The organism is Paenibacillus sp. FSL R7-0333 (assembly GCF_038000365.1).
Lineage (GTDB): Bacteria > Bacillota > Bacilli > Paenibacillales > Paenibacillaceae > Paenibacillus_AQ > Paenibacillus_AQ silagei.
Genome location: NZ_JBBOBZ010000001.1, coordinates 4,323,917 through 4,381,587 on the forward strand (window position 1 = coordinate 4,323,917; position 57,671 = coordinate 4,381,587).

Annotated in this window: 51 protein-coding genes and 1 pseudogene (1 of these 52 cut by a window edge); 19 read left to right on the forward strand and 33 right to left on the reverse strand. The window is 52.1% G+C overall.

Going from position 1 to position 57,671, the window contains the following annotated elements; translation table 11 throughout:
• Positions 1-846: pseudogene (locus MKY86_RS18255) on the reverse strand (ATP-binding cassette domain-containing protein) (it extends 177 nt beyond the left edge of the window).
• 318 nt (positions 847-1,164) lie between these two features.
• On the opposite strand from MKY86_RS18255, the gene MKY86_RS18260 reads away from it, so the two are divergent.
• Entirely contained in the window at positions 1,165-1,776 is a 612-nt protein-coding gene (locus MKY86_RS18260; RefSeq protein WP_340827326.1) for a TetR/AcrR family transcriptional regulator, read from the forward strand.
• Between the two features lie 13 nt (positions 1,777-1,789).
• Positions 1,790-2,137 carry a DUF4260 domain-containing protein gene (locus MKY86_RS18265; protein WP_076081695.1) on the forward strand — a complete coding sequence of 116 codons (348 nt, stop codon included), beginning with the start codon at positions 1,790-1,792 and terminating at the stop codon, positions 2,135-2,137.
• 85 nt (positions 2,138-2,222) lie between these two features.
• On the opposite strand, the gene MKY86_RS18270 is transcribed toward MKY86_RS18265, so the two are convergent.
• The 4 genes from MKY86_RS18270 to MKY86_RS18285 all read right to left on the reverse strand — a co-directional run bounded on the left by MKY86_RS18270 (position 2,223) and on the right by MKY86_RS18285 (position 5,386).
• Entirely contained in the window at positions 2,223-2,666 is a 444-nt protein-coding gene (locus MKY86_RS18270; RefSeq protein WP_143803806.1) for a hypothetical protein, read from the reverse strand.
• A 152-nt stretch (positions 2,667-2,818) separates the two neighbouring features.
• Complete coding sequence (locus MKY86_RS18275) at positions 2,819-3,661, reverse strand: GNAT family N-acetyltransferase (RefSeq protein WP_076081696.1); 843 nt, start codon at positions 3,659-3,661, stop codon at positions 2,819-2,821.
• A gap of 115 nt (positions 3,662-3,776) precedes the next feature.
• A complete protein-coding gene (locus MKY86_RS18280; RefSeq protein WP_076081697.1) occupies positions 3,777-4,397 on the reverse strand; it encodes an immunity protein Imm33 domain-containing protein in 621 nt (206 codons plus the stop codon).
• A 107-nt stretch (positions 4,398-4,504) separates the two neighbouring features.
• Positions 4,505-5,386: an AraC family transcriptional regulator gene (locus tag MKY86_RS18285; protein ID WP_076081698.1), complete on the reverse strand. Its 882-nt coding sequence runs from the start codon at positions 5,384-5,386 to the stop codon at positions 4,505-4,507.
• Positions 5,387-5,577: 191 nt separating this feature from the next.
• Here MKY86_RS18285 and MKY86_RS18290 point away from each other — a divergent pair, with 191 nt between their 5' ends.
• Positions 5,578-6,111, forward strand: coding sequence for a CDP-alcohol phosphatidyltransferase family protein (locus tag MKY86_RS18290; RefSeq protein WP_076081699.1), 534 nt, complete (start codon positions 5,578-5,580; stop codon positions 6,109-6,111).
• Positions 6,112-6,115: 4 nt separating this feature from the next.
• Here the strand turns inward: MKY86_RS18290 and MKY86_RS18295 are convergent, their stop codons facing one another.
• The 6 genes from MKY86_RS18295 to MKY86_RS18320 form a co-directional block, all read right to left on the reverse strand.
• A complete protein-coding gene (locus MKY86_RS18295; protein WP_076081700.1) occupies positions 6,116-6,859 on the reverse strand; it encodes an N-acetylmuramoyl-L-alanine amidase family protein in 744 nt (247 codons plus the stop codon).
• 78 nt (positions 6,860-6,937) lie between these two features.
• Positions 6,938-7,294 carry a DMT family transporter gene (locus MKY86_RS18300; protein ID WP_076081701.1) on the reverse strand — a complete coding sequence of 119 codons (357 nt, stop codon included), beginning with the start codon at positions 7,292-7,294 and terminating at the stop codon, positions 6,938-6,940.
• A gap of 2 nt (positions 7,295-7,296) precedes the next feature.
• Entirely contained in the window at positions 7,297-7,620 is a 324-nt protein-coding gene (locus MKY86_RS18305) for a DMT family transporter (protein ID WP_076081702.1), read from the reverse strand.
• A gap of 13 nt (positions 7,621-7,633) precedes the next feature.
• Positions 7,634-8,167: a TetR/AcrR family transcriptional regulator gene (locus MKY86_RS18310; protein ID WP_340827329.1), complete on the reverse strand. Its 534-nt coding sequence runs from the start codon at positions 8,165-8,167 to the stop codon at positions 7,634-7,636.
• 128 nt (positions 8,168-8,295) lie between these two features.
• Complete coding sequence (locus tag MKY86_RS18315; RefSeq protein ID WP_076081704.1) at positions 8,296-9,432, reverse strand: SGNH/GDSL hydrolase family protein; 1,137 nt, start codon at positions 9,430-9,432, stop codon at positions 8,296-8,298.
• Positions 9,429-9,686 (reverse strand): hypothetical protein, encoded by a 258-nt coding sequence (locus tag MKY86_RS18320; protein ID WP_340827331.1) that lies wholly within the window; start codon positions 9,684-9,686, stop codon positions 9,429-9,431. Before MKY86_RS18320 ends, MKY86_RS18315 begins: the two co-directional genes overlap by 4 nt.
• A gap of 178 nt (positions 9,687-9,864) precedes the next feature.
• Here MKY86_RS18320 and MKY86_RS18325 point away from each other — a divergent pair, with 178 nt between their 5' ends.
• Positions 9,865-11,745 carry an LTA synthase family protein gene (locus MKY86_RS18325; protein WP_076081706.1) on the forward strand — a complete coding sequence of 627 codons (1,881 nt, stop codon included), beginning with the start codon at positions 9,865-9,867 and terminating at the stop codon, positions 11,743-11,745.
• 88 nt (positions 11,746-11,833) lie between these two features.
• Here MKY86_RS18325 and MKY86_RS18330 read toward each other — a convergent pair whose 3' ends face one another.
• Positions 11,834-12,709 (reverse strand): alpha/beta fold hydrolase, encoded by an 876-nt coding sequence (locus MKY86_RS18330; protein ID WP_076081707.1) that lies wholly within the window; start codon positions 12,707-12,709, stop codon positions 11,834-11,836.
• 168 nt (positions 12,710-12,877) lie between these two features.
• Here MKY86_RS18330 and MKY86_RS18335 point away from each other — a divergent pair, with 168 nt between their 5' ends.
• A complete protein-coding gene (locus MKY86_RS18335; protein ID WP_076081708.1) occupies positions 12,878-13,675 on the forward strand; it encodes a lipase family protein in 798 nt (265 codons plus the stop codon).
• 24 nt (positions 13,676-13,699) lie between these two features.
• Here the strand turns inward: MKY86_RS18335 and MKY86_RS18340 are convergent, their stop codons facing one another.
• The 9 genes from MKY86_RS18340 to MKY86_RS18380 form a co-directional block, all read right to left on the reverse strand.
• Positions 13,700-15,457, reverse strand: a complete 1,758-nt coding sequence (locus MKY86_RS18340) for a glycoside hydrolase family 2 protein (RefSeq protein WP_076081709.1) — start codon at positions 15,455-15,457, stop codon at positions 13,700-13,702.
• A gap of 159 nt (positions 15,458-15,616) precedes the next feature.
• Positions 15,617-16,555, reverse strand: a complete 939-nt coding sequence (locus tag MKY86_RS18345; protein ID WP_076081710.1) for an ArsR/SmtB family transcription factor — start codon at positions 16,553-16,555, stop codon at positions 15,617-15,619.
• A gap of 20 nt (positions 16,556-16,575) precedes the next feature.
• A complete protein-coding gene (locus MKY86_RS18350; RefSeq protein WP_076081711.1) occupies positions 16,576-17,301 on the reverse strand; it encodes an MOSC domain-containing protein in 726 nt (241 codons plus the stop codon).
• Between the two features lie 42 nt (positions 17,302-17,343).
• The gene (locus MKY86_RS18355; protein WP_076081712.1) at positions 17,344-18,309 is read right to left on the reverse strand and encodes an Rpn family recombination-promoting nuclease/putative transposase; all 966 of its coding nucleotides are present in this window, start codon (positions 18,307-18,309) and stop codon (positions 17,344-17,346) included.
• Between the two features lie 153 nt (positions 18,310-18,462).
• Positions 18,463-20,406, reverse strand: coding sequence for an ABC transporter permease (locus MKY86_RS18360; RefSeq protein ID WP_076081713.1), 1,944 nt, complete (start codon positions 20,404-20,406; stop codon positions 18,463-18,465).
• Positions 20,403-21,158: an ABC transporter ATP-binding protein gene (locus MKY86_RS18365; protein ID WP_036733135.1), complete on the reverse strand. Its 756-nt coding sequence runs from the start codon at positions 21,156-21,158 to the stop codon at positions 20,403-20,405. Before MKY86_RS18365 ends, MKY86_RS18360 begins: the two co-directional genes overlap by 4 nt.
• Positions 21,159-21,256: 98 nt before the next feature.
• On the reverse strand, positions 21,257-22,261 hold the full coding sequence (locus MKY86_RS18370; protein WP_076081714.1) for a sensor histidine kinase: 1,005 nt from the start codon (positions 22,259-22,261) through the stop codon (positions 21,257-21,259).
• Positions 22,258-22,947 (reverse strand): response regulator transcription factor, encoded by a 690-nt coding sequence (locus MKY86_RS18375; RefSeq protein WP_036733129.1) that lies wholly within the window; start codon positions 22,945-22,947, stop codon positions 22,258-22,260. The genes MKY86_RS18370 and MKY86_RS18375 overlap by 4 nt, the downstream gene beginning before the upstream one ends.
• Positions 22,948-23,196: 249 nt before the next feature.
• Positions 23,197-24,297, reverse strand: coding sequence for an isochorismatase family protein (locus tag MKY86_RS18380; protein WP_340827841.1), 1,101 nt, complete (start codon positions 24,295-24,297; stop codon positions 23,197-23,199).
• A 168-nt stretch (positions 24,298-24,465) separates the two neighbouring features.
• Here MKY86_RS18380 and MKY86_RS18385 point away from each other — a divergent pair, with 168 nt between their 5' ends.
• The 6 genes from MKY86_RS18385 (at position 24,466) to MKY86_RS18410 (ending at position 30,803) form a co-directional block, all read left to right on the forward strand.
• Complete coding sequence (locus MKY86_RS18385) at positions 24,466-24,702, forward strand: DUF6199 family natural product biosynthesis protein (protein WP_076081715.1); 237 nt, start codon at positions 24,466-24,468, stop codon at positions 24,700-24,702.
• A gap of 78 nt (positions 24,703-24,780) precedes the next feature.
• A complete protein-coding gene (locus MKY86_RS18390; RefSeq protein ID WP_076081716.1) occupies positions 24,781-25,293 on the forward strand; it encodes a helix-turn-helix domain-containing protein in 513 nt (170 codons plus the stop codon).
• 276 nt (positions 25,294-25,569) lie between these two features.
• Positions 25,570-26,676, forward strand: a complete 1,107-nt coding sequence (locus MKY86_RS18395; RefSeq protein ID WP_076081717.1) for an ArsR family transcriptional regulator — start codon at positions 25,570-25,572, stop codon at positions 26,674-26,676.
• Positions 26,677-26,705: 29 nt separating this feature from the next.
• Positions 26,706-28,547: an ABC transporter ATP-binding protein gene (locus MKY86_RS18400; RefSeq protein WP_076081718.1), complete on the forward strand. Its 1,842-nt coding sequence runs from the start codon at positions 26,706-26,708 to the stop codon at positions 28,545-28,547.
• Positions 28,544-30,385 (forward strand): ABC transporter ATP-binding protein, encoded by a 1,842-nt coding sequence (locus MKY86_RS18405; protein ID WP_076081719.1) that lies wholly within the window; start codon positions 28,544-28,546, stop codon positions 30,383-30,385. The genes MKY86_RS18400 and MKY86_RS18405 overlap by 4 nt, the downstream gene beginning before the upstream one ends.
• An 82-nt stretch (positions 30,386-30,467) precedes the next feature.
• Positions 30,468-30,803, forward strand: coding sequence for a hypothetical protein (locus MKY86_RS18410; RefSeq protein WP_143803807.1), 336 nt, complete (start codon positions 30,468-30,470; stop codon positions 30,801-30,803).
• A gap of 58 nt (positions 30,804-30,861) precedes the next feature.
• Here the strand turns inward: MKY86_RS18410 and MKY86_RS18415 are convergent, their stop codons facing one another.
• From MKY86_RS18415 to MKY86_RS18430, 4 genes are all read right to left on the reverse strand, one after another.
• On the reverse strand, positions 30,862-38,256 hold the full coding sequence (locus tag MKY86_RS18415; protein ID WP_340827335.1) for an S-layer homology domain-containing protein: 7,395 nt from the start codon (positions 38,254-38,256) through the stop codon (positions 30,862-30,864).
• Positions 38,257-38,912: 656 nt separating this feature from the next.
• Positions 38,913-39,593, reverse strand: coding sequence for a hypothetical protein (locus tag MKY86_RS18420; protein WP_076084870.1), 681 nt, complete (start codon positions 39,591-39,593; stop codon positions 38,913-38,915).
• Positions 39,594-39,776: 183 nt separating this feature from the next.
• Positions 39,777-40,331 (reverse strand): hypothetical protein, encoded by a 555-nt coding sequence (locus MKY86_RS18425; protein WP_076084873.1) that lies wholly within the window; start codon positions 40,329-40,331, stop codon positions 39,777-39,779.
• 107 nt (positions 40,332-40,438) lie between these two features.
• The gene (locus MKY86_RS18430; protein WP_076084876.1) at positions 40,439-40,981 is read right to left on the reverse strand and encodes a GNAT family N-acetyltransferase; all 543 of its coding nucleotides are present in this window, start codon (positions 40,979-40,981) and stop codon (positions 40,439-40,441) included.
• 162 nt (positions 40,982-41,143) lie between these two features.
• On the opposite strand from MKY86_RS18430, the gene MKY86_RS18435 reads away from it, so the two are divergent.
• The 4 genes from MKY86_RS18435 (at position 41,144) to MKY86_RS18450 (ending at position 44,575) form a co-directional block, all read left to right on the forward strand.
• Positions 41,144-41,638, forward strand: a complete 495-nt coding sequence (locus MKY86_RS18435; protein WP_076084879.1) for an RNA polymerase sigma factor — start codon at positions 41,144-41,146, stop codon at positions 41,636-41,638.
• Positions 41,639-42,634 (forward strand): anti sigma factor C-terminal domain-containing protein, encoded by a 996-nt coding sequence (locus MKY86_RS18440; protein WP_076084882.1) that lies wholly within the window; start codon positions 41,639-41,641, stop codon positions 42,632-42,634.
• A 206-nt stretch (positions 42,635-42,840) separates the two neighbouring features.
• Positions 42,841-43,788, forward strand: a complete 948-nt coding sequence (locus tag MKY86_RS18445) for a serine hydrolase domain-containing protein (protein ID WP_076084885.1) — start codon at positions 42,841-42,843, stop codon at positions 43,786-43,788.
• A gap of 511 nt (positions 43,789-44,299) precedes the next feature.
• Positions 44,300-44,575: a hypothetical protein gene (locus MKY86_RS18450; protein ID WP_143803883.1), complete on the forward strand. Its 276-nt coding sequence runs from the start codon at positions 44,300-44,302 to the stop codon at positions 44,573-44,575.
• Positions 44,576-44,779: 204 nt separating this feature from the next.
• Here MKY86_RS18450 and MKY86_RS18455 read toward each other — a convergent pair whose 3' ends face one another.
• Positions 44,780-45,538, reverse strand: coding sequence for a CPBP family intramembrane glutamic endopeptidase (locus MKY86_RS18455; RefSeq protein WP_076084891.1), 759 nt, complete (start codon positions 45,536-45,538; stop codon positions 44,780-44,782).
• Positions 45,539-45,733: 195 nt separating this feature from the next.
• Here MKY86_RS18455 and MKY86_RS18460 point away from each other — a divergent pair, with 195 nt between their 5' ends.
• Positions 45,734-46,111 (forward strand): hypothetical protein, encoded by a 378-nt coding sequence (locus MKY86_RS18460; RefSeq protein WP_076084894.1) that lies wholly within the window; start codon positions 45,734-45,736, stop codon positions 46,109-46,111.
• 78 nt (positions 46,112-46,189) lie between these two features.
• On the opposite strand, the gene MKY86_RS18465 is transcribed toward MKY86_RS18460, so the two are convergent.
• From MKY86_RS18465 to MKY86_RS18480, 4 genes are all read right to left on the reverse strand, one after another.
• Positions 46,190-46,363: a hypothetical protein gene (locus MKY86_RS18465; protein ID WP_155991697.1), complete on the reverse strand. Its 174-nt coding sequence runs from the start codon at positions 46,361-46,363 to the stop codon at positions 46,190-46,192.
• Between the two features lie 83 nt (positions 46,364-46,446).
• Positions 46,447-48,441 (reverse strand): chemotaxis protein CheA, encoded by a 1,995-nt coding sequence (locus MKY86_RS18470; protein WP_340827336.1) that lies wholly within the window; start codon positions 48,439-48,441, stop codon positions 46,447-46,449.
• Positions 48,442-48,456: 15 nt separating this feature from the next.
• Positions 48,457-48,882, reverse strand: coding sequence for a chemotaxis protein CheW (locus MKY86_RS18475; RefSeq protein ID WP_036700854.1), 426 nt, complete (start codon positions 48,880-48,882; stop codon positions 48,457-48,459).
• Between the two features lie 23 nt (positions 48,883-48,905).
• A complete protein-coding gene (locus tag MKY86_RS18480; RefSeq protein WP_076084897.1) occupies positions 48,906-50,495 on the reverse strand; it encodes a methyl-accepting chemotaxis protein in 1,590 nt (529 codons plus the stop codon).
• Positions 50,496-50,803: 308 nt separating this feature from the next.
• On the opposite strand from MKY86_RS18480, the gene MKY86_RS18485 reads away from it, so the two are divergent.
• Both MKY86_RS18485 and MKY86_RS18490 read left to right on the forward strand, forming a co-directional pair.
• A complete protein-coding gene (locus tag MKY86_RS18485; RefSeq protein ID WP_076084919.1) occupies positions 50,804-52,141 on the forward strand; it encodes an MFS transporter in 1,338 nt (445 codons plus the stop codon).
• An 87-nt stretch (positions 52,142-52,228) separates the two neighbouring features.
• Positions 52,229-52,984: a PIG-L deacetylase family protein gene (locus tag MKY86_RS18490; protein WP_076084922.1), complete on the forward strand. Its 756-nt coding sequence runs from the start codon at positions 52,229-52,231 to the stop codon at positions 52,982-52,984.
• 417 nt (positions 52,985-53,401) lie between these two features.
• Here the strand turns inward: MKY86_RS18490 and MKY86_RS18495 are convergent, their stop codons facing one another.
• Positions 53,402-54,232, reverse strand: a complete 831-nt coding sequence (locus MKY86_RS18495; protein WP_076084925.1) for a GNAT family N-acetyltransferase — start codon at positions 54,230-54,232, stop codon at positions 53,402-53,404.
• 136 nt (positions 54,233-54,368) lie between these two features.
• On the opposite strand from MKY86_RS18495, the gene MKY86_RS18500 reads away from it, so the two are divergent.
• A complete protein-coding gene (locus tag MKY86_RS18500; protein ID WP_076084928.1) occupies positions 54,369-55,406 on the forward strand; it encodes an asparaginase in 1,038 nt (345 codons plus the stop codon).
• Here the strand turns inward: MKY86_RS18500 and MKY86_RS18505 are convergent.
• On the reverse strand, positions 55,403-56,815 hold the full coding sequence (locus MKY86_RS18505) for a sensor histidine kinase (protein ID WP_340827337.1): 1,413 nt from the start codon (positions 56,813-56,815) through the stop codon (positions 55,403-55,405). The two genes, MKY86_RS18500 and MKY86_RS18505, sit on opposite strands and share 4 nt — an antisense overlap.
• On the reverse strand, positions 56,812-57,519 hold the full coding sequence (locus MKY86_RS18510; RefSeq protein WP_076084931.1) for a response regulator transcription factor: 708 nt from the start codon (positions 57,517-57,519) through the stop codon (positions 56,812-56,814). Before MKY86_RS18510 ends, MKY86_RS18505 begins: the two co-directional genes overlap by 4 nt.
• Positions 57,520-57,671: the final 152 nt, after the last annotated feature.

Sequence of the window (57,671 nt, forward strand, 5' to 3'; positions counted from 1 at the left end):
CACGTTCCCCATCGGTGCGATAATTTTGGCTGCTTCTGCCTACAGGTTAGAGCGTACCTGAAGCACCTGCTCCACAATCTGCCGCGCCTTCAGTAACTGCTGCGGATGGACCACCTTCAGGTGAAGCGAGGAGTTGCCAACCGAGCTCTTGAGTTCATCAACTGTTCCCTCTGCGACCACCTTACCGGTATCAATCACGGCAATCCGGTTCGCCAGTTGATCCGCTTCTTCAAGATATTGGGTCGTCAGCAGGACCGTTGATCCCGTATTCACCAGCTTGCGGATCGTCTCCCACATCTGATTGCGCGTCCGGGGATCAAGCCCCGTTGTCGGCTCATCCAGGAAAATGAGCGGAGGCTGCGCAATTAGACTGGCCGCCAGATCCAGCCGCCGGCGCATCCCGCCGGAGAAATTCTTCAAAGGGCGCTTCGCTGCTTCCGTCAAGCCGAATTCCTCCAGCAGGTCAGAGGCCTTGCTGCGAGACTCCGCACGCCCCAGGCCATGCAGCCTGGAGAAGATGATCAGATTCTCAGTCGCGCTAAGCGACTCATCCACTGACGCATATTGACCCGTCACTCCGATTAACTGACGCACGATCTGCGGTTCTTTTGCCACATCATGTCCGAAGATACGCGCCGAACCTGCGTCAGGCCGAAGTAGGGTCGCCAGCATGCGAATTACGGTTGTCTTCCCGGCACCATTGGGACCCAGCACCCCATAGATCATTCCTGTGCCTACTTTGAGATCTACACCATCCACGGCCCGGTTGCTCCCGTAGATTTTGACCAATCCTTGCGCCTCAATGGCATAGCTGCCGCCCTGCCCTGCTGATTGTGTCTGCTTCATGCTTTATTCCTCCTTGATTGCTGATTCTAAAAGGATAGTAACCGACATATTTAAACTGAATTTAAACCTCCTTCTACTCTGTCCGGTTGCTGTTTCCCTATCCCATTAAACCAAAAATCCGATCCTTTGGGATCGGACTTGCGGAGTACGCTTGCAGTCGTACACTGTGTATTCCTTATTAGTAACCGCTTTCGGCTTTAGCAAAAGCGATATTAGTGTGCCGCATAAAAAATGTTCGTTGACTGTTCGAACAAACAGTATTATGATGGATCTATATTAATTGACTGTTCATTCAAACAGTATTGGAGGGAACCCGCAATGAATTCAACACAACCACCCTATAAGGATGAGCGTAGAAGCTCCATTCTGCAAGCGGCATTCACATTATTCGGGCAGGTGGGTTATACCAAGGCAACCATGAAGGACATTGCAGCCAAGGCTGGTGTGGCTCAAGGGTTAATCGGGTACCACTTCAGTACAAAAGAAACGCTGCTGGTCGAAGTGGTCCGGGAGTGGATGATTAACAAAGGAATGAAGGAAGCCTTCACGAGGCTGGATTTGAACGTATCTCCTGCAGAGCTGCTTCACCAGGGATTGCTCCATGTGGTTGAATTTCGAAAAGAAAACCCGGAGTGGTTCACCTTGTTGATCAGCCTTTGGACAGAGAGTGTGAGCAACGAAAAGCTCGCCAGGCAAGTGCAGGAACTTTACAAGGAAATGAGGTTAGGCATTCTAGAAATCATTGATCGCATGGAGCTGCCATTGGAGCAGCCTGAGAAAGATATGCTGGCCTCTCTCTTTCAGGCTGTCTTCGACGGATTGACTCTTCAAGCTCCTGTCTCCATATCATCCGAGCCGCTCTCACTGGCCACCGTGTCACGGGGAATCGGATGGATGCTTGACGGAATTCGCTCTGCAGACCAACAATAAGGAGAGTGAGAAGATGAATCAAATACTAATTAGAATTGAAGGCTTTGTTGTTCTGGCTCTTAGCGCTTATTTTTACTTATCCAGCGGATACAGCTGGGGACTCTTCCTGTTACTGTTGCTGTTTCCCGATATATTCATGTTAGGGTATGCGTTTAATAAAAAGGTGGGAGCATATGTATATAATCTAGCCCATACGTTCCCTATACCACTGCTGTTGTTACTGCCGGGCCTGGCTTACTCCATTGATGTGCTTATCATGATTGGCTTCATCTGGACTGCGCATATTGGTATGGACCGAATGGTCGGCTATGGGTTGAAATATGAAACGGAGTTCAAAGAAACACATATCCAAAGGCTGTAAGAGAGCGCAACTTTCGCAAGCCCAGGTCCCCCGGGATCGGACTTGCGGAGTAAGCTTGCAGGTATATGCTCTATATTCTGTTTGCTTAGTCATAGCCGCCTTCAGCTTCGGGCAATTCCTGGTACGCCTCCTTACCCGCTACGATGTCCGCGATGAAGTTCCGCAGCTCCAGCAGCTTCTCTGCATCTTCCGTAAGCTCACAATTCTCGCCGGACCAGGACCAATTCCGTGTGAATCCGTTTACAGTGATCCTCCAGCTGTCTTCCTGGTAAGGGACCACCGAACAGCTCTGCTTGGCGGGCACAAGCTGCATCTTACTCATGATGCTGATCCCTCTCATCCGCTCATAGATGCTGCGCATTTCCTCTCCGGTCAGTGTAATATTCGCCGTAGCCGTTCCGTTCACGATCAGATCTTTTACCAAGGTATCCTGATAAGTGTTAATCTCATTCTTGGAGACCTCTCCATACCCGTACCGGACGAGAAAGTCGAAATATTCAGGCATATCTTCAGGCATATCTTCAGGCATGTCTCCCAATACCTCCGGCCGCTCAGGGGTAGGTTGTGTCTCCTTATTCGTGTTATAGCCAGCTATGAGCAGTACGACCAGCAGTAAGTAATATATGTGCTTCAGTTCGGTCCCCTCCACAAGTGAATTTTACAAAAGTACAGCATCCAATCTTAGGTATTATAGTTGTAGGCGGCTAAATATTTCGCAATGACTTCCTTACTCTCATGCCACCACAGAATAGGAACTTCGCCAACCTTCACCAGACCTAACTTAGCGGCAAGATGATTGGAGCCAGTATTGCCGGTATCACAATCCCAATATGTTGTTAGCTGCCGCTGACGGCCAAGCGCTATGAATTCTTGACACAGTCTGAACGCCAACCCTTGATTACGGTATTCCTTGTGCGTGATGATATCCGGTTCAATATAGCCGCCACCCACATAAAAAGTATTACAAGCGCTTACAAATCCGCTCTCATTCAAATAACAATAACCAAATGCCCTGTCCAGATAGGTCTCAGCCGAAGTCCACAGTAATCGGTAACTATCGTCCATCTCCTGAATGTAGCGTCCAAACAACTGCTCATCGATTCTAGTTAAAACAAATTCTCCAGAATCCTCCTGAATGTCAGCAGGAGCTTTAGCGTTACTGTTCATCTTATAATGTGTTCTACTGAGCTCCACTGTGTTGTCTTTCAAAGGTTCTTTAAGCACCGCAAGCCATTGACTGGAGGAAAAGTACAAATCATAGAAATTCGCGTGATTGGCCGGATTGGCTAAGAAATCAAGTATGCTTCGATTGAACTGCTCGTCATCTTCCTGCCCGAACAGATAGTATTTTCCGCCTCGGCTTGCGACAAACCCTGCAGTCGGCTGATCTAACTTATTCACAAATATTCTGCCTGGCTGATTAAGATCTATAACCCCATGAACAAATACAAAGATGAATTCTCCTTCTCTATGCGCTAGAAGATACTTGATTCTACTATACTCACTAGACTGTAATTCAATCAATCTAATCCTTCCTCTCAGTTAATTACCTGTTATGTATATCTGCCCTTCTCCCCTTCTCCTAGTAAAAAAGGCCGGGGCCACAGTTACCTGTGTCCGCCAGCCTAGTATATCATGCCTACCGCCAATTCTTCACTTCTACCCACGCGGCACCCGGTCCGCTCCGTTCAAACGCTGTACCCACAGCTCCTTTAAAAGGCTCCAGCAAGCTCGGGTCCCGGTCGATCAGATCATACACATTCATGATGGCCGTATTCTTCGGGTCGCTCAGATAAGCGTTATCTTCTTCTCCGGTGAACAGCCGCCAGCCGCTGTCCTCCTCACGGGTAGGGGCCTCCCGGTACATCCAGCGCACACCGTTGCCTGGCGTCAGGCATTGCCTGGTGACCATACCCGCCTTCTCCCCAGCTTCGACCCATGCCGGATCTCCTTCTCTAAGAATCGTCTGGGCGATATGTCTGGGTTCGAACTCCACCGGATCTCCGAGCTGGAGCGACTGGATAACCCCCGGTGTATTGGTCAATAGCCCCGTGTACCGCCCGGTAACCGGATCTCTCCCGGTGATCTCCACCCACATCCGTTCAGCCCGTGGCTGCCCTTCAGCCGGTTGGGTCAACATGAAGTGCAGCCGCACCATTCTCCCCGTACCCTGTGTCTCCCGTTCCTGTCTTGCAGGAATAAAGAACGACTCAGGATGTAGCCTGCTCGTCTCTTCCACATCTTCCAAAGTCCACTCCATGAAGTATGCCTCCTAGTTAGTTATACTAGACTACCATTACCCGATTGTAGGAGGCACTATTCATTCTGACTGGAAGCCCAGCCCGCTCTGGCTGAATACCTGCACCGTTAACGGCGCACTGCTTCCCGCACTGGAATCCATATTTCACTTTTAAATGTTGGCGAGTGGGTATCCTTGCTTTCGTTCCACAGAAGCTCCGGCCCTTCGACCTGCTCGTAATTGGAAGAGGGGAACCATTCGGAGTAGATCCGGCCCCAGACATTCTGGAGCGTGCCCGGAAAGGGACCCGCCACTTCGAACACGGCCCATGCAGACGCTTGAACCTCCAGCTTGGCGTAGGACGTCGGGCATTCCTGCGTGGTAGCCACTCCAATATAATGATCCAGCTCCCCGCGTTCATCCATCCGTCCTTCCGAGAAATTCACGGATGCGCTGATCAGTCCTGACGGGACCATATCCGACAGCCCCTTCAGCTCCCCTATCATCTCCATGCTCAGATTCTGCCACATGGCAGCAATCTCCGGGTTCACCCCGCTGAACTGGATAGCTACCCTTTTCTTGAGTCCAACGATCCGGAAACTCTCTTTCTCCTCAATACGGTAATTCATTTCACTGCCTCCTCTGATGGTTAACTGAAAAGTCATTCGAGGAAAGGCCTTCAGGGGTGTCCCTGCCGTTCTTGCTTCTGAAGGCGTTACGCCATGAAGCTGCTGAAAGGCTTTTGTGAATGCATCCGGCGAAGTGTATCCATACTCCAGAGCAACATCAATAATCCGGTGCTGGCTCCCCTGCAGCTTGAAGGCAGCCAGCGTAAGACGCCTGCGGCGGATATATTCCGAGAGCGGGATACCGGCCAGGAAGGAGAACATCCGTGTAAAATGATACTCCGAGCATAACGCGTAGCCCGCAGCTACTTTTACATCGATCTCGTCGTCCAGATGCTCTTCAATGTAGAAGAGTGCAGCATTCATATCTTCCAGCAGGTTCATCGTGCACCTCCCTTTCCTCCCCATCAGATTAACAGCTACGCAGGGAATGCATCCGACAGTTCCTGCACCATATTAACGGGTACTTACTTATTCAAGACAATCCGCAAATTTAGAGGCATAATGAAGCATAGAATATATACGAATAAGCTAGACAGGACATCCCCATTACACGGTTAAAAAGGGAGGTTGCCATGAAGCTTGCCCCCAACTGCATCACGCTCAGCCGGATCGGGCTGTCCCTTCTGCTGCTGTACCTTGTGCCGCTGGGCACGGGCTTCAGTGTAGTCTACCTCCTGTGCGGAATTACCGATCTTCTGGATGGCCCTATTGCCCGAATGACCGGTACGGTTAGCAACCTCGGTGCCAAGCTCGATTCCGTGGCCGACATGACGCTGGCAGGCACTGCACTCTATACCTTATATCCGTTCCTTGGTCTGACCCTCGGCCTCATCCTGTGGGTCGTGCTGATTGCCGTCATCCGGGGAGCCTCCATCCTGACTGCGCTGCGTAAATTCAGAACCTACGGCAGCATTCATACCTACGGGAACAAGCTTGCTGGTATACTGCTATTTCTTACACCGTTGTTGCTTCCCTATGTGAATCAGGCCATCTGGACAATAGTTGTATGCTTAGTAGCCACTCTATCTGCAATTGAGGAACTTATCCTGCTTCTGATCTCAAGTGAGCTGCAGCTGGACCGCAAGGGGCTGTATGTGCGGCGGTGATCCATCACTCCAACCCCAGGTACTCCTTAATCCCATCTACAACAGCGGAGGCCACGCTCTCCTGGAACCCGGAGGTCCACATCTTCGCCTCGTCACCGGGATTCGTTAAATAGCCCAGTTCCAGCAGCACCGACGGCATTACCGTATCGCGCAGAACGAAGTAATTCCCTTTCTTCACGCCGCGGTCTTTGAGACCGGTAGCTTGAATGACATGCTTATGTATAGTCTCGGCCCAAGCCAAGGATTCTTCATGATAATAAAAGGTTTCTGTACCCGATGCTGATGCCTCCTCATAGGTATTGCCATGAATGGAGATGAACAGGTCTGCGGCCAGGTTGTTGGCGAACTGGGGCCGGAACAGCTCTTGTGAGGAGATAAAAGCATCCCCGGTCCGGGTAAGCAGGATCTCAAGCTGCGGGTCCTGCTCCACCCGGGCTGCGATTTTCTCTGACAGGCTAAGATTGAAATCCTTCTCCAGGCGTCCACTGACGGAGACTGCCCCGGGATCTTCACCGCCGTGTCCCGGATCTACCACAACCTTATAGACCTTGCCCAGGTAGGGCTGGCTGCTGCTCTGCGGTTGATCCGATCTGGCAGCATGCACATGGAGCGCTGCATCCTCAGCCGGACCTGCACTTAGGCTGGTATCGGCAATCCTCCCGCCAGAACCGCTGCCGGTGCCATCGCTACATGCCGCCAGCAGTAATAGGCTGAGACATATGGCGGCTATCAGGTACATTTTCCTCATTCCGGTTGCTCCTTCTCGCTCACTTCCTGCACGTTGCCTACTTCCATTTCAGCATACCGGAGGCTTGATAAGCAAGACCTAATTCTCCGTAGCTTCAGGGGCGTTTTCCCCGCCAGCCTTATCCGGTGAATTCAGCAGCACCAGACCCCCGATAATAATCAGCAGACTAATGCCGGTGAGCAGATTGAACGGATCATTCCAGATCAGAATGCCGATCAGTGCTGTTAGCGCTGTCCCCACGCCAGACCAGATAGCATAAGCCAGGCTCAGAGGTATGGTGCGAAGACTGATTGATAAGCAGTAAAAGGCCAGGCCCATTCCAAGCACTACTCCGATCGACGGCAGCACACTGCTGAATCCATCGGAGAGCTTAAGCATAGTCGTACCGAAGATTTCTGAAATAATAGCGATGCTTAGCGCTAAGAAACCTCTCATCTCTACACCCCCGTTGACAGCTTCAGCAGAGCCACACCGCCAATGATGAGGATTAAGCCTGCTATTTTTCGCACATTCAGACGTTCCTTATAGACCAGCACGCCAACCAATGCGGTTAACGCCGTTCCCACGCCAGACCAGATGGCATAAGCTGTCCCGAGAGGGATTTCTTTCAGCGCCAGTGACAGATTGAAGAACGCCAGGCCCATGCCAGCGACCACCGCAATGGAGGGAAGTAGCTTTTTGAACCCGTTGGATGCCTTAAGCATAGAGCTGCCGAAGACCTCACTCACAATGGCTAAGGATAGTAAAACATAAGCATTCAATGGGACTACCTCCTTAATGGATCATTTCATTTAATTTCCGGATGACCTTATTACGCATATCATCGCTGATCTCGCCGATCCCGAATACCTCCGATAACCACAGGCCGTCTACAGCCAGCCGGACAATGGAGCCAATTACCGGATCCAGCCCGTCATTCTCGATGTTCTCTTGCCAGACGGTATAATGCTTCCTTAATTCATCCAGCAATTCACCGTTTGTAAAAAGCGCTGCGTTAAGCGCAACATTCATGTCCTGCCCATCCTGATCGGCTTCTACGGTAGACTGCAAATAAGCACGGCTCCACTTCCCTTGCTCCCGAGTATCCTGGGCCGCCCTCTTCTGGACATCCGCAACAAAATCATTTGTGATGCCCGAAACCATACTGTAGATTAATGCGTCTTTATTCGGAAAATGGTGCAGCAGACCGCCCTTGCTCACTCCTGCTTCAGCAGCCACCGCTTCAAGTGTAAGCTTCTCAATTCCGCTATTCTTAACAATCGTTGAAGCTGCAGCCAGAATCAGACTGCGTTTGGAATTACTGTTCACCATCATCACCTCGTCATTTACTATACCGTCCAGACGGTTTTTTTGTCAAACAGATTGCAGCACAAAGCGCTCATCAGCTGATGAGCGCTCCCGCGACCTATCCTGTTGAAAGGGTAGGCTGCCTTTTCTTAGGCTTTTGACAAAAGTCCCCGGATATAGCCGCTTAACTCCCCGGCAGTCTGCTCGTGCGCCGGCAGGCCCGGGTGGGTTCGCGCTCCCATCGTTTCATTCGTCACATTCGGCAGCTGGAACACCGACACGTTCTTGTCGCCCGTAGACTTCATGTATTCATCCACCGCACGGTAGATCGCCGGCATCAGGGAGAGGCCAAGCATTCCATACACCCAGAGAAGATGCGCCCCGGGGTTATAGCCTCTGAGCTTCGCCAGGAACCTCGTGACTGCGGCCTCGAAGGCGGCCAGATCCTCCTCATGATAGCTTCCGTCTTCATTCAGCCGCTGCTTATAGATGCGCCCGGTACTCTCATCCAGCCATTCGGGGGAGTTGAACGCGCCGTCATCATTGGTACCCAGGTTGACTACCACCACATCCGGCTGCCAGGCCGCAAAATCATTCATCTTATGCGCTCCAAGCGCTTCATTATGCGGGCCGGTCAGCAGACCGCAGACCTGCTCATAAATGTCAGGAATATTGCCCCCCGGATTGTTGTCCCAGCTGGAGAGCACACCCCATCCGCTCTGTGAGATCACCCGGAATTCGGCCTGCACGGCCTCGGCAGTGATCGCTGTATAATTATGAACGCCGCTGAACCAGGCGGGAATCCAGTCCTCTTCGCTCTTGGCACCAATGACGCCCTCACCTGAGGTAATACTGTCACCGATGAACTCCAGCCGGTACGGCTTCGCTTCAACAGGCAGGAAGCTGCCGTCTGTGCGGACCGCATGGAACTGAAGATAGGCGCCGGGGTCGCCGCTCATCGCCTGGACCTCTTTTACAATCCGGATATTCTTCACAGTCTCAGGGTTCATCCCTCTGAATACGCAGATCCAGTGCCTTCCGGCATTCACCATCTGTCTGCTGACGGGAACGGAGTTGATCAGCACACTGATCCAGGATTCGTGATGATCGTAACCGGATTCCACTTCAAGCCACAGCTCGGAGGCCCGGAGGTTCACCTCTATCGCACTGCCCGTCCAGAATAACGTCAGGGGGTTAAGCGCTCCAGTCGTTCTGCCATGAATCTTCAGATGCTTGATCTCTGTCAAAGGCTGTACCTGTAACTGCAAATGGGAACTGCTGCTCATTCAAATCCCTCCTGTTTGGCGGCAATCGAGAAGCTGCGGACCTTCATCCACTTCCCGCCTACCCATTCGTCGACGGTGCCCTTCCGCGTTCTAACACAGAACTTATGCGAGGTACCACGGTCAAAGCCCGTTGCTTCATATAACAGGTCCTCACCCTGCTGTCCCTTGAAATACACCTGCTTCAGGCCGAGTCTGTTCAATAGTTCGTGCTTCACACTGTCTGTATATTGGCGCGAGAATTCTTTGGTCATCATTGTTCCTCCTGCTTCGTTTATCAACGGTTCAACTTCCCGGATGCTTCTTAGAGAATAACGTATATGCGGCGAACTTTCACCTTTATTTTTCACCAAACTGCCCTTAAATACCGGTTGATTTTGAACTCGGCCCTGTAATAGAATTAATGGATTATATAGAAAAGGATGCGCATACGCAATGCCTTACAAGGAATCACGTCCGCTTCGAAAAAGGTCGATTCTGTTCTTCTCGCTGATCATGCTGGTGAAGAGTTATTTCGCCTGGTATTACCTGTTCGAGGACGGTCCAACCTGGACCACCTGGCTGAAGGAAATCCCGTTCGTGCTGCTGCTGTTCTGCCTCATCGAATGGTTCGCCACCAAGCACAAGGTCGCGATCTATCTGCTCGTCAATCTGCTCATTACCGTCCTGTTCTTCTCTCTCATCGTCTATCATAATCATTTTGGAATGATTGCTACGTCCCAAGTCTTCGGTCAGGTCAAGCAGGTAGGCGCCGTCAAAAAAAGTATATTCGCTGTCGTGCATCCGCAATATATGCTTATCTTCGTAGACATCATTATCATCAGCCTGATCATGCTCAGACGGAAGAAAGCGCTGGCCTGGAAGCATTCCATGTCCCGCCCCAGCAACCGCAAGGCGGTAGCTATCCTGTTCTGTATCTCGCTTACGCTGTGCATGATGAATATCTTCCCCAATAAAGCCAGTATGAACGAGAATGTCAAGGCAGAGCAGATGGGCATTCTCAATTATGAAGCTTACGCCCTGCTGCGTGAACCCGCAGAGGAGCCTATGGACCCTGCGCAGATCTCCCAGGCCGGCATTGACATGACGAAGGGCATCCAGCAGAAGGCTGATCCGGTCTTGTTCGGGGCTGCCAAGGGTAAGAATCTGATCATCCTGCAGATGGAGTCGCTCCAGAACTTCCTGATCAATCTGTCGGTGGACGGAACCGAAATCACGCCGAACCTGAATAGGCTGGCCGGCGGGAGCTACTATTTCCCCAGGTTCTTTCAGCAGGTAGGCCAGGGCAATACTTCAGATGCCGAATTTATCGTCAACACTTCCTTTTATGTGCCGCCGGACGGTCCGGCCACAGATAAGTATGCTCCGAAGGAGCTGCCGAGTCTGCCGAAGCTGCTGGAGGCACAAGGCTACGATACCGCGACTTTTCATACCAATAATGTAGAGTTCTGGAACCGCGGGGAGCTGTATAAGGCACTGGGCTTCAATCAATATTACGACAAAACCTACTTCGGTGAAGAGGATGCCGTCTTCTACGGCTCCTCGGATGAAGTTCTGTACCGAAAGACCTCTGCGGAGCTTGCGCGGATGGATCAGCGTGAACAGCCCTTCTATGCCCATGTCATCTCGATGTCGTCACATAATCCGTTCTCGATCCCGGAGAGCAAATACAAGATGACCCTGCCGGAACGGTATGAGGGGACACTGGTCGGCGACTATATCCGGGCGGAGAATTATGCCGATTATGCCCTCGGCCAGTTCATAGAAGAGCTTAAGGGCAGCGGGGTATGGGACAATAGTGTAATCGTACTCTACGGCGACCACCGGGGACTTCCGATCTTCTCTCTGAAGGAAGAGGATAAAGTCCTGCTGCAGGAAATCCTGGAGCATGAGTATAATGAACGAGACCTGATTAATATACCGCTGATGATCTCAGCCACCGGTGTTACCACACCGGCACTGAAGGAGCAGTTAGGCGGCCAGGTGGACATTCTGCCGACCGTTGCCAATCTGCTTGGTGTCCCGCTGGACTATCATATCCACTTCGGACAGGATCTGCTTAATCAGACGGCGTATAACCTGCTGCCGCAGCGCTATTACCTGCCTACGGGTTCATTCGTTAATAATGAAGAGCTGTTTCTCTCCGGCAGCGGATTCGAGGACGGCCAGCATTATACGTTATCCGGTGACGGGACGGATCTGCTTCAATCGACAGAGGATGAATTCACCCGGGCGCTGGAGCTGCTGCGCATGTCCGACAGTTATGTTACTCAGCTGCCTGACCGGGTAGTTAAAGGTCCGCCGGAGGGCGAATAAGAACTGATAATAGGCACCATCCTTCACACAGCAAAGCCCGGTTCGGAGTCCTGTCTCTGAACCGGGCTTCTTTATATGCTTGGTAGGGTTAGCGCTGCTTGTCCAGAAAAGCCCGCACAGCCTGACCCGCCTGAAGCGGAAGCTGCATCCAGACATACGCATGAAGCGAATCCGGGATCAGCGCAATTTCATAGCTGTCCAGCAGCTCTGCGAAGGCATTCAGACTGCTGCGGACCCGTTCATCGTTCCCTTCCGCTTCGCTGGGCAGGAACAGGACCGGACATTGTATTGTCTGATAATAGTGTTCAAAGGACAGCTCCCAATACTTCTCTATGCATTCGATTCTGACACGGTTCGGACAACAATAGGTATACTTGCCGTCTGGATGCTGCTCCAGGCTATGCGTATAGAACGCACAGAAATATTCATTCCACAGGCCCTCCGCTGTCAGCTCATCCCTCTGCCCGGCTACATAGGATTCAAGGCTGTCATAGCACGGTTCCTTCCATTCCTCCAGTTCTGCCCGGAGCTGTGCTTTCTTCTGATTCATCTCTTCCGCCGTACCGTTAAATATACCGTATTCTCCAAATTCGTTATTCAGCGCACCTTCACACACCAGGGACGCTACAAGCTCCGGATGAGCTGCTGCCAGACTGACCGCTACCTGCGCTCCCATGGAGCTTCCTACTACGTGGCACTTCTCCACCTGCAAATGCCTCAGTAACAGATACATATCTTCTGCCATCTCGTCAATATGATAGCCAGTCTCCGGCTTGTCCGAACGGCCATGCCCCCGGAGATCCGGTGCAAGGATGCTGTAGTCCTGCTCCAGTTGCGGGAGAACTCCATCCCACATATGCAGGTTCCCGCCGCTGAAATGAAGCAACAGGACGACAGGCTTGTCTTTCAATGAATACCTGGCGTTAATGCTTATCTCTCCTATTGAGATACGTTCCTCAATCATTTCATTTCCTCCTCCAATCCCGCAATCCCTTACGTTTGCTTTACCTTATATGTATTTGGCAGACAATGGATTAATTATATACGCGGTCCATCTATGCTGTCACCATACGAATAGGCACCAATCCCGCCTTCCCATCATACACAGATATAAAGAAAGGCGGGATGCAGAATGAGTACCATGACAGGTGAGGCGGAATGGGCGATTTTTCTGGCGGCTGTCTGCGGACAGACCTATACCCAATTTGCCAATGCGGAGGGTGCGTTCGTGGTACCGGCGGACTTCTCGGCCGTGCATAGCTTCCAGGCGAAATCGATGGGGAATGTGTGGGAGCTGTTCGGCTTCATTCTGGAATCACCGCAGGAGATCATTATTGCCTGGCGCGGAAGCATCTCCACCAATGACTGGCTCTCGAACATGAATGCCGCGCAAAAGAAATTTAAATACATCCAGGAACCCTGCATGACCCATCGGGGGTTCACCGATATCTATGCATCCGCTCGGGATGCCATTCTCTCCGTGCTTGGCACTCTGTCTCCAGAGAAGACGCTATATGTAACAGGCCATAGCCTTGGCGGGGCACTGGCTACTCTATGTGCGCTGGATGTTTCTGCCAACTCCGCCTTCACCACCCCCCGGCTGTATACTTACGGGTCTCCGCGTGTAGGCGACCCGGATTTTGCCAACGCCTTCAGCCGGTATGTGCGCAGCAGCTACCGCTATGCCAATCTTTTTGACGTCACTACGTATGTTCCGCCAACCGTCTACAAGCTACCTAAGCAGAAGACCAAATACTATTACACCCATGTCCAGACCCTTAAGTCCCTATCCTTCCAGAATGGCAGTCCTGAGCTGAATCATGTCATCCGTAGTTATTTCGCTGTGCTGAGGAAGACACGGCCCGACTTCACCACAGCTCTGTGCACCGCGAATCCTGGGTTCTGTCCGGTCCCGGAGCTGATCACCTGATCTCCGCTCTGCGGATAGACCCTTCTACCGGTTGATCTTACGAATCTCGTCCATCGGAATCTTCGGGGTCCGGTCCGCGTTCAACAGTCCGTTCACTTCCTGCTGCACATCCGTAACCTGAGTGTAGCAATAACCGCAGATGTAAGGTGTATCCTTGATCGCCTGCGTGATGCTGCGGAACCGTTCAATGAAGGCTTCCGTGCTGCTGACCTGCTCCCCATAGCCCCACCCCTCGCCGGTGTTGAATGCAATGCCCCCGAATTCACTGACTATGACAGGCTGACCCCGGTATTCGTAGCCCTGGGCCATCGCGTATTTCCAGTTATTGAACGAGGAGCTGCCGCCAAGCACACTGCCGGAGTCTGCATAACGTTCCAGTAACACAGCTCCGCTCTCTTCATAATCATGCAGGGTAATAATATCGCTGATCGTATGCTCCCAGCCGTCATTGACAATCACCGGACGATCCGGGTCCATCGCCTTAGTAAGATGATAGATGCCCTCAGTGAACTGCTGCTGACGCTTGTTCGTGTAGATCTGCGGGATGCCCCAGGATTCGTTAAAAGGCACCCAGGTAATCACCGAGGGATGATTATATTGCTGCCGGACAATCTCGGTCCATTCCTTCGTGAACTGCTCCACGGCCTCATCATTGAACTCATAGGTGGCCGCCATCTCCGACCAGACCAGCAGTCCCTTCACATCACACCAGTACAGAAAGCGTGCATCCTCAATCTTCATATGCTTGCGTACCCCGTTGTAGCCCATCGCGAGAATTGCGTCAATATCGGCAATCAGCGCCTCCTCCGAAGGCGGGGTCAAATGGCTGTCCGGCCAATAGCCCTGGTCCAGAATCAGCTTCTGGTACACTGGCGTATTGTTGAGCAGCACCTTGCCTTGTTCGATGGAGATTTTGCGGAGTCCGAAGTAGGAGTAGACCTGGTCGATCACCTTGTCCCCTTCGTACAGAACGAACTCCACCTCATATAGCACCGGCGAAGCGGGCGACCAGGACTGGAGCTTCCACGGGCCATTCGCTTCATGGGTCAGCTCTACATCCAGCTGCTGCCAAGACCGGTCGATATGCAGCGAGACCTGCTTGAAGGTCTTCTCCTGCGTGCTGATCCGGGTCTCCAGTCGGAGATTCGGGGCTGCCACCTGAGCCTCGTATTCGAAGCGGACCGAGCGGTTATCGAGATCCGGAGTGATTTTGACAGACTTAAGATACGAAGGGGATACATACTCCAGCCACACACTCTGCCAGATTCCCGTGGTCTGCACATAGAAGCACTCGAAATTCTCATCCACCCAGCGCTGCTTGCCCCGTGGTTGTGTACAGCTCTGACTATCCTCTGCCTTGACGGTCAGACGGTTCAGCGCTCCGGCACCTGTGTTCAGATAATCTGTGATATCCAGTGTAAAAGCCGCGTACCCGCCTTGGTGCCCCCCGGCATAGCTGCCGTTCACCCACACCTTCGCGATATGATCCACCGCCTGGAAATTCAGCAGCACCCGCTTGTTGCCCAAGGTGTCAGGTAGTTGTACCTCCCGCTCATACCATACATACGGATGGAACGTAGTCTCGCCGATTCCACTCGCCACCGTCTCATACGTGAACGGAACCTGAATCTTCAGATCGCCGTGCAGCTCCTCATGCCATCTCTCCCGCTCCCCCGTGTTGTCATCGTCATACCGGAAATCCCATTCCCCGTTCAGGCTCTGCCAGGCGTCACGGACGAACTGCGGCCGCGGATAATCCTTGATATAGTGCCGGGTTGTCATTATAATGCGCACACTCCTTAATAACAATATTTTTGTTTTAATACAATAAATATGTACTAATTATTGCAGAATCCGCTGAAATGTCAATGCACAATACTCATAAAAAAGAACCCGCCGTAAGCAGCAGGTTCTTCACAATAAGCTCATCTCATGTTCCTTCTAGGCCTTTACACTATAAAAAATCTTCATCACCAGATCCTGCTCATAATCGCCGAATTTTTTGCCGAACAGGTTCATGCCGCCCTTGAAGACCGCATTCTCCTTCACGCCCAGCCGCAGATCCACGTGGTTCTGGCCGGTGAGGCCCAACTGCTCCAGATTAACAGCAGATAGCTCCTGATGGTCGATAGTGCTGCGGGTATTATCTACGCTCCAGGTCTTGAGTGCGCCGAACTGGGTTCCCGTATCAATCCACCACGAGGGATTCAGCTTCCCGCGTCTGCCGCCGAAGTCGCCGGGCGAGGTCCAGGTCCCCACCTCCACCTGGTTAATCCACAGTGTGATATCCGAAGGCCAGTCATTCTCGTAATTCGGTGCCTCTGAGCAGATCTCCATGGAGAATTGAATCCGGTGAAGCACCGCTCCTTGCGGAATTTCCAGCGGATAGCGGTATTCGAGATAACCTTTGCGCAGCCAGAGCAGCTGGGCCTGCACCCGGTCCGGATGAAAAAATCCCGCCGGTGAATCCTCCGAAATAATCGGACCATTCTCACTGACCATACCGCAGGTAGGCGCCACTTCGCATGCTGTGAAATTGCCGATCGGCATGGATATCTCATAGCAATATTCGCCTTGACCGGCTTGCAGGCGGCGCTGTGGAGCATTGATCGTGATCTTAATATCATCATAGATCCGGCTGCATACCTTCATCGCCCCGCGTGAAGCAGGCAGCAGCTCGGTCTCAATCAGCCCTGCTTGCTCCAGCACCTTCACGTTGGAGGCTGCCGTAGATACCGGAATTTCCAGCGCTTCAGCCAGCTCCGCTACATTCATTCTCCGGGTGTTAAGCAGCGCCAGCATTCTGAGTCTTAGCTCCGTAGAGAGCGCATGTGTCACCTTCACCAGCTCATCCGCATGCTCCATGGACAACTCCAGCATATCGTTCACCCCTGTCCAGCTTAGTTATCCAGCATATGAACCTGATCGCCCAGCCGAACTTCTCCCGTGCGGATTACAGAGGCATAGACGCCGAACTGCTGCTTAAGCTCTTTATATACTTGCTTCAGCAGCGAACTGTCCCGTTCCAGGGTATCCGGGTCTGTCGTAATCATTACGCAGCGCTCGCAATAGCTATCCACTTGCAGCACTGTACTGCCTATCGACAGACGGCGGCCGAGCCACTCTTCCTCCCCGAGCGAGTCCTCGCTCACTTCCACGAGAAAGTTGCCGCGGAAGCGGCGCTGGTCAATTGGCTTGCCCCACATCGCCTCCAGCTTCTTCAAGCTTTTATCGGTCACCAGCAGAATACTTGCCCCATCTACCGATAATAGCTCCGGGTACTGCTCCTCCGGGTGTGGTGCCTTGAACGCAGACATCGTAATTTCGGTAGAGGTCAAACTCTGTATTTCGTCCAGCAGCTCCTGGTCCCAGCCGAACACCCGGCCATCCGCAGCCGTTACACGGATATCTTCCCCCGTATACTCCGCCTTATAGGACATCATCTTCGGAATCTTCCGGGCAGTGATATACTGGGACCAGTCTTTTTTGGTCATATCATAAAAGGAACAATACCGGTCCCCCTCCACTCCGTAAGATACAACCTTACAAGCCTCCAGTGCCTCCCCCGCAAAGGATTTTACCGGATAACGGTTAATCGATTTAATCTCCCCAACTGTAACTGACACGCCCCCACCTCTTCTGTCTATACTCTGATAGCTCTGCTACTCTTACTGTAGCGGCTTTAACTTCTGAATCTCTTCTACGGAAAGCCCTGTTGCCTCGGCAATAACAGATAGCTCTATACCTAGAGCAAGCAGCTTATGAGCGGTTTCTTTTTGAGCGTCTGCCTTACCCTCTGCTTTACCCTCTGCTTTACCCTCTGCTTTACCCTCTGCTTTACCCTCTGCTTTACCCTCTGCTTTACCCTTTGCCATTCCCTCGGCCTTCCCCTTAGCCTCACCTTCAGCCCATCCCTTGGCCTCGGCCACCTTAGCCGCTTCATACATCGACGCCTCGTCATGTAAATAGCGCTGACGTGCTTCGTATTGTCTACGGGCTTCCTCGTTCTGACTCAAAAACTCCAACGTGTTCATGGCTTTTTTCAGCACAGGTTCATTCATAGTAAGCACCTCCCATTTGGTTTGGTCTACGCCCTTAAGGAATAACAGCCAATTCACCAGTCCGCCTTGTTCCAGAGAGACCGCTTGCTCATCCAGCTTCGGCAACTCCAGGAAGTGAATCTCAATGTCGTCAAGCAAAGGAATTCCCGTGCGGTCCTCCCGCAAGTGAAAGACGTTATGGTATAGAGTATTCGGCAACAGAGCAAAGTTTATAATGTTGATCGTCACGCATCGCTTTAACTGGTTATACGGCTGGCTCTCCTGCAACTGAGTCGAATACTGTTTACTCCAATAATAGAGAGTCCGTTTCTCCGTGTCATATTTGTTGAACAACTGCATCTCTACATTGATAATTTCGCCCTCAGTCGTCTTGGCCCGAATGTCGAGAATGGACTGCTTATCCCGAGGTGAGTCCTTGTCAGTGTATGGATTCAGAAGAATAATATCACTTAGCGGGGGCTTGCCCGCTTCAGCAAAGGTTCGGTTCAGAAAAGCCAACAGCACATCACGGTTCTCTTCACTTCCAAAAATGCGTTTAAACAAAAAGTCATTTCGGGGATCAAGCAGCTCCATCCAGTCCAGCCTCCGTTTCAGTCTTATTATACCATTATCGCTGCCTGTTTTGCGTAAGGCAAGAGCTTAACACTTTTGGATGAAATCAGCAGTAGTATAATCCTCTAAAAAGAAAAAGGACAGCCCCAAGGCTATCCTCATCATTACATATCTTTACAGCGACTCCCGGATTACCCGCTTGTAATACAGAACGGACAGGATGCCGAAGATCGAATACAGCACGGTATAGACTCCCATAACGACGAACATCGGGGTCAGCATTTCGGTCCCGAAGAAGAACCAGCCGGATTTCACCGCAAAGTAACTGTGGCACAGCCCGACAATCAGCGGAATACCGAAATTGAACAGCTGCTTGAACTGGATGCCGCGCAGGAGATCCCCTTGGGTGAAGCCCAGCTTGCGCAGGATCGTATATCCCTCCCGCTCCTCCTCGCTCTCATCCATCTGCTTGAAATAGAGAATACAGCCGGAGGTGATCAGGAACGTCAGGCCCAGGAAGCCGACAATGAACATAATGAGGCCCATATTGGTCCGCTGGTTGAACTCAAATTCATATTGCGAGAAGCTTTGCAGCTCCGGCTTCTGCTGCTTATAAATCTCATAAGCCTGCTTGGCCTGCTTGGACCCGGTAAGATTGATACCGTAATAGATTCCTTCGCCGCTCACTCTTTTTTGCTCATCCGGATCTTTATGCTGAAGCAATTCCTGGAAGACTGAATCATCCACCACGAACACCCCCAGAACACCTCCGCCAAAATAATACGGCAGAACAGTCTCCTCTGACAATCCTGCGAGCTGCTGCTTCATAACACCATCCTTGGTGGAGAAGTCGAGTTCCCCCTTGTTCTTGAGCTGATGCATGGTTTGCTTCGTAGTCGTATACCCCATAATCCGTACCTCACCCGGCTGCAAATCCATGTTTTTCAGACTGCTCTCACTAATCACGGTAGCCAATAGACTGGTGTCATTGTTGGGGATATTTTTAGTATCCAGGACCTCCTTAAGATCCACCTCTACCTGCACCGTTGGAATCTCCAGAGTGGTATAACCTATGCCGGCCTTGTCGAGCGCCTCCCGGAATCCCGCCTCATCCGCCTTCTGAAGGAAGCCGTAATCATGCGGCGAGCTCTCGCGCGCGGAGGACTCCACCGAATAATATGAGATATAGCTCAGAGAGAGCAGGCCGATCGCCAGCGCGGATACCGTGGTGATGACCGTCAGCAGCAGGGCATTCGATTTCATCCGGAACATAATGGAAGAGAGCGATAATACCTCCCGAATGGACAGGTACCCCTTCTTCCTGCGGCGGATGAGATTGAAGAGGAAGCTGACCGAGCCTTTGTAGAACAGATACGTCCCGATAATCACCAGTGCGAGGATAGCAATCATCGCATACATCAATCCGCCCATGCCCGTGAATTTGCCGCTGAACAGCTCCCCGGAGATATAGTATCCTCCACAGATACTGATCATCCCGAGCACGCCGATCACAACCTCCCACAGCGACATTCTCTGAATGCGCGTCTGGGAAGTGGCCGTAGCCTTGAATAGGGACAGAATGCTCTGGGCCCGGATGAAGGTGTAATTCATAATCATAATCAGCACGTACACGGCGGCAAAAACCAGCACCGTCCGCTGCAAAGCCTCAGGGGAAAAGCGCAAGGCCGCCAGCTGTTCGACCTCCAGGATTTTGAAAAGAATCATCAGGATCAGCCGTGACATCACGAACCCTGCACCGATCCCCGCGAACATCGATCCGAAATATAGAATCAGATTCTCGGCGCTCAGCAGCACGAAGATTCTGCTCTTGGTCAGCCCGATCAGCTGAAACAACCCGATCTCCTTACTGCGGCGCTTGATGAAGATGGTGTTCGCATACAGCAGGAAGATGGCCACAATCGCAACCAGCAGGACGGAGGACGCGCCAATGGCTGCCCCGCCTTTGATTGAACCGCTGACCTCGTGCATGGCCGGGTCGAACTGCAGCGTCACGAAGGAGAAATACAGGGCCACACTGAAAATAAGAGCAAAAACGTAGAGATAATAGTTCTTAATGTTCTTTTTGAGGTTCCGCAGGATAATATAATTCAGACTCATTGCGTGACACCACCAAGTACGCCCTGGGTGCTGATAATATCACCCAAGAAGGATTGCCGCGATTCCTCCCCCTTGTTCAGCTGGGTGTAGATTTGCCCGTCCCGGATGAACACCACGCGGCTGCAGTAGCTGGCGGCCACGGCATCATGCGTAACCATGACAATGGTAGCTTCACGCTTGCTGTTCATGGCAGCCAGCTTGTTCAGCAGATCGGACGCAGATTTGGAATCCAAGGCTCCCGTCGGCTCATCGGCAAAAATAATACTCGGATCATGCACGAACGCCCGTGCCGCAGACGTACGCTGCTTCTGCCCGCCTGAGATTTCCGCCGGATATTTATCCTTCAGCTCATAGATTCCCAGCTCGCCCGCTACCTGGTCGAATTTCTGGTGCGCCTCCTTCTTGGACATGCCTGTAATCGATAGCGGCAGCATGATATTCTCCTTGACTGTCAAGGTGTCGAGCAGGTTATAATCCTGGAAAATGAACCCGAGATGATGCTTGCGGAACTCGGCGAGCTGCTTCTCCTTCATCCCGGTGAATTCCTTGCCCTCAATTTCGATCGTGCCCTTGCTTACCCGGTCAATGGAGGACAATACGTTCAGAAGCGTCGTTTTGCCGGACCCGGACGGACCCATGATTCCGACGAACTCGCCCTTGTCCACCTGAAGATCAATACCGCTCAGGACTTCCTGTTTATTGAATTTGTTGCCATAGGTTTTATAGATTTTGTTAGCTTGCATGATAAGCATCTGTTCCCCACTCCTTTTCTATAGCTCTATCATAAGCGGGTGGATGATCATTTTCCTGCGCTTCGCCGAACAAATGGAACAGGCATGTGACACTATTGTCACATGCCTGTTAGCCGCTGAAAGTCATTCTCCCTTGGAAAAGTTAGCGTAAACACACTCCCCTGCCCAAGCACGGAAGCAGCGTGAAGTCTGATCTGCAGCGGCTCCGCAACCTGCCGGGTCAGATATAGCCCCATGCCGGTGGCTGCCCCCTCCTGGCGGAAGCGCGATGAGGTGAAGCCCCTATCATAGATGCGCGGCAGATCCCTGGGATCTATCCCCTGTCCGCTGTCTTCAATGACAAGCACGACATGGCCACCCTCTTCTCGGCTCCGGATGAGGATATCGGAGGCTTCGCTGTATTTCACGGCATTAGTCAGGAGCTGTCTGAGCATGAAGGCCAGCCATTTACCGTCTGTCAGCACGGTCTCGGCCTCAAGCTCTACGTCGAACCCGATGCGTTTGGAGATGCACCAGGATTTCAGTGCCCGGATCTCCTTGTTGAGTATCGGCGCGAGACTTACCTTCTCGATGAACAGATCATTACGGATGAAGGGAATCCGCTTCTGATGCAGCTGCTGGTCGAGCAGATGGTGAATCCGCAGCCATTCGTACATCATCTGTCTTTGCAGGGTCTCGTCCGGCAGGCGCTCTATCATGAGCTGCATGGCAGTCAGCGGGGTCTTGACCTCATGTATCCAGGCCAGCAGCTCGTCCTTCTCCGATTCCAGCAGTTGGACATTCATGAAGGATTCGCGCTTGTAGCGGTCCGTCTGGGCGCTTACCGCCTCATGGACCAGCCGCTCCATCGGACTACCGGGATCGAGGACCGCCTGCAGCTCATAGATCTGATCCCAGGAGGCAAGGCTCTTATAGAACCGGGTCTCCCGGGAATAGCGCAGAAAGACGAAGGCCAGGCAGAGCAGCGTATTGAGGAGTACAATGTACAGGATCGGCAGCAGCGGTATGGCAGAGTCAATAAAGGCCACGAAGATAATAATCAGCTGGAGGGCGGCCAGCAGGAGCAGCCAGCTCCGCTTCTCGGTGATGTATTTCCTTATCATTCTGCCGCCTCTTCAGTCGCCATATACCCTTGCCCCACCTTAGTCTCTATGTAGGCATCCAGACCGAGCGGCTCCAGCTTCTTGCGCAGCCGGTTCACGTTCACAGTCAGCGTATTATCGCTGACAAAATGCTCGTTGTCCCACAGGCTGGTGATGATCTCCTCACGTTCCACAATACTGTTCTTGCGCTCCAGCAGGATTTTGAGAATCATCATCTCATTCTTGGTCAGCAGGGCCGCTCCCCCGCTGCCCGTGACCGTATTCTTCACGAACTCAATCGCCGCTCCGCGCCAGGTCTTCAGCTCCGTGCCTTCCTTGGCGTAATTATAGACCCGGCGTAGGGTAGCCTGAATCTTGGCAATCAGCACCTCGAAATGGAACGGCTTCTGAATGAAATCATCGGCCCCAAGCTGCATCGACATCACCATATCGCTAGGATGGTCCCTGGAGGAGAGGAAAATAATCGGCACCTTGGAGTGGCTGCGCAGAATCCGGCACCAGTGGAAGCCGTCGAACTGCGGCAGCTGGATATCAATCACTACCAGGTCGGGCTTTACCTCCGAGAACTCCTGCAGTACCTTACCGAAATTTGTAATCCCGTACACCTCATAGGACCATTGGGCAAGCCTCTCCCTGATCTCCCCGAACAGGGTGATATCATCTTCGATTAGCATTATTTTGAACACAAAGGACTCTCCTTCAGAAGAAATACTATCGGACTATTATACTTCACATCGCTGAATTGACAAAGGTTGGGACATGTCCCTTCTTTCCTGGTCCAGAACCGCAGGGAGCTTCGATTTATCTTAAGTGTACCTCAAACCGCCGCAATCCGTTAAGTTGAAGATGTACAACGAGGAAACCGGGCAGGCAGCTCAAGAGTTCATCCTGAATACTGCATAGCCCGGCTTATTATGGAAGCTGTACCTTATGGCTTATTTCAATCCTGCTGCGATTTCTTCGCTAGTCCGGATACGTCCTATTCGCGGGAAGATCGTCCGGCAGACATAATCATGCTCTTCCCTTGTGCTTGCTGTCATCGCGTCCTCTGCGAATACTTGCTGATAGCCCAGCTGATAGGCTTCTCTGGCTGTAGTATCCACGCCAATGCTGGTGGAGATGCCGCAGAGTACCAGGCTCTGAATGCCGCGGCGGCGCAGCTGCAGGTCCAGATCGGTGCCGAAGAAGGCTCCCCATTGCCGTTTCGTAACCGTGTACGTATTCTTGAATCCGGCAAGATCCGGTACAATCTGATCCCAGCCTTCAGGATAATTCACCGGTGCTGCTACGGAATCGGTCACAGCTCTGACCATATCCCTGCCATCCAGGCTGGATACCCTGACAAGCACCACAAAGGCGCCTTTCTGTGTAAAAGCATCCACCAGCTTTACCGCATTCCCTATCACCTGATCAGCTGTATAAGGAGCAGCCTGACGGCCGCTTGCGGCGATGCGCAGCTGTACCAGCCCGGCCAGCTCCGGCAAGGTTACAGTAGTGCAGACATGCTCCTGCATGTACCCGATGAGCTTCTCAACCTTCAGGGAGGTGGAGAAATTCTGATGACTCCGCTTGTTGTTCTGGTAAATGGCAATCAGGAGCTGCTGCAGTGTTGTCTTCGCGGCAAATTCATATCCGGGCAGCTTGGCATTCCAGCCTTCAACCAGTCTGCTGAAGCTCTCTTCAATCTGATAATAATCCTTCAGATCCTGCGCGGTGTGCAGCGGGAGCGTCTCCGGCTGTTCTCCCAATGACCACTGTCCCTCCATCAGCTGGACCTGTGCATAACTGAAATGTACAGCCAAGAAGTAGATCGGGTCCTCCAGATCGAACTCTATCGAATGAAATACACCGGGGCGGATATAGAACAGCATTCCTGCCCTGAACGGATGCTTCTTATGGTCCACCATCACACTGCCCCGTCCCCCAATGACCAGGATCAGCTCATGATGATCAAGGGTCCGGGCAATCCGCTTCGAATAGGTCCGTGTATCCTTGAATCTTCTGAAGTTGCAGTAATGGATATGAAAAAAAAAGATTGCTGATGTTCATTTGTCCCTCCGTATGTCCAAGTTCAATCTATATAGTATAACAATGCGCTTCACTCGCTAGTTCAGTGCATTCATTTTTGCTTATTATAAAACTTTCCTAAGCTAAGTGACGTATTAGTTATTAACGGCTGAAATTTTGAACATACAGGGGAGCTGATGATCATCGGAACTTTTGATGGAATTATCATATTGCTGTTCGGAATCGGAATCAATGCGTTTGGACTATATGTCCGCCGGAATCCCACCTTCACCTGGCAGGCGAGTGAGAGCTGGAAAACGAAGGGCGACGGGGAGCCTAGTGACGCCTATATCAGCTCCATGCGCTTCAGAGGGGCAGTTGCCCTATGGATTGGATCCTTCGTTATGGTAATGGGGATATTGAACCTGTTGTAGCACTCCCTTATAACGGAGCAGCTTCCTTCATCTTCGTCATAGTCATTACGGTGATCGGTTTCCGGCATTGACTACATCATGCTGTATATCAAGCCTGCCCGGATGGCAGAAATTCTGGGCAAACAGGAATTGCGTTTCACCGCTCCTATCGTATATGACAGGGAGCTGGCGCAGAGTATCTGTAATCTCAGTCACGCTGTCCAGAGCGGGGCCGACGAGTCACTGGGCAGCGAAATGCTTATTCAGTTGGTTAGCCTCTTGTCCCATACGGAAATACAGACCGCGCAGCGGATTGACAATGCTTTTGTCGCCAAAGCCAAAGAAATGATGTACTTCAGCCTGGACCACGTACTGAACCTCGGCGACCTTGCGCGGGAGTTCAACCGGTCCAAATACCAGTTCATCCGCGAGTTCAAAGCCCATACCGGAACCTCACCCTATCAATTCTTCCTGAACTGCAAGGTCGAGCATGCCGGACAGTTCATCGAGAAGAATAAGGAGATCTATGCCGCTGTGGCCGAATTCGGCTTCACGGACCTGACCCATCTGAACCGGCATTTTAAAAGCGTCTTCCGCAATTACAGCTTATGAGTATATGTCGCAGTTGACATAACTGTTCCCTGTCTCCTCTTTAAAACTCTTCCAAAGCCGCAACTCGGCGGTCGAACTGACTCATCCAAGTCCTGTGTAGGACTTCCGGTGAGGCAGTTTTTTGGCGTTCCACCCGTTAGCTGAATGAAACTCATCTAATTCCTACTTTACAAACTCCTGTTTTTAGCTTATTTTAACATTAAGTAAATATTGAATGTTGCTTATAAATAATTAATATTCAATTTTTTTAACATAAAGTATAAACGGGAGGAACAAATGAACTATTCTTTGCAAGAGACACTACTGAAAAATATCCGTTTTGCGTACAACGAGGCGATTGAGTTTATTGTTTCCATGGGAATGTTGGCCTGTGAGGATCAGCTGGCAGATCTGGCAGCGGAGTATAAAATCGAAATTGATGAGCTGCTGGGGACTTATTTTGAAGATGCCCGAAAGTTATTGTCACCTCATTTCACTCGTGAGCTGATGTTTTTTTTCCGTCACAACTTTTTTCATAATGCTCTGGATTTCCCGCTATATGAATCTGCCTGTTCCTACCCAGAAGCGCAGACTGCCGAAGAATGGATCAACCGACTGGAGGATAGCCCTGCTGAGCATATCGTTTCAGAGATGGTATATGGCGTCTACCACGATAATTTGGAGGCATTGCTGAAGGGCAACGATTGGGAGGTGGTCAAAAAGGATCTCAATAAACTCTTAGAACTTGCTTCGGACACGCAACCTCAGCCTGAGGTGGTAGAAGCCCATGGTCCGCTGCTTGAATGCCTTGCGCGTCCGCAAGAAACCAAGCTGCGTTACATACAGCTCCTGCGGCAATTCCATCAGGATGTTTTCATTCACTGGAAAGACCGGATTCAAGCAATCTCTGAACAGGCCACACTCCGATATGAGGCCCAGTTCCGCAGTAATCCGGAGGTTTTTATTCGTGAACTTCATAAGAATGAGCCTGCACTCTTTGACTTCCCTGCCACCTTCCATGTCAGCTTTGTTTCGCAGGTGAACAACAGCTTCTACAATTTCCATACGGAAACCGGGCTGATAGGCTGGGTCATCTTCGGCATACACAATGACCGCGTATACGGACCCGTTGCCGACCGGGAGAAGACCGAGCTGTTCCTCAAGGCCTTCTCGGATAAACGGCGTCTGGATCTCCTGCTTCTGCTCAAACAGCGGCCGCACTATGGTAAGGAAATCGCAACTGCGCTTGGCATCACACCTGCAGCTGTGAATTATCATGCCAACTTCCTATTTTTCTTGGATCTTCTGGACATCGAACGGGTAGATCACCGCCTGTATTACGTGCTCAGAACCGATACTTTGCGCAATCTGCTTGCCTTAACAACAAAAGTCATGCTGGATTAAGACCCAATTATTAACTGGAGGGGTTCCCCTTGGATCGGACCACTAATACCGGAGCAGTACCACTAGATAAACAGCCCGCCGCTGCCCAAAATATCTTTATCCGTTTGCTGAAGCTAGGCAAACCTTATACTGGCTGGTATATCATCCTGTGTTTTATTGCAGCCATCATCTCACTTACAAGCGTAGGTATAGCTGAAATTCTACGGCGTATTATTAATGCGGCTACACACCATGACACTTCCGGTCTTGCAGCCGCGATGACTCTTGCCGTTGTCATTATAGTTATTGATGCTGGAGTCCACTTTCTGAATACATATCTCTCAGGACTGCTGGAGATCAAATCCACCTCCAGGCTTCAGGTCTCACTGCTGACAAGATTGATGAACGTTCAGATGAAAGAGCTAGACCGTTATCATTCCGCCGATCTGATCAGCCGGATGAACGATTCTGTACCAGCCGCCCAGCAAGGAATGAACAGGAAGACCATCGAACTGATCAGCAATCTATTGCAAATCGCATTTCTGCTGACTTATCTTCTGTCTCTGCAGTTTGTTCTAACCTTGGGTACTATACTCATCTGTTCGCTGGTCCCGCTGGTCATGCTTCCCTTTACCTTCCGGCTTCGCAAGATGAATGAGCAGCGCCAGAGTATCGAGAGCGAACAACAGGCATTCGTTCAGGATTCGATACAGGGCGCTGAGGTCGTGCGTGCCTTCTCCCTTGCTTCCCGCCTGCTAGGGCAGTTCAACCATAGAGTCCGACAATTTAACACCGTTCACTTGTCAGTATCACGAGTTGAAGCCGTAGGCTACAATATGCCTCTGGCTGTTACCCTCGGCGGATTGCTCTATGTCCTCTCTTATGGTGGCTACCTGGTAGTCGGAGGCCGGCTTGATGTAGGGGCCGTTGCCGCTTTTCTTATCTGTTTTGAGCAAATTTCTAACCCGATATCCAAGCTTGCCAATCTATGGACTGAATTACAAGCTTCACTGGCACAAGGTAAACGTTTATTTGAGATTATGGATCTGCCCTTAGAAGGCGAGAGGCCGGCTAATACAGACGCTGCAGACCAGCACCCTGAAGCATGGACTGAAGATAATCAGCCTGTAGCCGGTCAGTTGCCCCTTATATTCCGTAATGTCACCTTCGGGTACGGACAACACAATGTATTATCCGGCATCCATCTGCGGATTGAGCCCGGAAAGGTAACTGCCTTTGCAGGTGCCAGCGGCAGCGGCAAGAGCACCATTCTTCAGCTAATGCTTGCAGCTTATGTGCCTGATGGAGGGAGCATTCATCATGGCGGCATGCCTTTACATACGATTCCACCGCATAGCTGGCGCAGACATATCGCCTACGTATCCCAGGAGCCTTATCTATTCTCCGGTACACTATACGAGAATATTGCCTGGGGGCGACCCGAAGCGTCACGTGAAGAGGTTATCTCTGCTGCCAATAATGCGGGTATCCACAAGTTCATTATGGGAACCCCCCTGCAATATGAGACGACTATCGGTGAAAGGGGGCTTACTTTATCAGGGGGTGAACGTCAGCGGCTATCCATTGCCCGGGCCTTCGTCCGTGAACCAGGGCTGTTGCTGCTTGATGAGCCTACCGCTGCCCTTGACAGCCATAATGAGGAGGTTGTTCAGCAGGCTTTGCAGGTGCTGATGATGAACCGGACCACGGTGGTGATTGCCCATCGGCTGTCAACCATCAGGCATGCGGATCATATTTACTTCATGGAAGCAGGAGCGATTGTTGAACAAGGAACCCATGGGGAGCTGATGGCCATGCAAGGCAAGTACCAAGCCATGGCCCAGGCAGGTGTCCAGACAGAGGTGATTGCCGGAGGAGGATTACAAAAATGAATGATAATTCATCTTTAACTAGCCGAATCCGGCTTCGGGAAGCGCTCAAGCGGCTATTCCCTTATGTCAAGCCATACCGGCTCGGATTTCTGACAGCTGTGGTATTGCTCACAGCCAAGCTTGCCCTGGATGTCGGGTTTGCCACGATTCAGCAGGTTTTCATTGATACTATTAACAATACCGATATGCTGTCCTTGACAAGGATAACCGTAATTTGTTCCCTGGCTTGTCTAGTGACTATCATCTGTCTTATGCTGCAGCATTACCTCCGCTTCACCGTTCACAGCCGTATGTCCTGGGATTTCCGGGCAAAGCTTTTTGATACCAGTCATCGGCTGCCTTACAGCCAGCTGGAAGCTATGCACTCCGGCGATCTGACCTCTCGTAATACTAAGGATGTGGGTGCAGCCATGGGAATGATCAGTAGTCTGGTTTACGATCTGGGTTATAATCTATTGCTCTGCTTGGTAGCATTTCTGTACTTAGCCAATATGGATGTATGGCTCGCACTGCTTGCACTTGGCACGGGACCCGTGGTCTTTCTGTCAGGACGTTTCTTTGACCGCAAACTGCGCAAGCTGTTCACGCAGATCTATGCCCAGGAAGCCCTGTTACGGGGAATTCTGCAGGAGACTACCCAAGGGATGAAGGTCGTCCGTTCATTTTCACTGGAGAATATGCTGCTCAGCAGGTATGCCACTGAACGCGGAAAGCTGAACCAGCTTCAAAAGCAAAGAACCCTGCTGAATGCCCTGCTCTGGCATTCTTCCGCTTTCATCAACAACGCTGTAATGATCAGCTGTGCTGTACTTATTGCAAGATCAGCGATGCGGGGAGAGACCACAGCAGGTGAAGTGCTTGCCTTCATCCTCCTGATGGGACGAGTTCAATGGCCGTTCGTCGAAATGTCGCAGACCTGGGGCGGGGTACAAGAATCACTCGGTGCAGCTGATCGTGTATTTGAAATTCTTGATGCTACTCTGGAAGGTGAAGTCTCTACATACAGTAACCGCTTCTCTTCCCCTGGAGAAGTTGCCATTGCTGAGGAGAGTGTATTAAGTATACAAGGGCTGTGCTATAGCTTCGCTGGGCCGCAGTCCAAGGAGAGGGCCGGCTTATCAGAGATTAATCTCCAGCTAAAGCATGGCGAGACCGTCGCTATTGTCGGACCAAGCGGCTCGGGTAAAACAACCCTAGTGCGCTTATGCTGCGGACTGTACGAACCGCAAGCCGGTAGTATCAGCGTGTGCGGTAATGCCGTAAACGGTCAGTTGGAAGAGGCCCGCCGGATGATCTCCTATGTACCGCAGAACCCCTACTTATTCGCCGGCAGTATCCGGGAGAATATTGCATTCAGCGTGGTTGAGGCAAGTGACGGGGAGATACGAGAAGCCGCCCGTTTGGCAGGTGCAGATGAATTTATCATGCGCCTGCCGGAAGGCTATGACACGATGATTGGTGAACATGGCTCCTCCTTATCCGGTGGTCAAAGGCAACGCCTGGCCATCGCCAGAGCATTCCTGCGTAATGCACCGCTCCTGCTGCTGGATGAAGCCACATCAGCACTTGATAATGAGTCCGAACGGCTGGTGCAGCAATCACTCGAACGGCTAATGACAGACAGGACCACCCTCGTGATAGCCCACCGATTGTCAACGGTACGGGATGCCTCACGGATTATAGTTCTTGACCAGGGGACCATCGCCGAAGAAGGGACACATGATGCACTTCTGGAGCACAACGGACTCTATGCTAGCCTCTACCATAAACAATTCAGCTCTACAGAGGCCGGGACCATGGGTTCGGCACTACTAACAGAATCTCTTACTGCAGAATGACTCGAAGTCTATCAACATTCCTCCTTTGGAAATTTATCTATTTACCCGGGACATAATCGACCCGCTCCTCCGGACATCTGTAATGATCTTGGTAACGGATACTTATGCTAATTCGCTGAACCGAACGAAAAAACTCCCCTTTGAAACGGTCATGCTGATCCTGATCTTCATGGGCGGTAACAGCCTCTATAAGGAATTGCTGGAATCGATTTTCTGGCCATGCAAGAGAACCTATTTTACCCGATTTCCTTTCGGGCAGTTCGTTTCCTCCTGCCCAGTGGCGCTTATGAAACCTTCATTACCAATCTGTTCGCATGAACATTTTTTGAAGTGGATCTTCCAACCGCTTTTTCTTCCTTACACCAAAAACAAAACGGCATGGGGTTTTTCCCCACACCGTTTTGGATTCCGTTTTTAATTCCAAACTTATCTTTAATTATCTTAATGACATTGAGGGCAGCCCTTCCTTTATAAGCTTACTGCTTGATAATCATCTCGCCGCCTTCCGGCCGGCTTGTATAGCTATGATCCTGAGAAGCTTCCTCGATCTGATGGAACGCCCAGTGGCTCGTCGGCACATCCGTCCATACTGGTATGCTCTCACCGTATAGCGGTCCTCTTTCCAAGATACGGTTAAACACAGTAACTCCCTCAGCACGGGTCAAGGCTTTGTTCGGCTGGAAGCTGCCATCCAGCATCCCTTCCATATAACCAGCCTCTTTCGTTTGGCCGATTGCCTTCTCCGCCCAATGACCAAGAGCGTCGTTATAGCTGTGTTCTCCTGTACCTGAGAGTGCTTTCCAGCGCGCAATGATGACTGCTATTTCCGCTCTTGTGATGCTCTGCTCCGGTCTGAAGCTTCCATCGGTCATGCCCTTCATAAGTCCGGCAGCAGTAACCTGACGAATGGCTTCTGCGGCCCAGTGGCTGCCTGCTACATCCGAATAACGGGCTGCTTTCCCTGTACCCTGCAACTCCAGCACCCGGTACAGAATCATGGCTACCTGCGCCCGGGTCATCGCGTTCTCCGGCTTAAACGTTCCGTCCGGCATGCCCACCATATAAGCTTGGTGGCTTTCGGCACCCCCGTTATCCAGATTAAGAATGGTGAAGGTGCTGAACTTCCCGATGGTGAAGGTCAGGCCCAGCTTGTTGTCTCCATACGTTACAATTGCGGGCTTCACCAATTCCCGTTCTCCGTCACTGTGCTCAATGAACACAGCCAGCTTCGACAGATAAGCTTCCCTTGCACTTGCCTCTGCCGGTACATGACTGCTGTCGAGCGGCAGGGTGATTGTTACCGGGCGGCTGGTCATATTGGTCTCAATCGTAATTGGACGATCCACCACGTAGACGTTGCCGTTGTTCAGTGCCTTCCGGACAATCTCCTCTGTTCTAGCCCGTTCTTCTACCTGCTTGCGCTCGCTTTCCTGTTTGACAGGAATCAGGTGGAAATACAGATTCGGGTTCAGGCCGCTGAGCGAGGCATTCGGAATGGTAATCATGCCGTTGTCAGTATAGATTTCCAGGTTTAGACCAGCTTCTTGTACAGCCTTCACTGCCGCATCCGGCAACTCCACACGGACATCTTTTACGATATCCTGTTTGTCCGGAATAACAATACGTACGCTTGGCGAATGGGCAGCCAAGGTCTTTTCAACCGCTTCAAGAGCTTTGGCCGTTGTAAACGTCACTTTATCGCTCTTGCTGCCATCGTTGTTTGTCGTTCTTTCGATTTCTGTTTTGACAACAATTCCATAGCCTATGGCCTCAACATCTACTGTTATTCTCTCTATTACCGGCAGGGCCGGTGTAGGTGTGTTAGAAGGGACATAAGGCGTCTGGGAAGGCTCAGTAGGCTCAAAAGGTGCGGATTGGCGTCTCACGGTAACCGTGTACGTTTTTTCGCTGCCGTCCGTTTCCCGAACTACGATGGTTACGGTATTATCGCCTACATTCAGTGTCACCGCAGCACTTGCTTGCCCTGTCCCGGCAGCCTGGCCGTTAACCGTAATGGCCGCGTCCGGATGAGCGGCTGCCAATGTCAGTTGAAGCTCGGAGACATTGTACTCCACATTAAGACTGTATTCGTACACACTCGCCGTCACATTGGGTTGAATCACACCTGCAGATGGCGTAATGCTTGCCAGACCGCTCTTCGGAACCAATGCCCGGTAAGCCGCCTGCAATGCTTCCAGTGCTGCGTCCACTTCGGCCTGCGTGGCAGTAGCACTTGCCAGTACTGCTTGCGCGTCGGTCAGTATGGACTCGTAGCTCGTCCAGCTTGCTGACGTGTAGGTCTCCTTGTCCAGAATAGCGGACAAGTCCACTCCTGCTTGCAGCTTGCTCTTATCCACTACTGGCACCACTGGCTTCAGCACCAGTGCTTCACGCGCTGCCGTCAGCTCCGCCAGTGCCGTGTCCACCTCGGCCTGCGTGGCCGTCGCGTTACCCAGTACCGCTTGCGCGGTGGTCAGCTTGGACTCGTAATTCGTCCAGCTTCCAGGTGTGTAGTCTTCCTCATCCAGCTCGGAAGACAAATTCACTTCCGCTTGAAGCTTGCTCTTATCCACCACTGGCTTCAGCACCAGCGCTTCACGCGCTGCCGTCAGCTCCGCCAGTGCCGTGTCCACTTCCGCTTGTGTAGCCGTGGAACTCGTAAGCACCGCTTGCGCAGTCGTCAGCTTGGACTTGTAACTCGTCCAGCTTCCAGGTGTGTAGTCTTCCTCATCCAATGTGGAAGACAAATCCACTTCCGCTTGCAGCTTGCTCTTGTCCACCACCGGCTTCAGCACCAGTGCTTCACGCGCTGCAGTTAGCTCTGCCAGCGCCGTGTCTACTTCGGCTTGCGTGGCCGTGGCGTTACCCAGCACCGCTTGCGCGGTGGTCAGCTTGGACGCGTAACTCGTCCAGCTTCCAGTTGTGTAGTCTTCCTCATCCAGCGTGGAAGACAAGTTCACTTCCGCTTGCAGCTTGCTCTTGTCCACCACTGGCTTCAGCACCAGTGCTTCACGCGCTGCCGTCAGCTCCGCCAGTGCCGTGTCCACTTCGGCCTGCGTGGCCGTCGCACTCACAAGCACCGCTTGCGTGGTGGTCAGCTTGGACTCGTAATTCGTCCAGCTTCCAGGTGTGTAGTCTTCCTCATCCAATGTGGAAGACACATCCACTTCCGCTTGAAGCTTGCTCTTGTCCACCACTGGCTTCAGCACCAGTGCTTCACGCGCTGCCGTCAGCTCCGCCAGTGCCGTGTCCACCTCGGCCTGCGTGGCCGTCGCGTTACCCAGTACCGCTTGCGCGGTGGTCAGCTTGGACTCGTAATTCGTCCAGCTTCCAGGTGTGTAGTCTTCCTCATCCAATGTGGAAGACACATCCACTTCCGCTTGAAGCTTGCTCTTATCCACCACTGGCTTCAGCACCAGTGCTTCAAGCGCTGCGGTCAGCTCCGTCAGTGCTGTGTCCACTTCGGCTTGCGTAGCCGTCGGACTGCCCAGCACTGCCTGCGCGGTGGTCAGCTTGGACGCGTAGTCCGTCCAGCTTCCAGGTGTGTAGTCTTCCTCATCCAGCGTGGAACACAGATCCACTTCCGCTTGCAGCTTGCTCTTATCCACCACTGGCTTCAGCACCAGCGCTTCACGCGCTGCGGTCAGCTCCGCCAGTGCCGTGTCCACTTCGGCCTGCGTGGCCGTCGCACTCACAAGCACCGCTTGCGCGGTAGTCAGCTTGGACTCGTAACTCGTCCAGCTTCCAGGTGTGTAGTCTTCCTCATCCAATGTGGAAGACACATCCACTTCCGCTTGAAGCTTGCTCTTATCCACCACTGGTTTCAGCACCAGCGCTTCACGCGCTGCGGTCAGCTCCGCCAGTGCCGTGTCCACCTCGGCCTGCGTGGCCGTGGCGTTACCCAGTACCGCTTGCGCGGTGGTCAGCTTGGACTCGTAATTCGTCCAGCTTCCAGTGGTGTAGTCTTCCTCAACCAGCGTGGAAGACACATCCACTTCCGCCTGAAGCTTGCTCTTGTCTGGCTTCAGCACCAGTGCATCACGCGCTGCCGTCAGCTCCGCCAGTGCCATGTCCACCTCGGCCTGCGTGGCCGTGGCGTTACCCAGTACCGCTTGCGCGGTGGTCAGCTTGGACGCGTAACTCGTCCAGCTTCCAGTTGTGTAGTCTTCCTCATCCAGCGTGGAAGACAAGTTCACTTCCGCTTGCAGCTTGCTCTTGTCCACCACCGGCTTCAGCACCAGTGCTTCACGCGCTGCCGTCAGCTCCGCCAGTGCCGTGTCCACTTCGGCCTGCGTGGCCGTCGCACTCACAAGCACCGCTTGCGTGGTGGTCAGCTTGGACTCGTAATTCGTCCAGCTTCCAGGTGTGTAGTCTTCCTCATCCAATGTGGAAGACAAATCCACTTCCGCTTGAAGCTTGCTCTTGTCCACCACTGGCTTCAGCACCAGTGCTTCACGCGCTGCCGTCAGCTCCGCCAGTGCCGTGTCCACCTCGGCCTGCGTGGCCGTCGCGTTACCCAGTACCGCTTGCGCGGTGGTCAGCTTGGACTCGTAATTCGTCCAGCTTCCAGGTGTGTAGTCTTCCTCATTCAATGTGGAAGACACATCCACTTCCGCTTGAAGCTTGCTCTTATCTACCACTGGCTTCAGCACCAGTGCTTCACGCGCTGCGGTCAGCTCCGCCAGTGCCGTGTCCACTTCCGCTTGTGTAGCCGTGGAACTCGTAAGCACCGCTTGCGCAGTCGTCAGCTTGGACTCGTAGCTCGTCCAGCTTCCAGGTGTGTAGTCTTCCTCAACCAGCGTGGAAGACTGATCCACTTCCGCTTGCAGCTTGCTCTTGTCCACCACCGGCTTCAGCACCAGTGCTTCACGCGCTGCAGTTAGCTCTGCCAGCGCCGTGTCCACTTCCGCTTGTGTAGCCGTGGAACTCGTAAGCACCGCTTGCGCAGTCGTCAGCTTGGACTCGTAGCTCGTCCAGCTTCCAGGTGTGTAGTCTTCCTCAACCAGCGTGGAAGACTGATCCACTTCCGCTTGCAGCTTGCTCTTGTCTGGTTTCAGCACCAGCGCTTCACGCGCTGCGGTCAGTTCCGCCAGTGCCGTGTCCACTTCGGCCTGCGTGGCCGTCGCGTTACCGAGCACCGCTTGCGCGGTGGTCAGCTTGGACGCGTAACTCGTCCAGCTTCCAATGGTGTAGTCTTCCTCATCCAGCTCGGAAGACAAATCAACTTCCGCTTGCAGCTTGCTCTTGTCCACCACTGGCTTCAGCACCAGTGCTTCACGCGCTGCCGTCAGCTCCGCCAGTGCCGTGTCCACTTCGGCCTGCGTGGCCGTCGCACTCACAAGCACCGCTTGCGCGGTGGTCAGCTTGGACTCGTAACTCGTCCAGCTTCCAGGTGTGTAGTCTTCCTCATCCAATGTGGAAGACAAATCCACTTCCGCTTGCAGCTTGCTCTTGTCTGGTTTCAGCACCAGCGCTTCACGCGCTGCGCTTAGCTCTGCCAGAGCCGCGTCCACTTCGGCTTGCGTGGCCGTCGCACTTGCCAGCACCGCTTGCGCGGTGGTCAGCTTGGACTCGTAACTCGTCCAGCTTCCAGGTGTGTAGTCTTCCTCATCCAATGTGGAAGACAAATTCACTTCCGCTTGCAGCTTGCTCTTATCCACCAGAGTAATTGTTTTGGAGGCCATGTTGGTTTTTCCGTTTTTGGCCGAAGTCACTTCTACCGTGTATTTGCCATACGGCAGTGCCACTTCCGGCTTAAAGCTCCATGTGCCATCCGCATTCACAGTAACTGCGGGAGTCCCGATGGTTTGACCGTCCTCATCTTTGATGACTGCCGTTACTGTAGCTCCAGGATCTGTCGTTCCCTGGAACTCCGGCTTGGGATCGGTTACCGTCTCCCCGCCCGGAGCTGTGATCTCAATTGCGGGCACGGGAAGATTAACCGTAATCCCCTTGGTGGCAACTGCAGATTTCACACCTTTGATTGCTGTCGCCTCAACGGTGTACTCCCCATCGTGTAAGTCGCTGCCCGGGGTGAACGACCATGTCCCGTCCGCTTCAACGACAGCATTTCCGCCTGCGCCAGTTACGATCTGTCCATCTTTATCCCTGATTACAATTGCTACCGCAGAACCCTCTTCAGCCTCTCCTGTAATCTCAGGTTTAGGTACATTGACCGTACTTCCCGCAGGCTGGGTGATCTTAAGTGAATCAATGAATTGATCCCTTGGACTCACCGTAAACGGCTTAGCAGGAGCTCCGTAAGTGCTCTTGAGCGAACCCGTGCCATCATAGGCTACGTTAACCGTTTTCCCTTTAACATCCGTTCCCTCAGGCAGTGTCAAAATCAGCTTCTTGGAATCGGCAGAGTCCACTCTGTAGGTGAGGCTGCCTATAGGCACGGCTGTGCCTCCAATCTGAACACTGAAGCCTGCCAAATTGCCCGTGGTCATCTCCTGGTCGAAGGCCAGCACGATCTCATGCCCATCCTCCGCAATTTGTTCCAGCAGTGCATACTGAAGCTCAGGAGCCTCTGCTGCAAAAGTGAAGTATTGTCCATCCTTCAACGTCAATTTGACAGCATAATGAGCTGCATTGCCAAGCTGGATCGGATTTAGAGCATACTCAGTAGCTTGTGAGAAATCGGTGTCGCTGTCACTCACCAACAGCTTTACCTTTTCCGGTGCAGCCGCAGCAGGGATAGCGATCTCCACCTCTCCCACATCTCCATTATTCTGAACCTTCCAGATCCGCTGGGCCTGATACCAATCCGTCGAGCCACGCTGCTCAGTGAACTTAAGCAGCTTGCCGTTATCTCCCCAGATCAGGTATTGCCCGTCCGCAAGCAAGGCCGTATTTCCGCTGTTGGCTTCAGCAAGCCCGCCCAGACCGATCGCCACCTGTGTGTCTTTATTAATGCTTCGGCTCTGCTTCTGGTCCAGCTCCTCCAGAATGTCTTTGCCAAGGCCCGCCACATTGTGATGATACGCCGCGTTGGCCGTCTTGCTCCACAGAAGAGTACCATCCGTACCAATGTAGTCATGGTCTAAGGTGATGCCGTATTTTACAGCCAGATACGTTTCAATCTTCGCTGCATCAGCACTTGTGATCGTGTCATATAAAATAATTTCGGCTACTTCCGCATTAAGTCCGGACCAGTTATACTGAGCGGACGCATTTGTAGCTCCAATAGACGGGGTAAAGGAGAAGGCTGGAAAAACACTCCTTGTAACAGTTGTATTCTTCCCGTCAATACTGGCGGTATGGCCCGGTGCTCCTATTTGATAATTTACAAGCTGGTGCCTGTCCCGTATCGTCGAAGCGACATAAGAGTATACATTTGCTTCACCCGGACCTGTACTTACGCTATTACCGTAGCCGCCCATCACAATTACACCGTTAGAGGGCTTCTGGTCTGAGCTGCCAACGAGAGCCCCTGCACTTCCATCCTCCGGCCATTTGTACACCGTGTACCCAGAGCGGAATGTGATCGCTTTGTCACCCAGCAGCTTCGCCGACGAATTATAATGATATGCGCTTAAAGGATTGGCAAACTTCACACTCGGATTAAAATTTACTCCGCTTTCATTGTACTGCGGAACTTTTGCCCCATTAGGAAGGTCGAGCGTGAACGCCACAGGGTTAGGAGAACGATCCTGCCAGCCTGTCAATCCTCCATGTGCAGCTGCCGCCCCATCATTGGCCTTCAGCCATAAGACCGGCTCCTGAATGCTCCCGCCCGGAGTACCGCTGGCCGCTTCTGCCTTCGACAGTGCACCTGCCGCCGAGAAACCGCTGGCCACCAGTGTCAGCGACAGCAAGGCTTTTGCCGGCCTGCTCCACCAGCCTTTTCGTTTTGCATGAGATTCCATTGTTAACTTTCCGCCCCTTCTATAGTCCTTGTCTACAACTCGAGGAGCTAAAAGGCAGACGGTTCCTTTTGGTAAATCACCATCTCGAGTTCCAAACAGAACTCTTTGTAATAGAAATACAAGTCTGGCCATTCGAAATCTGCAAATTTCTGAATCCATATGCAAGCTATGCTATCTTCCGTCAACAACAGTGCTGTCCTCTTCACTACCAGCACTCCAAGATCGCTCTCTGAATCCCTCCTTTGGCTTGCCATGTAAGAACTGCTGACAGTCTGTCAGACTGCTCAAGGGGAGAAAACTGACGTTCAATCCCTGCATTCAACGGGCGCCAGTTCCCGGACCTAAGCTATCCTGGCACACAGAGTTGTGCCTCCAATCATGTTAATAAGGGCATGTGAACAAAATCTGAACATTTTCGACAAAATGGTGGTTTTTTATACCAAAATCTCGTATCACCCTATGAAATATGCGCTAAAACACTAGAAAATGATTCGAATTATATTTTTGTCATTTATTTTTGTCACATCTGCCGATAAAGATTTTTACAGACAAAAACTCCGGCAGTCCGCATAAATGCAGATCCGGAGTCTTCGTCATTCTTCCCTATCATAAATACCAGGACTAATCACTCTACGCCAATCCTATACATGAATGGTTCACTTACTTGAATCCATTGTCCCGCTGCCCCGGACATCTGTAATAACCTTGGTAGCAATAATCTTCCCCGCCTGATCCAGTCCTTCGATTTCGAACGGAACGCCCGCCGTCGCCGCTTGAAAAGCAAACCAAATTGTCCGGCCCTGCGCCGTCTGAATCAGCTTTGCCTCAGACTTATCAATCCCGGTCTGCTTTTGCTGAACGATAATCTGCTGAATGGATGGGTCCAGCACCTCACCGAACACCATAGGAAACGGAGTGGAGATTTGCTCCAGCTCAGGCAGCCTCATATAATTCATTGCCGACACGGTAGGGTCTCCGTCCATCCCGTAGCCCGCCCCCCAGACCCACTTCCAGCCGATCCAGGTTTTGCGGACATATTCGACTTGAAGATTGCTGCGGTCCTGATCGCCCGAACGGGTCAGAAAAACAAGCTTCCCCCTGCCAACAGTCTCCTCATGTACCACCGTCATGGAATCAGACTCACGGAATAACCGCACGGCCTCCTCCGGACTTGAGCCCAGGGGAATCTGGAGCGACTGATTCATTCCCAATGAGCGGGACATCCGCTGGTCCGACCACCCGCCGGGTCTTTCATACATATATAACAATAAATAGAGTACCGCTACAGAAGCCAGAATAACTCCCGCAGCCATCCCCCATCTCCGTGTAGTTTTCATGAGAGCATCTCCCGTCCCGATTGTTTGCGCTTACAACTGCTTCCATTTAACTATAGATGATTTCGGTCCAGATTACAAAATCCCCCCATAACATATAAAAAGCCTGTAGCGCAAGCCCCTACGGGGATCCTGTCTACAGGCTGTATTTCATTATAGTATTGAATGGATTCCAATATACTTATTTTATTTTACTTCAGTAGCTCCGGTAACTTTACCTTCAAGCACAGCCGTTGCCTTCACATCTTCGCTGGAGAAGTACAGGTTGCCGTCGATTGTAGCATCCTTATACAGGTTGAAGCCGTTAGCTTCTACATATACATCACCTTTGATCGTACCGCCTTGAACGCGGAAGTTCTCGCTCTGTACAGTTACTTTCGGTGCTGTAAGGGTGTAAGTAGCTGTAACTTTGTGGTCTGCATCCTGTGCGTATAGGGCCAGCTTGCGGTAAATCTCCTTGCTGGCATCGTTCTTGTCATGGAACTGGCCTGCTACCACTACATCCTTATCCACTGTCAGGTCGTTCAGAATAGCAACGATCCAGGTTCCTTTGTCGCTCACTGCACTAATGAAAGCATCTGCCTGGTTCACGATTGAAGCCGAGGTAACTGCATCTGTCTGTTCTGTTGCTGGTGCAGTTGTAGCTGCTGCCCCTTTGTCTGCATTGTTTTTATCCGATCCACAACCCGACAACAAAGCTACCGATACCCCTGCTACTACTAATACTTTAAATAATTTCATTTTAATTCCCCCTGTTTCTTTAAGTTAACTTTATTATATATTAAAATTTTATGAATACAACGTGATAATTTTCACGAATTTGTGTCTTTTTTCACAAACATTCATATTTACTCTCTCAACGTATCCTCCCACTCCTCTCTAAGCAGCCCTATTCGGATAGAATCATAGTATATTCCGTTATAATATCGGCATTTTCTAAGCCTGGCCTCCATCGTCATACCCAGCTTCATTCCTGCTTTCATCATTCGCTCATTCCCGGACCAGGTGGTGTAGCCGACACGGACTAGCGGAAGGGTAGTGAATAAATGACCGATCCACAGCTTGAGAGCTCTAGTGCCATAACCGCTGCTCCAATAGGCAGGATCATAGATGACAATCCCCATTTCCAGCCAGTATGACGGCTCATGCTCCCAGTAGTAGCTTACATCACCTATAACAACGCCCTCTACTTCTATTACCCAATTGTTCACACAGCCAATAATTTCGGCTCGCTTCCCGTAATACTCTTCCCAGGAGATACACTTATGTTCAAAATACGGCGCATCCCATTTTTTCCATTCTGGCGCTTCCTCTTTATAAACAAGTTCCCACAGCCTGGGCAGATCCCCTTCAGCTATTGGGCGAATCTGCAGTTCATGATCCTGAATCATAGAATCCCTCCGTTCAGCTAATATTTCACATACTTATATTATATTAACTGAACTGCTGAAGCTGTTGCCGGTATTGAACATTTATAATTAAGGAATACAGATGTTCCGGCTGCTGTAAACTTTTCACGAAGCTTGGCGTTGTATAGGGAAAGGGGGCAAGACATGGCCGAAGACACCATTCATCACTTTCTGCAGCAAGCCGGTACTTTGCTATACCGGTATTTGAGGAAACGCGGGCTTGCCCGCGAGGACGCTGAAGATATCGTTCAGGACACCTGTTATAAATATCTGGTCTATCAGGACGGAATTGGCTCCAAGCAGGTTATGGGCTGGATGTTCCGTGTAGCGACGAATCAGTTCTATGACCTTAAGCGAAAAGACAAACGCCATCCTACGGTTGATGTTGACGATATTAAGCTTCTTTCCTTGACCCATCTGCCGGAGATCCAGCTGCTGAGGCGGGAAACCGCACAGAATATCCGCGACACCCTTGCTTTACTCTCTGAGCAACATCAGGAGCTGCTGATTCTCAAATATGAGCTGAACCTTACTTACAAGGATCTCTCGTCCCTGTACGGTATGAATGAGAACACGCTCAAGACTCATGTCACACGCGCCAAAAACCAATTCATCAAACATTATAAGGAGGGTATTTAAATGGAACAGAATCAGGAGCAGGACCCGTTTATTCTCGGAGGGAAACAGACTCAGCAGCTCATCAGAAAAGCCAGACTCCGCTCCACCCTGAAAACCATTGGAATCATTATGGTTGTGACCCCGGTTATACTTGCCGTTATTTGGTATGGCCTCTACCACTTAAGACTGAATCAGGGCAGCAAGGTTCAAGCTGAAATTCTCTGGAAAAACGAGATCAGCGCCCCTAATGTTCATCTCAGCAACCAGTCGTTGAAATTGGATAGCTTTGGAGGTGAAACGTACAATCAGACTTACAAATGGCTGGGCAACCAACCTTATATTTGGGAGACCGTCGAGGAATCCTATAATTTATGGGGCCGCTCCACCGGAAGATACGGCGCATCTGGAGCAATTTCGCCGCCGGAAAAGCTGCGTTCTTCCTCCTCATACCCCCGCTACAACTCTGCTACCGGTGACCGGGAAATGGTCTTTTATCATCCTGAGATCCAGTATGATTCGTATGAGGACAGCATCAGTCTGCTGAAGCAGCTCGGAGATAGTACATTGGTGGAGCTGGCCTTGTCTTTTGACCATGCCTACACGCTGGAGGAGACGCAGAAGCTTCTGCCTGCCGGGCTGCAGCCTGTCTGGTTCTGGGCGGATGCCTATACTCCCTCTTATAAAAAATACCTGAAAGAAACGCGCCAGACCATCGCAGCCGATTCGATGATCATCTACGGATTTCATGGAGAACAGTTTGCTCCTTCCGGTGGTGTGGATTCCTTCATTACCAGTGTCGAACAGCTGCGAAAATACGGCAAGAACTTCACCTGGGAAGCGGATCAGGTGCATGAGAGCCTTGCCGGGGATAATGATATTCTGGAACCGGATGATATTACGATTATTGGTGTAGTCGTAACCGGTACTGCTAAGCAGCTGGAAGCTCTGCAGAATCAGGATTATATCCAAGGATCAACCTTCGGTGTGGTCTCAGATGCAATATCACTTCCTAACTAACCTTCGGCTAATAGAGATCTTCAGTCTAGGTGCAGCATGAATTGGACATCTGTATAGTTGATTGAGATAATGTGTACTGTATCTGTGGAGGACCTTGATGCTCACCAAGATTGAGCTGATGCTTCATTAGAACCGCATAAGAACCGCACGCACATCATTCACGCGGTGGCCGTGCCTATTTACGTATAATAGAAAGGATAATCCCTATGAACCTGTCCACCCTACCCGGCTCGCTTGCGCCGCTGAATCTGCGGAGCTGTCTGATTCAGCAGCAGGGCGGGCTGATCTTCGAGCATTATAGAGATCAGCGCACAGCCTCCGAGCTGGCGAAGATCAATTCCTGCACCAAGAGCATCCTCTCCGCGCTGGTCTGCATCGCCATGGATCAGGGGCTGCTGCCCGGCCCTTCGGCTCCGCTCAGCGAATTCTTCCCGCAGCTCCGGCGCGATAAGGACGCACGGAAGCCGAACATTACGCTCGAACAGCTGCTGACTATGTCCGCAGGCTTCCGCTGGACGGAATTCGGCGGGGTCAATTCCTTCCCGAAGATGACCCGCACCCCGCATTGGGTGAATTATGTGCTGGAGCAGCCGCTTGCGGATGAGCCGGGTACCCGGATGGAATACAATTCGGGAATCTCACAATTGCTGTCTTCGATTCTGGTACAAGCCACAGGACAGAGCACAGCCAGCTATGCCGAACAGGTTCTCTTCGGACCGCTCGGCATCCGGGACTATGACTGGGAATCGGACCCCCAGGGTATCCATACCGGCGGCTTCGGGCTGAAGCTGCGGCCTGTAGACCTGCTGAACTTCGGACAGCTCTATTTGCAGCAGGGGATATGGAAGGATTCGCAGATTATCTCCGGCAGTTGGGCTGTACATTCGGTACAGCCAGTCATGCACACGGAGCCTCCCCGCCACGGCGGATACGGCTGGCATTGGTGGACAGATGCCCTGTCCTGCAGCTCAGCAGCCGGAGAATCCAGTCTGGTCGACTACTATTACGCCCGCGGGTACGCCGGACAATTCATATATGTAGTGCCGGAGCTTCAGCTGGTCACTGTGCTGACCCAGGATAACAAGCGAGGGAAGAATAATCCTCCGGCGGATGTGTTCCGTGATTATATCGTGCCTTTACTGGGATCTATTTAAGCTTGCTCCTGAGCTTGCTGGCAGCATACCATAGCAGCGGACACAACAGGTTGAAAAAGAGTGGAAACGGCTTTGCTTTGCCGTTCTTTTAAAGGACGGTACCGTTTCAGCGAGAAATAAAAGGATAAAAAAGCCCCTTCCCCCTGGCCAAGAGAGAAAGAGCTTATTATGTACAGACGCACAAATCCCCGCTGCCTGATTGCTTAAGGCCCGGGGATTCATGTGTTGATAACGCTATTCAATTCAATCATTTCCTCCAAGTAACAAAAGCCATATCCCTGACATGGTGATTGTTCTCAATTTCATGTTCACTTCATGCTTCCGTGTTGCCCGTTCGCTCCATTCCGGAGTGTTGCTCCATGTCCTGCATATGGGGTGGATTCCCGCGTACACGATTTCACGAAAAACGTTTTCACGGACGTTTTCCCTACTGTGAGGAATCGCAGTTGTACGCTTCGCTAACCTTTTTCATTGGAATCACGCTCTTTCTTCCGCAAGAGACTTCTCCTGCTTGAATGATAAGCTTCGTTCTTCTTCCAAAAAAGATTTGCTTCTTGGGTTCCCGCATACCCACGATCTGCCAGAAGATGTTATCATCCACCTTCTTCATCAGCAGCCGATTCCGGCATGCTTCGCTAACGCTAGTACATCGGGGCTCTCTCCTTTCCTTCATTCATTGCTAAATTTAGGAATGAGACCATCACCTGCGGTACCACTTGTAATGCTTGGTGCTCTTGATGCTGTGGTTCCTGTGGTGATGTCTACATTATACCTGAGAAACGCTTAAATTTAAACTTTCAAAAACCTGCATATCCCCGCAGAATCTGCGATATTCCAGTAGGATTGCAAATAAAATGCCCATCTCTAAACATTGCTCCGTTTACGGATTATTTGCTCCCGTTAGCTGCTCATTTTCATGTATGCGCTATCATTTCACATGAAAATGAATGGCCAGCCTGAGGAATTTCCTTCCCCGGACTGGCCGGTGTGTCTACAGGGTGAGACTATGATTTCTGTGCTTGCGGCTGAATACCACGAGCAGATAAATTCCATAAAGGAGATACAGAATATTAAGAATGGAGACGATGAGTACCTCATGCTCCAGATTCTCATTGCTGACCATGGCCAGTGCATCGTAGATAAAATGGAACGCGATCAGCGGAACAATATTCCGGCCTGTCTCCATCAGCAAGGCGAGCACACAGCCCAGCAGCAGCGCATTGATAACCTGGAGAATCGTATGTATGATATCATTTCCGCCAAAGGCGTTGGCCATATGCAGAACCCCGAATAAGATGGAGGAGAACACAATATAAAAGACCGGCCCTTTGGATTTCAGAAGATTCCAGATCACCCCTCTAAAAATGGCTTCCTCGGTATAGCCCACCAGCAGGGTCATAATGACGATACTGATTATTTCAGGCGCTCCCAGTTCAACGTTGATTCCATTCATCAGCGGCTGGGCCACCGCAATAATGAGCAGCGGGATGTAGAACAGCACCGCCCGGGACGGACCGGCCTCCAGCTTGCGGAAGCCGAAGCTGACGAGCGAAGAATCCTTTCTTTTCATATAAATGGTTACAATAATGCCCATAACCAGGAAGGCGCAGGCCTGGGCATTGCGTATCCCCATATCGCCGAACTCCTGAATGGTAGCGACAGCAGCGGCTATGGATACCATTAGAGTCAGGACTACTCCCCATACCAGCGAGTATATAATCGGGTGTCCTTTTGCAGTGGTGCTCTTCATTTCAATTCTCCTTTGTGTAGTAGATTACAGTATTGCCGCAATCGGACAATAATGGATTAATTTTAAATGATATTCAGGATTTTTACTATAATAATCTTCCAGTGGGCAAGGCCGCTTGAGCATGCTATAATCTCTGAATCCTACAATGAGATTACAGCAAGTTGAATGTGGGGGTTGCAGGGGGTTACGATCAACATGAACAGTCCTATCAAGATCTTCAAAGTGACCGTGCAGCTGGAAAAGGATGAATATGGTCTTGAGGTTAGCCATTGGCGTCTGCTGGTGGAAACGAACCGCTATTATGAGATCAAGGCCGGCAGCGGACCGGTCAAACGGATTTACAAAGAGAAATTAAATATGGTCATCGAGGATACCAAGGTTTACACAGACGGTTTTCTGGCATGCTCAGCGTTCTGTATTGAAGACCGCATTGAGGATATGCATACTGAAATGCTGCATGCGCTCCAGCTTAAGATCAAGGCCTATATGGACGAGCTGCATCTGAACCAGCAGGCTCTTGAGCTGCAGTTCAACCGCCCGAAGCCTCTGAGAACCGAAGAACAGACCTCCTGACCGTGGCACTACAATAACAAATAACCGGAAGAGTCGCAGGCTTCTGCGGCTTTTCCGGTTATTTGGTGTTGCTATTCCTTAGAGCAGTTCCGCATTCTTCACGGCGTGTTCCCAGCTTGGAAAATAATACAGCGCACTTCTCATCAGCTCGGGCTCCTGCTGCTTGATCTGCTTCTTGTTCATCTTGCCCCCACCAGACTGAAGCTGCTTGATCCTACTGATAACTTCATCTGAAGCCATTGTAATATCCAACTCTTCACCCCTTTCCGGTGTTTCTTTCCATATTTTTCACCATTGCTGCCGGTTCTATACCAGACAGTGATAATGGAAAGTAATCAATGGCTAACGAGATAAGAAGCATCCAGAATCAGAGCGACCCGGCCGTTGCCCAGGATCGTTGCCCCGGACAGATGATTCATCGTCCCCAGATACGCGCCCAGGGACTTGATGACCACCTCCTGGTTGCCGATAATCTCATCGACAGCAAAGGCGGCAATCCGGTCAACAGACCTTACAATCACAAGCGGAATCGTCTTGGAATGGCGCTCTGTCCGCGGATAATGCAGCTTGTCTCTGAGCCAGGAGAGCGGAACAATCCGTCCGTGGTTAATAATCGCCTGCTCCCCTTGAACCACCTGAATCTCTTCGGGAGCGATCCGCACAATCTCGGCCACATTATACATCGGGACAATCAGCACACGCCCGGAGACCTTGACCAGCAACCCCTTGATAATAGCCAGCGTAAGCGGCAGACGGATCGTAAACAGAGTCCCTGCCCCCGGCTCGGTCTGAATATCTATGATTCCGTTGAGACGTCCAATCTGACTGCGGACAATATCCATCCCCACGCCCCGCCCAGACACTTCACTGACCTCGGAGGCTGTGGAGAAGCCTGGCTCGAAGATCAGACTAACGGCTTCCTGCGCAGTTAAATACCCTGCCTGTTCTTCTGTTATGATCCCTTTGCTGAGCGCAGAGGCTGTAATCCGGGCGGCATCGATGCCCTGTCCGTCATCCTCCAGACGAATCACGACCTGGTTCTCCTCATGAAAAGAAGTAAGCGTAATTCTGCCCTTCGGAGCCTTGCCCTGCTGCACGCGCACCTCTGGACTCTCGATTCCGTGATCGGCGCTGTTACGGATCAAGTGGATTAGCGGATCACTCAGCTCTTCAATGATCATCCGGTCCAGCTCGGTCTCGCCTCCCTGAATCTGCAGCTCAATATCCTTACCCAGCTTCTGGGCCAAATCCCTGACCAGCCGCGGGAAACGGTTAAACAGCTGATCCATCGGCAGCATCCGGGTCTTCATGACCCCTTCCTGAAGCTCTTTGATTATCCCGCCCATGTGATCCGATATCGAGCCGATGTCAGGCAGAACCTTGGCGGGATCCGTACGTTGTCCATTAGCGCTCAGATCGGCCAGAGAGGTCTGCTCGATCAGCAGCTCCCCCACCAGATTCATCAGATGGTCCAGCCGCTCCACACTTACCCGGACGGTTGACTGTACCTCATGGGATTTCCCCTTGCCTGGAGTAGAGGACGGAGGTTCTGCAGGCACCGGTCCGGCCGTGGTCTGGACGCCAGTCCCGGCAGCAGGTGCGGGCACGAATGGTGTAATGACAATGCTCTCGACATCGGTCTCCCCTGCCAGCTGCTCGGACACCTGCCGGAGCTCGCGCGGGGAAGCAGCGACTACAGCAAATTGGCTGTAGCGGGCGTCTTCATCGGCTCCCGGCGCCGCCGGGGGCGCCAGGGCAGCAGCAATCACCGGCCCGCAGACCTCTTCGATACGCTGCAAGAGGATATAATGCCGTGCCGCCTTCATCTGGCAGTCCTCTCTCAAGGTGACTACCAGAGCCAGCAGCGAGTAGCCCGCTGCCACGGCCTCTTCCGCCTGAAGCAGCTCCGCTGCATTTAAGACCGGAAGCAGCACCGGCTGAAGTTCAGCCGGCTTATTAATCAGCGCCTTGATCTCCGCAACCACAGCTGAGCAATCTGTAAAGCCCTCCCCGCTGACATACTGAGTACGCAGCAGCTTCATCGCATCCAGCGCCCGGAAGAGTGTATCAATCAGATGGCCGGTAATCTCCGGCTTCTTCTCCCGCACCCATTCCAGCGCATACTCCACCTCATGCGTGAGATCGCTCATCTCGCGGAAGCCCATCGTGGAGGCAGAGCCCTTGATCGTATGGGCTGCGCGGAAGATCGTCTGAATCAGCTCAGCGGTTGGAGCATGCTCCAGCGCAAGCAGGGACTGGTCGATCCGCTCTAATTGCTCGTTCAGCTCTTCTATGAATATATCGCGGTAAGCCGACAGTTCCATCATCATTGCTTGTTCCCCTTTTTACCCGCCCAATATTTCTTCGAGCTTCAGAATACCGATCAGCTGGTCATCCCGCTGCCCCACTCCGTGGAACACCGCATCGCGGCTGCGGTTATGTCCGCCTGCCGGCGGATGAATCTCGGCGTACGTAGTCACCTTGTTCACCTTATCTACAATCAGTCCGACGAATTCCTCACGGTAGTTAACCACAATAATTCTTGTGCTCCGGGTATAAGGCTCATCCGCCATTCCCAGCAGATTGCGCAGGCTCATGACACAAACCACCTTGCCGCGCAGATTGACTACACCTTTGACTTCATTCCGGCTGAAGGGGATATCTGTAATGCTGAGCATTTTGATAATCTCATGAATCTCTTCAATCCGGATGGCACAGGTCTCGGCTCCTACCGCAAGCTCGATATATTGTTCCTTCTGTAAGGATGACATGGCTTCACCTTCCGTCTGTTGAATTAATGGGTCTTGAATGCGGCAGCGGACTTAGCCAGATCCTCGGATAACAGCGCCAGGGCCTGGCAGGTAGCTGCCGTCTCTTCAGAAGCCGCTGCCGATTCCTCGCTGGAGGCCGCAATGGATTGAACCGAGTCCATCACCTCAGCAGCCTGTGCAGATTCCTCTTCGCAGGCTGCTGCAATCTCGTTGACCTTGAGTGAGGAGGTGTTGACCATCTTAATAATCTGCTCGAAGGCCTGGCTGGTCATCGAAGACTGCTCTACGCTCTCAGCGACTGCCCTCACACTCTGCTTCGTATTCTCCTGCATGACCTTGATAATCTTCGTAATCTCCTTCGTGGCATCGCTGCTGCGTTCGGCCAGCTTGCGGACCTCGTCCGCCACCACGGCGAAGCCGCGCCCCTGTTCTCCGGCACGCGCCGCTTCAATCGCTGCGTTCAGGGCCAGGAGATTGGTCTGCTCGGCGATATCGTCGATCACTTCGATGATATCCCCGATTTTGCTGGAATCGTCTTCAAGCTGCTTCATCTGGTGGTTCACCGTCTGCATTCCTTGCAGCGAAGTCTCCACCACATATCCGCCTTCCCGGGCGGTCCGCACGGTATCATTGGAGAGCTCTGCCGCTTCCTCGGCACTGGAGGCCACAGAATCAATCGCCAGCGACAGCTCCTTGAACAGCTCGGTGATATTGGTCGCTGCCGCCGACTGATTGGTGCTGGTGCTCGCAATCTCCTGGGTGCTGGCTGAGATCTGTTCGGAAGAGGCTGCAACGCTCTGTGAATTCATCACAATTCCATTGATTAGATCCTTCAGGTTATGAACCATCCGGTTCAGGGCTGTGGCAAGCTGTCCGACTTCATCCTTAGTAGATATATCCGCTTGCTGCGTCAGATTTCCATTAGCCACTTCTGTAGCTACATGCAGCATCTGCATCAGGGGTCTGGAGATCGATCTTGCGATCAGGTAGCCGATCATAATACTGAGGATGACCGCCGCAATGACTACCGAGATTGTAAGGATGAACGCCGAGGAATAAGCGGATTGTGAATGGTTGTTCGCCTCATCTGCCAGCTCAACATTCACTTTGATCAGACCATCCAGATTGTTCAGCACATTCTGCCCCTGGACGCTCAACTGTGTAGTCAGAAATGTATTGAAAGCAGCCGTATCATCTTGCTCCGCCAGAACCAGCGCCTGGTCGAACAGCTTCTCATAGCTTGCATACTCCTGGTCAAACGAGGCCAACAGCTCCTTTTCACGGGCAGTGGTCGCCAGCGGACGGTAGTTATCCACCTTCTGGACAATTTCCTGACGGCCTGAGGCAATCTTTTGCTTATAATCGGAAATTTTATCTGTATCTGTTGTATTGCTCATATCCCGTGTATAGACCCGGTTAAGCTGATAGCTGATCTCGGCGGCAGACAGATCTCTGACCGAGATCAGGTTATTGCTGTACATTTCCTTCATATTCTGATTGCTGGTGCGCAGGGATAAGACCGAATAGACTCCAAGTCCTGCCAGGATTAAAGAGACAATCAAAAAAGCGGAGACGATCTTTGTAGCTGTTTTCAAATTCCCGAACCATTTCATAGTGCTTCCCCCTGTGGTTAACATCTTAGCGTCCTTCTTGTCGGCGTTAATCTTACACTCCCCTATCAGCCGGCGGGACATCATTAGCTATATTTCGACATTTTATATCAAAAAAATTATATTCTAATTTGTGTTTTTCATATTTTTTTCATCAAACTCAGTGCAATCCTCCCCTTCATCAATTGAAATGTTTACTATTCCGTAGTTTGATGCAGAATCCGCTTGACAGAACATAGAAATAAGTTATAAATAGACATAATTAGCAAACGATTCAATCCCATTTTATCCCCCGCGAAAAGAGGCTTGTCATGTCAGAAAAAGTACCTGTGGCCGAAAAACTGGTGTTCTCAGGCGGTCTGCTGGGCCAGAATATGCTCTACAGCTTCATGTCGATGTACATCCTGTTCTTCTATACGGATCTGCTGGGAATTCCGGCAACCACCGCCAGTGTCATTCTGGTCGCAGCAAGTATTATCGATGCTTGTCTTGATCCGCTCATGGGCATGATTACCGACAAAACACGCTCCAGATGGGGGAAATTCAGGCCTTATCTGCTGTTCGCCCCTTGTCTGATCGTGCTGGCGACCATCCTCTGCTTCTGGGACTTCGGCGGTTCCCGGACTGTGACTCTTGTAATCGCTACCGTCTCTTACCTGCTATGGGGAATGCTGTACACGGTCTGTGACACACCGCTCTGGGCCTTGTCGTCCGTAGTCTCCACCGATCCGGGGGAACGCACCTTATTCGTCACACTGGGCAAAATCGGCGGGACGCTCGGCGCGGTCGTTATCACCATCGGCGGTATCCAGCTTCTGCTCGCCTTCGGCGGTGAACGGAATACGCAGGCTTATCTCTACGCGGCAATCATTATCGGGGTCATCGCGGCGCTGTCGATTGTCCTGACCGGGATGCTCACCAAGGAACGGGTCGTCCCTTCCGCTGAGAAGATCTCATTCCGCCAGAACCTGCAAACGGTGTACAAAAACAAGCCGCTGCTCACCCTGCTCGCCTCTCTCTTGATTATCAACCTGGTGAACGGCATCCGGCAGAGCATTCAGCTCTATTATGTGGTCTATGTCTGGGGGGACGCGGGGTATGCCACGCAGGTCGGGATCAGTCTGGTGGCCGGTATGCTGCTGGGGATGATCGCTACGCCGCCGCTGCTGCGCCGCTTCGCGAAGAAGAAGGTATTCATTGTCTCCTGCATTCTGGGGAGCGTAGCCTGCATTCTGCCTTATCTGCTGGGTGACCATAACGTATTGAACACCCTGGTGTTCTTTGGGGTCAGCTTCTTTTTCTCCGGCATGACGACGATTGTCAGTACCTCGATGCTGCTCGATACAATAGATTATTCGGAGTGGAAGCTGGGCTTCCGGGGCGAGGGCATTGTGTTCTCAACGAACACTTTCATTACCAAGTTCAGCGGAGCGGTATCGCGGATGATTATCGGAGCCAGTCTCGGCCTACTAAGCTATGTGGAGAATCAGCCGGCGACTCCGCAGCTCCAGCACGGCCTTAGCTTCGTGATGTTCCTGCTGCCCGCACTCTGCTTCCTGGCCGCTATTCTGCCGATTCTCTTCTATAATATAACGGAGAAGCAGCGGGTACAGATCCTGAGCGATCTGAATCACAGCCGGTCATTGTAAGTTTCCGGGCAGGATTCACCGGAACTACATATCACATATCACCGCAGATCCAATCACCGCACATTAAAAATTAGGAGCGATTAACTTATGGATGCATCCACAATAGCCGCACTGCTGTCCCCTCCCGACCTGTCCGAATGCCGGAGGATCTTGTGCATACAGCCGCACCCGGACGACAATGAAGTAGGCATCGGCGGCACCATTGCCTCATTCGCGGAACGGGGCTGCGAGATTCATTATCTAACCGTCACGAACGGAGATCTGGGCGCGGTGGACGAGCAGTTGTCTTCCGCCGGGATCGCTGCTATCCGTGCGCTTGAACTGGAAGCCGCCGGACGGAAGCTGGGAGCTGCCGTGTTCCACCAGCTCGCCCACGGTGACGGCACGCTGGAGCATATCCCAGCCCTCGCGGGAGAGATCGCCGAGGTCATCCGGACGGTTCAGCCGGACTTGATACTGTGCCCTGATCCATGGCTGAGCTATGAGGCGCATTATGACCATATCGTTACCGGCAGGGCCGCAGCCCAGGCTGTGCTGTCCTCCGGGCTGCCCCTGTATCCGAGAGGCACCCTTACCCGGCCATGGCAGCCGAAGGCCATCGGCTTCTACTTCACCGCTGAGCCTAATACAGTCATCGACATCACGGATCAATTCGAGCGCAAGTTCGCGGCCATGGCCCTGCACCGCAGCCAGTTCAATGAAGAGCAGCTGGCCATGTACCGGTTCTATTTCGGCGAGCAAGGCCGCCAGCTGGCCGAAGGTAGGGGCTTCGAGCTGGGGGAAGGGCTGAAGGTGTTGTCACCGCTGCACCTGCACTGCTTTGTGGATGCCCGCCGGATATGACGGCTGAGTGCTGGGGCATGTGATGGCGGGGGCGCTAGGTTGCAGGGGTGTGAGTTGGCGGGGCATGGAGTGCTGGGGCGTTGAGTGGCTGAGAAGCTAGGCTAACGGAAGTTGAGCCGATAGTGCGCACGCCACACAATTCGCAGGTGCCCCCGCCTTCCCTTCAACAAACTAGTGGAAAAACGTATCTTAATTCAGCAATTCCCGGCATTTGCAGGTACACAAGTGGAAAAACAGCATCTAATTTTGTCTATTTCCCCATCTAAGCGGAAGTGCGATTTATTAAGTGCCGTTTTTCCAACTATTGTCCTAGCAGTCGCCAATCATTCATCAGCAAGTGTAGAAAATCCACCTATTGTACCGCCCATGTAACGCAAAAGAGCAGCAATCCCCCATAGGGAGATTTGCTGCTCTTTGTTAAGCGGGAAGCTCGGACAAACGGTAGTAGGGGATGTTCAATGCAGGCTTGAAGCCCAGCTTCTGCGCCAGTCTGTACGAGCCCACATTCTCCATACGGCAGCCCCAGACAGGCTCCAATCCCTGCTCCAGACAGTAATCGATTAGCTTACAGCACACTGAGAAGGCGAAATACTTCCCCCGGTGACCCGCTGCCGATTCGATTCCGATCTCCAATTGATCCGTTGTCCGGTAAGCCGAGAAGGCGCTGGAGGCCTGCTCTCCCTCCCACATTAAAGTGTATCCTTTGCCTGAAGCCAGGAAGTGCTCCGCGTCACGCCAGAAATACCGGGGAATGACCGCACCCTCCTGCTCGCCGAATCCTTCACCGTTCATCTGGACCATCTCAGCATCCTGCCGGAACCATTGCGCCTTCGCACGATAATAGACCTCCGGGTCGAACGTAAAATTCACCCGGGTCTGTATGTACATTCTGCGTGTATCCGCCGCATCAAGCCGTGCATTATGCTCAGTAAGCATAGCTTCAATCAGCGGGTCCCAGCCCCCTGCCGGATCAGCCTGTAGCCATTCTGCTGAATGCCGGTGCCCCGTCTTGTTCGTAATATAGTCAGATAAGCTCCGGTTAAACTCCTCATTGCCCGAATCCCCATAGACCAGCGACATCCCGTATTCATGAGCCACATAGAAGGTACAGGGGTTATGTACAGAGTCCACATACACACTGCCTGTCGTCTGCCCGCTCAGAACGCCTTCAGCGAACAGGGTATTGATCTTCACTTCCTTTAACAGCGGCCACGCAAGGGCGTAATCCCGGCTATCTAGCTTCAGCATGCTTATCTCCTCCCCTCCCATTTATATTTTCCACTTATTATACCTTACTATGTCACCCATAGAGGAATGAATGTTATAATACTCTCAATGTCATGCGAATGACTGAATTCTGGCTCAACCTGAAAGGAAACGACCTATGATGAATACTATTCCCGAAGTGAATTTCACCGCTTCCCCTTACTATAATCCCGGCCTCAAAAATGTAGTCATCCTCGCCACCGGCGGTACGATTGCCGGCAGCGGCGAAGCCCATAAAACCTTGAATTACGAGCCTGGAGCTCTGCCCGTGCAGGATCTGCTGGATAGTGTGCCGCACCTGGAACGGCTGGCGAACTGCGCCGGGGTTCAGGTCAGCAATCTGTGCAGCGCCGATATTACCAGCGAACACTGGCTTACCCTGGCAACGTACATTAACACGCTCGCGCTCCGGGAGGATGTGCACGGATTCGTCATTACACACGGCACCGACACCCTGGATGAGACGTCCTACTTCCTGAACCTGGTGATCAAGACTGACAAGCCGGTAATTATTACCGGATCTATGCGCCCAGCTACTGCAATCAGTGCCGATGGTCCGCTGAATCTGTATCAGTCCGTAGCACTGGCGGCGAATCCCGAGGCCTCCGGCCAAGGCGTGATGGTTGTCTTCGCTGAGGGCATCTATAGCGGGCGGGATGTGCAAAAGGTGAACACCTTCAAGGCCAACGCCTTCGATGAGCGCGATTTCGGCTGCCTGGGATATATGCGTGACAGCCATGCCTTCTTCTATACGCGCACCCTGAAACGGCATACCACCGCAACCCAGTTCGATGTATCTGTGATTCAGGAGCTGCCGGAAGTATCCGTAGCTTATTTCCATGTGGATGCCAATCCCGGGATTCTGGATTATCTGGCTACGGTCTCCAAGGGGATTGTCATTGCCGGAGCAGGCGGAGGGATCTACAGCAAGCCTTGGATTGACAAGGTGGGTGAGCTGAAGAACAATAACATCCCTGTAGTCCGCTGCTCGCGGATTTCCAGCGGAATTACACTTAAGGATTCCTACATTGATCTGTCTGCGAATTCTATTCCCTGCAACAGCCTCGTCCCGCAAAAAGCCAGAATCCTGCTCTCTCTCGCTCTGACGCAAACCACCGGCTACGATGAAATTGCCGCAATGTTCAACGAGTATTAAACGCTGCCCGCAGATGGCGGGAACTCAAAGGTGAAGACTGCGCCGCCCTCCGGGCGGTTCCGGGCACTAAGCTCTCCGCCGCAGCGTTCCACAATAGCACGCGCGATGGCGAGTCCCAGCCCGGATTCGCCATTTTTTCCTTTGACGAACCTGTGAAACAGGCTGGGCAGCAGCTCCTGCGCAATGCCCGGACCATCGTCAGCGACCGTCAATGTAATCCTTCCCCTGCTTGAATGCACCTGTACATCAATTCGCTTCTCTGCATAACGGACCGCATTGGATAATACGTTCAGCAGAGCTTGCAGCAGCTTATCCCGGTCTGCTCTTACCATCCCCCCATAGTCCCCGGAGACTGCCGGATGCAGCGACAGCTTCCTTGCCGCCAGCAGTGGATTGACCCGCTCCACCGCCTCGCTCAGCAGCTCCTCCAGATCCGTATCCGCCGCCTGATAAATATCCTCTTCACTGTCCAGCTTCGCCAGAAGAGTCATTTCGCTGACCAGATCACGTAAGCGCCCGCTTTCACCCAGAATAATATCCAGTCCTTTACGGACGCTCTCTCCTTCAAATACTCCATCCCTAATGCCCTCCGCATAACCCGCTATCGACATCAGCGGAGACTTCAGCTCATGCGAGGCATTCTGGAAAAACTGCTTCTGCACCCGGTTGAACCGGTGCAGCTCACCGGCCATCTCGTAGACCGCCCTGGCGACAGAACCAATTTCACCGCCCGCCCGGATCAGATTCACCTCGGCAAACCGGCGGTTTTTCACTTTCCCCAGCTCCTGACGCAGGCTGATCAGCGGATTAATCAGCTTCCGCGTAATGAACAGGCTGAACAGGAGCATCGCTGCCGCGCCCGCAGCAAAGACAAGGATCAGCCGTTTCAAGAGCGACTCCTCGATGACCTTGATTCTGCTGACAGGAGTCAGCAGGGTGAGCTTGCCTTGGGGAAGCGTATTGACCTGCACCAGATACCGCGGATCATTGCCATCCCATAAGCTCTGCAGGCTCCCCTGCTCCATAGCTGTGATATCTACCGTTACCCCGGCCTGCACGGGCTGGGCCGGGAGATATTCCGAGACCACATTCCCCTGCTGGTCGCTCACAATGGCCTGTACTCCGCTGTAGAGCGTAGGATATGGAGCTGTAAGCGGCTCGCTTTTTCCCAATGTGAATGCCCCTCCTTCTGAGAATGGAGCCCGCTGCAGACTCGCGGTCAGGGAAGCGCCAAGCGTCCTTAATCCCTCTTGCTCCTTACCAATGAAATGGTCCATCAGCACGTAATGGATCATCACTCCCGTGATAGACAGGACCAGCAGCAGAGACAGCCCAAAAGCAACGTTGATCTGATGCACCAGCTTCAGCTTTTTCATCCGCTGGCTTAGCCTTTCCGCCATCCTCTTCATTCCTGCACCTCTCTCATACGGTAGCCGTGACCCCAGACCGATTCCAGCGGCAGGCCGTCCATTTTTTTGCGGATGCGCTTGATCAGGTGGTCGACAGCACGGTCGCTGCCGAAATAATCCTCTCCCCAGACATGGCCCAGCAGCTCTTCGCGCGTAAAGGCCCGGTTCGGACTTCCCGCAAAGACCATCAGCATCAGGAACTCCTTGCTGGTCAGCTCCACTTCATCACCCCGCCAGAAGGATCTTCTCTCTTCGGGATGCAGGAGCAGACTGCCCAGCTCTATCCCTGTATGCACTGCAGGCAGAACAGCTGCAGACTGGGATTCGTGAAGACGTTCCCACCGTTTCAGCTGGCGGTTAATCCGGGCTACCAGCTCACGGGGACTGAAGGGCTTGACCAGATAATCGTCGCTGCCCAGCTCCAGACCCAGGATTTTATCCACTTCATTATCCTTGGCTGAGATCATAATAATCGGCACCTCCGCCTCATCACGGATACGCCTGCATAGCTCATAGCCGTCCATTCCCGGAAGCATAATATCGAGCACCCACATGCCGGGAGGATCATTCCTCCATAAATCCCACGCCTCCTCGGCACTTCCAAGGCCAATCGTCCGGTAATTCTCTTTATGTAAATAAGCTTCCACCAGATTGCGTATATTCTCGTCATCGTCCACAACGGCAATGACCGTTTGATTGTTCATCCAGGTACCCTCCGTGATTTGTCTCTTCACCATTATAGCAAGCGGGTGAGCGGGATTGGGCGCTGCCATTGTTTTTCCACATTGCTGACCCTCTCCTGCCACAGAAGCCCGCTATAGTGAGAGCTGTAAGACAAACCACTTGAAGGAGTGTT

Excerpts from the sequence above, each read along its gene's own strand:
- MKY86_RS18260 (WP_340827326.1), top strand. The coding sequence starts at position 1,165 with ATGAATTCAACACAACCACCCTATAAGGATGAGCGTAGAAGCTCCATT.
- MKY86_RS18265 (WP_076081695.1), top strand. The coding sequence starts at position 1,790 with ATGAATCAAATACTAATTAGAATTGAAGGCTTTGTTGTTCTGGCTCTT.
- MKY86_RS18270 (WP_143803806.1), bottom strand. The coding sequence starts at position 2,666 with ATGCCTGAAGATATGCCTGAAGATATGCCTGAATATTTCGACTTTCTC.
- MKY86_RS18280 (WP_076081697.1), bottom strand. The coding sequence starts at position 4,397 with ATGGAGTGGACTTTGGAAGATGTGGAAGAGACGAGCAGGCTACATCCT.
- MKY86_RS18285 (WP_076081698.1), bottom strand. The coding sequence starts at position 5,386 with ATGAACCTGCTGGAAGATATGAATGCTGCACTCTTCTACATTGAAGAG.
- MKY86_RS18290 (WP_076081699.1), top strand. The coding sequence starts at position 5,578 with ATGAAGCTTGCCCCCAACTGCATCACGCTCAGCCGGATCGGGCTGTCC.
- MKY86_RS18295 (WP_076081700.1), bottom strand. The coding sequence starts at position 6,859 with ATGAGGAAAATGTACCTGATAGCCGCCATATGTCTCAGCCTATTACTG.
- MKY86_RS18300 (WP_076081701.1), bottom strand. The coding sequence starts at position 7,294 with ATGAGAGGTTTCTTAGCGCTAAGCATCGCTATTATTTCAGAAATCTTC.
- MKY86_RS18315 (WP_076081704.1), bottom strand. The coding sequence starts at position 9,432 with ATGAGCAGCAGTTCCCATTTGCAGTTACAGGTACAGCCTTTGACAGAG.
- MKY86_RS18320 (WP_340827331.1), bottom strand. The coding sequence starts at position 9,686 with ATGATGACCAAAGAATTCTCGCGCCAATATACAGACAGTGTGAAGCAC.
- MKY86_RS18325 (WP_076081706.1), top strand. The coding sequence starts at position 9,865 with ATGCCTTACAAGGAATCACGTCCGCTTCGAAAAAGGTCGATTCTGTTC.
- MKY86_RS18330 (WP_076081707.1), bottom strand. The coding sequence starts at position 12,709 with ATGATTGAGGAACGTATCTCAATAGGAGAGATAAGCATTAACGCCAGG.
- MKY86_RS18335 (WP_076081708.1), top strand. The coding sequence starts at position 12,878 with ATGAGTACCATGACAGGTGAGGCGGAATGGGCGATTTTTCTGGCGGCT.
- MKY86_RS18340 (WP_076081709.1), bottom strand. The coding sequence starts at position 15,457 with ATGACAACCCGGCACTATATCAAGGATTATCCGCGGCCGCAGTTCGTC.
- MKY86_RS18345 (WP_076081710.1), bottom strand. The coding sequence starts at position 16,555 with ATGCTGGAGTTGTCCATGGAGCATGCGGATGAGCTGGTGAAGGTGACA.
- MKY86_RS18355 (WP_076081712.1), bottom strand. The coding sequence starts at position 18,309 with ATGGAGCTGCTTGATCCCCGAAATGACTTTTTGTTTAAACGCATTTTT.
- MKY86_RS18360 (WP_076081713.1), bottom strand. The coding sequence starts at position 20,406 with ATGAGTCTGAATTATATTATCCTGCGGAACCTCAAAAAGAACATTAAG.
- MKY86_RS18365 (WP_036733135.1), bottom strand. The coding sequence starts at position 21,158 with ATGCTTATCATGCAAGCTAACAAAATCTATAAAACCTATGGCAACAAA.
- MKY86_RS18370 (WP_076081714.1), bottom strand. The coding sequence starts at position 22,261 with ATGATAAGGAAATACATCACCGAGAAGCGGAGCTGGCTGCTCCTGCTG.
- MKY86_RS18385 (WP_076081715.1), top strand. The coding sequence starts at position 24,466 with ATGATCATCGGAACTTTTGATGGAATTATCATATTGCTGTTCGGAATC.
- MKY86_RS18390 (WP_076081716.1), top strand. The coding sequence starts at position 24,781 with ATGCTGTATATCAAGCCTGCCCGGATGGCAGAAATTCTGGGCAAACAG.
- MKY86_RS18395 (WP_076081717.1), top strand. The coding sequence starts at position 25,570 with ATGAACTATTCTTTGCAAGAGACACTACTGAAAAATATCCGTTTTGCG.
- MKY86_RS18405 (WP_076081719.1), top strand. The coding sequence starts at position 28,544 with ATGAATGATAATTCATCTTTAACTAGCCGAATCCGGCTTCGGGAAGCG.
- MKY86_RS18410 (WP_143803807.1), top strand. The coding sequence starts at position 30,468 with ATGATCTTGGTAACGGATACTTATGCTAATTCGCTGAACCGAACGAAA.
- MKY86_RS18415 (WP_340827335.1), bottom strand. The coding sequence starts at position 38,256 with ATGGAATCTCATGCAAAACGAAAAGGCTGGTGGAGCAGGCCGGCAAAA.
- MKY86_RS18420 (WP_076084870.1), bottom strand. The coding sequence starts at position 39,593 with ATGAAAACTACACGGAGATGGGGGATGGCTGCGGGAGTTATTCTGGCT.
- MKY86_RS18425 (WP_076084873.1), bottom strand. The coding sequence starts at position 40,331 with ATGAAATTATTTAAAGTATTAGTAGTAGCAGGGGTATCGGTAGCTTTG.
- MKY86_RS18430 (WP_076084876.1), bottom strand. The coding sequence starts at position 40,981 with ATGATTCAGGATCATGAACTGCAGATTCGCCCAATAGCTGAAGGGGAT.
- MKY86_RS18435 (WP_076084879.1), top strand. The coding sequence starts at position 41,144 with ATGGCCGAAGACACCATTCATCACTTTCTGCAGCAAGCCGGTACTTTG.
- MKY86_RS18440 (WP_076084882.1), top strand. The coding sequence starts at position 41,639 with ATGGAACAGAATCAGGAGCAGGACCCGTTTATTCTCGGAGGGAAACAG.
- MKY86_RS18445 (WP_076084885.1), top strand. The coding sequence starts at position 42,841 with ATGAACCTGTCCACCCTACCCGGCTCGCTTGCGCCGCTGAATCTGCGG.
- MKY86_RS18455 (WP_076084891.1), bottom strand. The coding sequence starts at position 45,538 with ATGAAGAGCACCACTGCAAAAGGACACCCGATTATATACTCGCTGGTA.
- MKY86_RS18460 (WP_076084894.1), top strand. The coding sequence starts at position 45,734 with ATGAACAGTCCTATCAAGATCTTCAAAGTGACCGTGCAGCTGGAAAAG.
- MKY86_RS18470 (WP_340827336.1), bottom strand. The coding sequence starts at position 48,441 with ATGATGATGGAACTGTCGGCTTACCGCGATATATTCATAGAAGAGCTG.
- MKY86_RS18475 (WP_036700854.1), bottom strand. The coding sequence starts at position 48,882 with ATGTCATCCTTACAGAAGGAACAATATATCGAGCTTGCGGTAGGAGCC.
- MKY86_RS18480 (WP_076084897.1), bottom strand. The coding sequence starts at position 50,495 with ATGAAATGGTTCGGGAATTTGAAAACAGCTACAAAGATCGTCTCCGCT.
- MKY86_RS18485 (WP_076084919.1), top strand. The coding sequence starts at position 50,804 with ATGTCAGAAAAAGTACCTGTGGCCGAAAAACTGGTGTTCTCAGGCGGT.
- MKY86_RS18490 (WP_076084922.1), top strand. The coding sequence starts at position 52,229 with ATGGATGCATCCACAATAGCCGCACTGCTGTCCCCTCCCGACCTGTCC.
- MKY86_RS18495 (WP_076084925.1), bottom strand. The coding sequence starts at position 54,232 with ATGCTGAAGCTAGATAGCCGGGATTACGCCCTTGCGTGGCCGCTGTTA.
- MKY86_RS18500 (WP_076084928.1), top strand. The coding sequence starts at position 54,369 with ATGATGAATACTATTCCCGAAGTGAATTTCACCGCTTCCCCTTACTAT.
- MKY86_RS18505 (WP_340827337.1), bottom strand. The coding sequence starts at position 56,815 with ATGAAGAGGATGGCGGAAAGGCTAAGCCAGCGGATGAAAAAGCTGAAG.
- MKY86_RS18510 (WP_076084931.1), bottom strand. The coding sequence starts at position 57,519 with ATGAACAATCAAACGGTCATTGCCGTTGTGGACGATGACGAGAATATA.